At 69.4% G+C, this 46,850-nt stretch carries 34 protein-coding genes (1 of these 34 cut by a window edge); 23 read left to right on the forward strand and 11 right to left on the reverse strand.

Annotated elements, in window-relative coordinates:
- The 4 genes from ACFQ9K_RS23715 to ACFQ9K_RS23730 all read right to left on the reverse strand — a co-directional run.
- Window positions 1-881: the 5' portion of an AMP-binding protein gene (locus ACFQ9K_RS23715; RefSeq protein ID WP_378722721.1), read on the reverse strand. Its footprint begins 673 nt before the window's first position; 881 of the gene's 1,554 nt are visible here — the first part of the coding sequence; its start codon is at window positions 879-881; its stop codon lies beyond the left edge, outside the window.
- 46 nt (window positions 882-927) lie between these two features.
- Window positions 928-2,646, reverse strand: coding sequence for a protein kinase (locus tag ACFQ9K_RS23720; protein WP_378722722.1), 1,719 nt, complete (start codon window positions 2,644-2,646; stop codon window positions 928-930).
- Between the two features lie 81 nt (window positions 2,647-2,727).
- A complete protein-coding gene (locus ACFQ9K_RS23725; protein WP_378722723.1) occupies window positions 2,728-3,621 on the reverse strand; it encodes a bile acid:sodium symporter family protein in 894 nt (297 codons plus the stop codon).
- A gap of 110 nt (window positions 3,622-3,731) precedes the next feature.
- Complete coding sequence (locus tag ACFQ9K_RS23730) at window positions 3,732-4,781, reverse strand: Gfo/Idh/MocA family oxidoreductase (RefSeq protein ID WP_378722724.1); 1,050 nt, start codon at window positions 4,779-4,781, stop codon at window positions 3,732-3,734.
- Between the two features lie 619 nt (window positions 4,782-5,400).
- Between ACFQ9K_RS23730 and ACFQ9K_RS23735 the strand changes: the two genes are divergently transcribed.
- From ACFQ9K_RS23735 to ACFQ9K_RS23745, 3 genes are read left to right on the forward strand one after another with little or no spacing between them, the layout of a single operon-like run.
- Window positions 5,401-6,915 carry a mannitol dehydrogenase family protein gene (locus ACFQ9K_RS23735; RefSeq protein ID WP_378722725.1) on the forward strand — a complete coding sequence of 505 codons (1,515 nt, stop codon included), beginning with the start codon at window positions 5,401-5,403 and terminating at the stop codon, window positions 6,913-6,915.
- Window positions 6,912-7,604: an HAD family hydrolase gene (locus ACFQ9K_RS23740; RefSeq protein ID WP_378722726.1), complete on the forward strand. Its 693-nt coding sequence runs from the start codon at window positions 6,912-6,914 to the stop codon at window positions 7,602-7,604. The genes ACFQ9K_RS23735 and ACFQ9K_RS23740 overlap by 4 nt, the downstream gene beginning before the upstream one ends.
- Window positions 7,605-7,653: 49 nt before the next feature.
- Window positions 7,654-8,196 (forward strand): LppP/LprE family lipoprotein, encoded by a 543-nt coding sequence (locus ACFQ9K_RS23745; protein WP_378722727.1) that lies wholly within the window; start codon window positions 7,654-7,656, stop codon window positions 8,194-8,196.
- Window positions 8,197-8,271: 75 nt separating this feature from the next.
- Here ACFQ9K_RS23745 and ACFQ9K_RS23750 read toward each other — a convergent pair whose 3' ends face one another.
- Entirely contained in the window at window positions 8,272-8,619 is a 348-nt protein-coding gene (locus ACFQ9K_RS23750) for a winged helix-turn-helix transcriptional regulator (RefSeq protein WP_378722728.1), read from the reverse strand.
- A gap of 69 nt (window positions 8,620-8,688) precedes the next feature.
- Between ACFQ9K_RS23750 and ACFQ9K_RS23755 the strand changes: the two genes are divergently transcribed.
- Window positions 8,689-9,282 carry a carboxymuconolactone decarboxylase family protein gene (locus ACFQ9K_RS23755; protein WP_378722729.1) on the forward strand — a complete coding sequence of 198 codons (594 nt, stop codon included), beginning with the start codon at window positions 8,689-8,691 and terminating at the stop codon, window positions 9,280-9,282.
- On the opposite strand, the gene ACFQ9K_RS23760 is transcribed toward ACFQ9K_RS23755, so the two are convergent.
- Window positions 9,254-9,940: a response regulator gene (locus ACFQ9K_RS23760; RefSeq protein ID WP_378722731.1), complete on the reverse strand. Its 687-nt coding sequence runs from the start codon at window positions 9,938-9,940 to the stop codon at window positions 9,254-9,256. The genes ACFQ9K_RS23755 and ACFQ9K_RS23760 overlap by 29 nt on opposite strands.
- Window positions 9,922-11,610, reverse strand: a complete 1,689-nt coding sequence (locus ACFQ9K_RS23765; RefSeq protein WP_378722732.1) for an ATP-binding protein — start codon at window positions 11,608-11,610, stop codon at window positions 9,922-9,924. Before ACFQ9K_RS23765 ends, ACFQ9K_RS23760 begins: the two co-directional genes overlap by 19 nt.
- 146 nt (window positions 11,611-11,756) lie before the next feature.
- Between ACFQ9K_RS23765 and ACFQ9K_RS23770 the strand changes: the two genes are divergently transcribed.
- The 6 genes from ACFQ9K_RS23770 (at window position 11,757) to ACFQ9K_RS23795 (ending at window position 17,180) form a co-directional block, all read left to right on the forward strand.
- Window positions 11,757-12,563, forward strand: a complete 807-nt coding sequence (locus ACFQ9K_RS23770; RefSeq protein ID WP_378722734.1) for an ABC transporter ATP-binding protein — start codon at window positions 11,757-11,759, stop codon at window positions 12,561-12,563.
- On the forward strand, window positions 12,553-13,440 hold the full coding sequence (locus ACFQ9K_RS23775; RefSeq protein WP_378722735.1) for an ABC transporter permease: 888 nt from the start codon (window positions 12,553-12,555) through the stop codon (window positions 13,438-13,440). The genes ACFQ9K_RS23770 and ACFQ9K_RS23775 overlap by 11 nt, the downstream gene beginning before the upstream one ends.
- Before the next feature lie 2 nt (window positions 13,441-13,442).
- On the forward strand, window positions 13,443-14,495 hold the full coding sequence (locus ACFQ9K_RS23780) for an ABC transporter substrate-binding protein (RefSeq protein ID WP_378722736.1): 1,053 nt from the start codon (window positions 13,443-13,445) through the stop codon (window positions 14,493-14,495).
- 131 nt (window positions 14,496-14,626) lie between these two features.
- Window positions 14,627-15,571 (forward strand): GlxA family transcriptional regulator, encoded by a 945-nt coding sequence (locus tag ACFQ9K_RS23785; RefSeq protein WP_378722737.1) that lies wholly within the window; start codon window positions 14,627-14,629, stop codon window positions 15,569-15,571.
- A gap of 43 nt (window positions 15,572-15,614) precedes the next feature.
- Window positions 15,615-16,274 carry an HD domain-containing protein gene (locus ACFQ9K_RS23790; RefSeq protein WP_378722738.1) on the forward strand — a complete coding sequence of 220 codons (660 nt, stop codon included), beginning with the start codon at window positions 15,615-15,617 and terminating at the stop codon, window positions 16,272-16,274.
- 18 nt (window positions 16,275-16,292) lie between these two features.
- A complete protein-coding gene (locus ACFQ9K_RS23795; protein ID WP_378722740.1) occupies window positions 16,293-17,180 on the forward strand; it encodes an alpha/beta fold hydrolase in 888 nt (295 codons plus the stop codon).
- A 427-nt stretch (window positions 17,181-17,607) separates the two neighbouring features.
- Here the strand turns inward: ACFQ9K_RS23795 and ACFQ9K_RS23800 are convergent, their stop codons facing one another.
- A complete protein-coding gene (locus ACFQ9K_RS23800; protein WP_378722741.1) occupies window positions 17,608-18,369 on the reverse strand; it encodes a siderophore-interacting protein in 762 nt (253 codons plus the stop codon).
- 138 nt (window positions 18,370-18,507) lie between these two features.
- Between ACFQ9K_RS23800 and ACFQ9K_RS23805 the strand changes: the two genes are divergently transcribed.
- Window positions 18,508-19,335 (forward strand): NADPH-dependent oxidoreductase, encoded by an 828-nt coding sequence (locus ACFQ9K_RS23805; protein WP_378722742.1) that lies wholly within the window; start codon window positions 18,508-18,510, stop codon window positions 19,333-19,335.
- Between the two features lie 287 nt (window positions 19,336-19,622).
- Window positions 19,623-21,062, forward strand: a complete 1,440-nt coding sequence (locus ACFQ9K_RS23810; protein ID WP_378983603.1) for an amino acid permease — start codon at window positions 19,623-19,625, stop codon at window positions 21,060-21,062.
- Window positions 21,063-21,138: 76 nt separating this feature from the next.
- On the opposite strand, the gene ACFQ9K_RS23815 is transcribed toward ACFQ9K_RS23810, so the two are convergent.
- Window positions 21,139-21,816, reverse strand: coding sequence for a TetR/AcrR family transcriptional regulator (locus tag ACFQ9K_RS23815; protein WP_378726981.1), 678 nt, complete (start codon window positions 21,814-21,816; stop codon window positions 21,139-21,141).
- Window positions 21,817-21,863: 47 nt separating this feature from the next.
- Between ACFQ9K_RS23815 and ACFQ9K_RS23820 the strand changes: the two genes are divergently transcribed.
- The 5 genes from ACFQ9K_RS23820 (at window position 21,864) to ACFQ9K_RS23840 (ending at window position 25,643) form a co-directional block, all read left to right on the forward strand.
- Window positions 21,864-22,883 carry an oxygenase MpaB family protein gene (locus ACFQ9K_RS23820; RefSeq protein ID WP_378726979.1) on the forward strand — a complete coding sequence of 340 codons (1,020 nt, stop codon included), beginning with the start codon at window positions 21,864-21,866 and terminating at the stop codon, window positions 22,881-22,883.
- A 3-nt stretch (window positions 22,884-22,886) separates the two neighbouring features.
- Window positions 22,887-24,224 (forward strand): oxygenase MpaB family protein, encoded by a 1,338-nt coding sequence (locus ACFQ9K_RS23825; RefSeq protein WP_378726977.1) that lies wholly within the window; start codon window positions 22,887-22,889, stop codon window positions 24,222-24,224.
- A complete protein-coding gene (locus ACFQ9K_RS23830; protein ID WP_378726975.1) occupies window positions 24,221-24,514 on the forward strand; it encodes a 2Fe-2S iron-sulfur cluster binding domain-containing protein in 294 nt (97 codons plus the stop codon). Before ACFQ9K_RS23825 ends, ACFQ9K_RS23830 begins: the two co-directional genes overlap by 4 nt.
- Window positions 24,515-24,681: 167 nt before the next feature.
- Entirely contained in the window at window positions 24,682-24,891 is a 210-nt protein-coding gene (locus tag ACFQ9K_RS23835) for a hypothetical protein (protein ID WP_378726973.1), read from the forward strand.
- Window positions 24,888-25,643, forward strand: coding sequence for a hypothetical protein (locus ACFQ9K_RS23840; protein ID WP_378983607.1), 756 nt, complete (start codon window positions 24,888-24,890; stop codon window positions 25,641-25,643). The genes ACFQ9K_RS23835 and ACFQ9K_RS23840 overlap by 4 nt, the downstream gene beginning before the upstream one ends.
- Window positions 25,644-25,646: 3 nt before the next feature.
- Here the strand turns inward: ACFQ9K_RS23840 and ACFQ9K_RS23845 are convergent, their stop codons facing one another.
- Entirely contained in the window at window positions 25,647-27,614 is a 1,968-nt protein-coding gene (locus ACFQ9K_RS23845) for an ABC1 kinase family protein (protein WP_378725524.1), read from the reverse strand.
- Window positions 27,615-27,834: 220 nt separating this feature from the next.
- Here ACFQ9K_RS23845 and ACFQ9K_RS23850 point away from each other — a divergent pair, with 220 nt between their 5' ends.
- Complete coding sequence (locus ACFQ9K_RS23850; RefSeq protein WP_378725522.1) at window positions 27,835-28,821, forward strand: endonuclease/exonuclease/phosphatase family protein; 987 nt, start codon at window positions 27,835-27,837, stop codon at window positions 28,819-28,821.
- Here the strand turns inward: ACFQ9K_RS23850 and ACFQ9K_RS23855 are convergent.
- Window positions 28,818-30,233, reverse strand: a complete 1,416-nt coding sequence (locus ACFQ9K_RS23855; protein ID WP_378725520.1) for an MDR family MFS transporter — start codon at window positions 30,231-30,233, stop codon at window positions 28,818-28,820. The genes ACFQ9K_RS23850 and ACFQ9K_RS23855 overlap by 4 nt on opposite strands.
- 662 nt (window positions 30,234-30,895) lie before the next feature.
- On the opposite strand from ACFQ9K_RS23855, the gene ACFQ9K_RS23860 reads away from it, so the two are divergent.
- The 5 genes from ACFQ9K_RS23860 to ACFQ9K_RS23880 form a co-directional block, all read left to right on the forward strand.
- Complete coding sequence (locus ACFQ9K_RS23860; RefSeq protein WP_378725518.1) at window positions 30,896-31,732, forward strand: type II CAAX prenyl endopeptidase Rce1 family protein; 837 nt, start codon at window positions 30,896-30,898, stop codon at window positions 31,730-31,732.
- A 15-nt stretch (window positions 31,733-31,747) separates the two neighbouring features.
- Window positions 31,748-35,056, forward strand: a complete 3,309-nt coding sequence (locus tag ACFQ9K_RS23865) for a beta-ketoacyl synthase N-terminal-like domain-containing protein (RefSeq protein WP_378725516.1) — start codon at window positions 31,748-31,750, stop codon at window positions 35,054-35,056.
- Complete coding sequence (locus ACFQ9K_RS23870) at window positions 35,040-40,055, forward strand: condensation domain-containing protein (RefSeq protein ID WP_378983610.1); 5,016 nt, start codon at window positions 35,040-35,042, stop codon at window positions 40,053-40,055. Before ACFQ9K_RS23865 ends, ACFQ9K_RS23870 begins: the two co-directional genes overlap by 17 nt.
- Complete coding sequence (locus ACFQ9K_RS23875; RefSeq protein ID WP_378722586.1) at window positions 40,052-43,039, forward strand: type I polyketide synthase; 2,988 nt, start codon at window positions 40,052-40,054, stop codon at window positions 43,037-43,039. Before ACFQ9K_RS23870 ends, ACFQ9K_RS23875 begins: the two co-directional genes overlap by 4 nt.
- Window positions 43,032-46,850, forward strand: a 3,819-nt coding sequence (locus ACFQ9K_RS23880) for an amino acid adenylation domain-containing protein (RefSeq protein ID WP_378983614.1), incomplete at its 3' end; no start/stop codon positions are given. The genes ACFQ9K_RS23875 and ACFQ9K_RS23880, both read left to right, overlap by 8 nt.

Consider the following 46,850-nt stretch of genomic DNA (forward strand, 5'->3'; position numbering starts at 1 on the left):
CACGGGGCCGAGGAATGGATGAGGTGGGTGAGGCTGGAGACGTCGTAGCGGGCGCGCACGTCCGCGGGCAGCGAGAGCAGCCGCGACAGCATGGTCGGCACCACCTTGGCCTGGGTGACGCGGCGCTCGTCGACCAGGCGCAGGAACTCCTCGGCGTCCCAGCGCGGCATGATGGTGATGTTGGTGCCGACCCGGAGTGCCAGGGTGGCAATGCCGTTCGGGCTCGCGTGATAGAGCGGGCCGGGAATCACCGCCTGCCCGCGCGGGGTGAGGCCGAGTCGTTTGGCCGCACTGCCGGCCACGGACAGCCACTGGTGCGGCGTCATGCGTTCGCGCAGTACGCCTTTGGGCTTGCCGGTGGTGCCGGAGGTGTAGATCAGGCCGGTCGAGTCGTCGCGCGAGCCCTCGATGCGGCCGAGCGGTTCGGTGTGCGTCTCGATCCACTGTTCCAGGGTGGCGTGTCGGCCGGTCGGCTCGGCCAGCGCGGCGTCGGCGCCGAGCGCGGCGAGCAGCTCGCTCGGCATGGCGATCTCGAGAATCGGCGTATCGGCTTGCGGCACCGCCTTTTCGACGATGTCGATGAACTCGGTATGCGCGATCACCAGGCGCGCACCGCTGTCGCCCAGCACGTGCGCCACCTCCGGCACCTGCCAGCGGGTATTGATCGGCACCGAATTCGCCCCGCACGCCGCGACCGCCAGGGACACCTCGATGAACTCGATGTCGTTGCGGATCATCATCGCGACCCGATCGCCCGGCCGCACCCCCGCCGCCGCGAGCCCGGCGGCTAGCCGACCCGCCCGCTGATGCGCCTCGGACTGCGCTCGCACGCGCCCCGCGCAGGTGATGGTTGGTGTCGAATTGCCGGAAACATCGCCCATGTTCCGCAGTCTGCCACTTCCTCAGCTAACGGGTAGCGCAAGCCGGTCACGAGGTTTTGCTGAGTATTCCGGACATGTCCCCGATCACGCTTGCGGTGCGGTACGACAGTGTGCCGTCGGGCAGTAGCTGGAGGTGTGTTGTCTTGCCGTCGTCGTTGCAGCCGCCGCTGTCCTCGGTGAGGCGCGCGGTGAGCGTCAGTTCCTCGTCGGCGACGGCCGTCAGCGTTTCGGCTCGGCCGCAGGTCATGCCCACCACCTTGCCGGTATTGGTCGAGGTGCCGAGTTCCTCGCCGACGGTGCCCGCGTTCAGCGTCAGCACGATATCGAAGCCGGCGATCTTGTCCTTGGCGACGCCCTTCCACTCGCCGACGAACGCCTCCGGCAATTCCGCGGCGGGACTGCCCGGCGTCGAGGTGGACTGGTCGGTGGTGCCGTCGGAGTCGGTGAACTGCTTGGTTATCACGAAGGCGGCAATCGCTACCACCAGGCAGACCACCAGTCCGCCGACGATCAAGGCGATGCGGCGGTGTTTGGCTCGCGCGATGTGTGTCCCCGACTGCCGCGCATCGGAAGGGCGGTCTCGCGGCGCGGCGTAGTGCTGCGCGGCAGGTGGCCATGCCGATTGCCGCGGGTGTGGCGGGGCGTTCGAACCATCTTGCGGCCCATAGGAGAACTGCTGATCCGCGGGATCGGGCACACCCCGCCACCACGATCGCGGCGTGACGTCCGGTTGCCCCGCCGCGGGCAGGCTGGTGGCGGTACGCGCGCGCGGATCCGTGACCGGCCGCGGAGTCGGATCGGTGAACGGCCGCACCACCGTCTCCGCCGTCCGGGTGGGTTTCGCCGGCTCGCCGAGCGCGTCGGGCACGTCGAACGGCCCGGAGTCCAGGTCCAGCAACCGCACCGCACGCCGGCTGACCTCTTCCAGCGCGGGGCCGGGGAGCCAGCCGCCGCGGCCGGGGAGACCGAGGGCGGTCAGGTCGGCGATGAGGCGTTCCGGGGTCGGCCGGGCGGCCGGGTCCTTGGCGAGGCAGGCGGCGACGAGGGGACGCAGCCGATCCGGGACCGCGTCGAGGCGCGGCTCCTCGTAGACCACCCGCCACAGCATCTGCACCATCTCGCCGACGCCGAACGGACCCTGCCCGGTGGCCGCGAACACCAGCACCCCGCCGAGCGCGAATACGTCGCTCGCCGGGCCGACCTGGCCGCCGGTCACCTGCTCGGGGCACATGAATCCCGGTGAGCCGACGACCTTTCCGGTGGTGGTGAACTGGCTGTCGTCGATCGCGCGGGCGATGCCGAAGTCGATCACCTTGGGGCCGTCGAGGGCCAGCAGCACGTTGGACGGCTTCAGATCGCGGTGCACCAGGTCGGCGGCGTGCACGGCGACCAGCGCCTCGGCCAGCCCGTGCGCGAGCACCAGCAGCGAGTTCTCGGCGAACGGTCCGTACTCGTCGACCGCCTCGGTCAGCGAGAAACCGGCCACGTAACCGGTGGCCAGCCACGGCGGATCGGCGTCCACGTCGGCGTCCAGCAGCGGCGCGGTGAACTGCCCGCCGACCCGGCGTGCCGCGCTGACCTCGCGGCGGAACCGCTCGCGGAATTCGTTGTCGCCGACCAGATCCGGCCGGATCACCTTGACCGCCACGGTCCGGCCACCGGCATTGCGACCGAGGTAGACCCGGCCCATGCCGCCCGCACCGAGCACGCCGAGTAGCCGGTAGTCGCCGATCCGCGTCGGATCGTCTGCGCCGAGCGGTCGCATCGCGATGCTGGTTCCCTTCGAATATCGAACATCGAAAGGTTACCTACCCGGCGACGCGCTGTCCGGATCAGTTACCGGTTGTCAACCGGCCACCGCGCTCGGCACCGGCGCCGGACGATCATGTCGCACGTACCTCGCCAGCAGATAGGCCGCGATCGCCGCGGGAATGTTCATCAGCACCCCGTAGACCGCGCCCGGCACCGCCATCGCGTCGTTGTGCAGCACGGACCCGGCGATCGCGATGGCGATCGCGCCGTTGTGGATGCCGATCTCCATGGCCGAGGCGATCGCCTGATCGGCGTCGACCTTGCCCAGCCGCGGCACGAAATAGCCCACGGCCAGGCTGATCACGGCGAACAGCAGGCTGAGCGAGGCCAGCTTGCCGATGTTCTCGGTGAGCGTGCCGAAGTTCTTCGCCACGGCCGCGAGCACCACCAGCGCGAGCACCACGATGGAGAGGATCTTGACGTTCCCACGCATCCGCTCGGCCCACCCGGTGAACCGGCGGTGCACCCACATGCCGATCGCCACCGGGACCAGCACGATCGCGAACACCTGCGCGAACTTGTCCGGGCGCAGCCCGAACGAGCCGTCGCCGTCCATGAACCGGCTGTAGGCGAACGCGACGATCAGCGGCATGGTGAACACGGCGAGCACCGAATTGATCGCGGTGAGCGTGATGTTCAGCGCGACATTGCCGCCCGCGATGTGGCTGAACAGGTTGGCCGACGGGCCGCCCGGCGACGCGGCGAGCAGCAGCATGCCCACGGCCAGCGCGCCTTCGAGCTGGAACAGGTAGATCAGGCCGAGACATACCGCGGGCAGCAAGACCATCTGGCAGAGCAGGGCCACCACCGCGGCTTTGGGATACCGCAGCACCCTGGCGAAATCGTCCACGGCCAGGGTCAATCCGAGCCCGAACATCACCAGGGCCAGGGCCAGCGGTAAGAAGACCGCGAAAATCGTTGAACCCATGCGGGTCTCCTCTCAGCCGAACGGCCGGCCCGCGCGCGGCCGACACCGAGCGTCGACGTTATCGATCTCCGGCGCGGGTCGCCAGCCCAATAATCGAGGGGTGCCTGCGGTTACCCGGCGACCACCTCGCCCGCGGCGGCCGATCTGCGGGCGGCCTCCAGGATCCGCAGCGTGGCAACGGCGTCGCGCGGGTCTACCGGAACCTCGCCGCCGTCGAGCAGGGCGGCGGCCAGTTGGGCGTAGAAGGCGGGGTAGTCGCCCGCGATGGTGGGGACCGGTTCGACGGCGGGTTCGGCGCCGAGCACCCCCCAGTTCTCGGATTCGACTGTGCCCCAAGGCTTGCCGTCGCCGGGGCGGCGACCTTCGCGGAGCGCGCTCTCCTGCGGATCGAGTCCGCGGACGACGTAGCCGGACTGGGAACCGAGCACACGGAAGCGCGGACCGAGTTGCGGCGCGACGGCACTCATCCACAGGTGCGAGCGCACACCCGAGGCGTGGGTGAGCGCGACGAAGGCGTCGTCGTCGGTTCGGATGCCGGGGCGACGCCGATCCAGTTCGCAATACACGGATTTCACCGGTCCGAACAGCGTCAGCGCCTGATCGATGAGATGGCTGCCCAGGTCGAAGAGCAGGCCCGCGCCGTCGGCGGCGTCGCCCACCTCACGCCAGCCGCCCTTCGGCACCGGACGCCAGCGTTCGAACCGGGATTCGAACCGGTGCACCTCGCCGAGCCGGCCGGCCTCGACGAGGGCGCGCGCGGTCAGGAAGTCGCCGTCCCACCGTCGATTCTGGAAGACGGTCAGCGCGAGGCCGGCCTGCTCGGCTCGTTTGACCAGGTCTTCACCGTCGGCGACGGTCACGGCGAACGGTTTGTCGACGACTACCGGCAGGCCGGCGTCCAATGCCTGCGCGGCCAGCGGGGCGTGCGTGCGGTTGGGCGTCGCGATCACCACTAGGTCGAGGCCGGACGGATCCGCGAAGAGTTCGTCGGTGGTCCCGACGACCCGCACCCCGGGGTGTTCGCGTTCGGCCTGGGCGGCGCGTTCGGGGTGGGCGGTGACCACCACCGCGACCCGCATCCGTGGTTCGGCGGCGATCAGCGGAGCGTGGAAAACCGATCCGGCCAATCCGTATCCGACAACTGCGACGTCCAGGCTCATGGTTCGACGCTAGCGGATCGTCCCAGGAATTCAGGTCATGGGCGAGTGGCTACGGCGGCAGCTCGATCTGACCATCGCCCGTCCGCAACTGCGAGGCAACCTTAGTCTTGCTTACGATCCGTGCCGGACGTTAGCTGCGCCTCGCTAGCCTCGTCGGTTTGCTTCCATCTGGAACTGTGCACCTGCCAGCCCTTCTCGGTGTGCCGCGACCTCCCGCGCTGGTTTTACATCGTATTCTCCTGCGCTAATCCGGCAATTATTCAGCAAATCTTAGAGTAAACTTAAAGCATTCCCTTTCGGGCAAATCGGAAATGACGGCGCGTGACTGATGTCACGGGAGCGCATTTTCACCGCGACCGTTTCCGCTCGTCGTCGCCGATTCGTAGGGCCTGAGGTGGTGCTTTACGGAATATTTGCAATAGGGGCGGTGACCTGCGGCGAACTGCCTTCAGTTGGTCAATTCGAGGTTTGCTGTCGAAATACCGACGGCCCTGACCTACCGTGTGAAACGGCGCTTAGTCAATGCTGATACGGCGTTCTATATCGCCCCTTCTCGCAGACCCAACGGAGGCCGCACATGCGTGTGCCGCTGATTACGGCGAAGAAAACTCGAACCGAAATGACGTCCCGGATACCGGGCAAGGTGGTGCCGCGCCTGTCCACCGACATGCTCACCCGCCTGCCCGCCACGGTCGCCAGGCCGGGGTTTGCCCCGCGGAGTCTGAGCACCGGAATCCTGCACCTCGGCTGCGGCTCGTTCCATCGGGCGCACCAGGCCCTGGCCACCCAGCACGCGATGAACGAGACCGGCGATCCGCGCTGGGGCATCGCCGCCGTCGCGATCAACCGCCCGACCGTGGTCGACGCGCTGCGCGCGCAGGACCACCTGTACACGACGCTGCTGCACGAGGACGGGCAGGCGCGGGTGGAGGTGGTCGGCTCGATCACCGACGCCATCCACGCCCCGTCGGACCTGATCGGGGTGCCGCAGCGGATCGCCGATCCACGGGTCAAGATCGTCACGCTGACCGTCACGGCCAGCGGCTACTGCGTGTCGCCGGTCACCGGCCGGCTGGAGGTGGACTGCCCCGGCGTCCGCCACGACCTGCGCTCGCCGACCCGGCCGATCACCCCGATCGGCATGCTCGCGCAGGGGCTCGAGCTGGTCCGCCGCCGCGGCGGCACCCCGCCGGTGGTGATCAGCTGCGACAACCTGTGCGCCAACGGCAGCACCCTGCGCCGCGCGGTCATCGATTTCGCGCTGCTGCGCGACGATCACCTCGCCGAGTGGATCGCCAGGCACGTGCAGTTCCCGAACAGCGTGGTGGACCGCATCGTGCAGCCGACCGCGCCGACCGACGCCGCGGTGGCGCGCAACTGGCTCGGCGGCATCGAGGATCTCGCGCCGGTCTCCGCCGAGCCGTTCATGACCTGGACGATCGAGGACTTCGAGGGTGAGCGCCCGCAGTGGGAACTCGGCGGCGCCCAATTCGTCGCCAACGTCAGGGATTACGAGCTCGCGAAGCTGCGCCTGCTCAATGGCACGCACATGCTGCTCGCCTACCTCGGCGGCGTCGCTGGGCACCGCACCATCGCCGAGGCCACCGCCAGCCCGGCGCTCGCGGCACTGGCCCGGCAGTTCATGCTGGACGAACAGGGACCGACGCTGGCCCTCGGGGAACCCGAATTGCGCAGGACCGTTGACGATTTGATGCGTCGGTTCCGCAATCCGGCCATCGCCCAGGATATGACGCGGATCGGCCGCAACGGTTCGGACAAGATGATGCCCAGGGTCGTCGACGCGCTGCGCGACAACATCGCGGCGGGCCGGCCCACGCCCGGCGCGACCCTGCTGATCGCCGCCTGGATCCGCTGGTTCACCGCGAGCCACGCCCCCGGCGCGGTAATGGAGCTGATCGACCCGCGCGAGGACTCGCTCGCCGTGCTGGTGGACAGCGATCCGCACCGCTGCGCGCAGGCGTTCTTGCAGCGCACCGATATTTTCGGCACGCTACCGGAGCTGGATAGAGTGCAGCGACAGGTCGGTGACGCCCTGGCGGAGATCAGCCGCGACGGGGTCGAGGTCGCGGTCCGGCGCAGGCTGGCGCCGCAAGCGGAAGGGAGCAACGGGTGAACGCCGAAAATCCGGTTCGCGCAGTAGTTTTCGATATGGACGGGTTGCTCATCGACTCGGAGAGCCTGGCCATGGAGTCGCTGGTCACCGCCGGCGCCGAACTCGGCTACGAGATGCCGATCGAGTTCTGCCGCAGCATGATCGGCGTGCCCGCCGACCGCTGCCGGACGCTGGCCGCGGCCGCGTACGGGCGGGGTTTCCCGCTCGAGGAGTACTTCGCGCTGCACGACGAGCACCTGCGCGTGCTCGTCGACAGCGGCAGGCTGGAGACCAAGCCCGGCGCGGTGGAGCTGCTGGACGCGCTCGAAGCGCAGGGCGTGCCGAAGGGGATCGCCACGTCCTCCTCGCGCGAGCGCGCCGACCATCATCTGCAGCTGGCCGGCATCGCCGACCGGTTCGACGTGGTGGTGACGCGTCAGGACGTGACCAAGGGCAAACCCGACCCCGAGCCGTACCTGAAGGCGCTGGCGGCGCTCGGCGGCGAGACGGAAACCACGCTCGCGCTGGAGGATTCGACCAACGGCCTGCGCGCCGCGCACGCGGCCGGCCTGCGCTGCATCCTCGTTCCGGACCTGGTGCAGCCGACCGAGGAGTCCCGGCGGCTGGCCCACCGGCTGTATCCGGACCTGTTTCAGGTCATCGAATACCTCGCGGTGGCCAATGCGCCCTCGCCCGCTTCGACCGCCTAGGCTGATTCGCGCTAGATCGAATCTGTCGGCGACCTGAAGAGGACCTCGCGTGGTGCGGATAGCTCGACCTGTCTTCGTGATGTGCGCCGGACTGACGGTGGCGGCGGCCGGATGCGGCGCGGACACCGACACCGGGTCGTCGGAGACCCAGGTGCACAACGCGGCGCCGACGACGTCCGGGCTGCCCGCTCGGTGCGGGGTCGATCTGACGGCGTCGGTGATTCAGTCCGCGATCGCCGCGTTGCCGGTCGAGCCGGTCACGCACGCGGCGTGGTCGAGCGATCCGCGCGGTTTCGAGGGGAACTTCGATCCGTGCGCCACCCTGTCCACCGTGATCGTCACGGTGCAGGGCGCGACCGGGAGTTCGCCGAACCAGGCGCTGCTGTTCCACCGGGGCTCCTACCTCGGCACCGCGACGCCCGAGGCCCACGGTTTCACCTCACTGGACGTCGACCGCACCACCGACGACACCGTCGGCCTGGCCTATAAGACGCCCGGCAGCTGCAACGCCTGCCCCGACGGCACCGTCACCCGTGTCCAATTCCACTGGGAGGGACAGAAAGTGCGCATGGTCGGCACGCCGCCGAAGTAGCCGCACGCACGCTTTCCGACTTTCCGCACCAGGATTCGCATGCGATTCCCGGTGCGGGAAATCAGAAGGCGTGCGTCACTTCTCGGACCACCGCTGCACCCACACCTGTAGGGGGGCGAGCGCGGTGACTAGGTCGAGGCCATCCGCGCTCAGTTGGTAGCCGGCGGGGGCCGTGGCGATGATCCCGGCCTCGCGGAGTTCGCGCAGCCGATCGTTGAGCACGCTGGCCGATACGCCGCCGCACAGCTTCTGCAACTCGCGGAACGTCACCGCGCGTCCGTCGCGCAACTCCCACAGCACGCGCAGCGCCCACCGCCTGCCGAGCAGGTCGAGCAGCACCATGATCGGCCGCCCGGTCCGCGACCCCCGGACCGGTTCGCCGACCGTCGGTGTCTTGTCCGCTTCGGATTCCGAAGCTACCATCGTCACCATCCTTGCTCTTATTTCCGAAGCAAAGATACTCCGTCGTCGCCGCGAACACGAGGATCTGCCATGAGTGACACCGCACGCATCACCCCGCTCAGCCCGCCGTACGCTCCCGAAATCGAGGCACAACTGCGCAAATGGATGCCGCCGGGGGCGGCCATCGAACCCCTGGCGCTGTTCCGCACCCTCGCCCTGCACGACGACCTCTTCGGCCGCATGCGCCCCCTCGGCGCAGGCATCCTCGGCCACGGCCGCATCCCGCCGCGCGACCGCGAGATCGTCATCCTCCGCACCTGCGCCCGCGCGAAGGCCGAATACGAATGGGGCATCCACGCCGTGGTCCAGGCCCCCGAGGTGGGACTGACCGCCGATCAGATCGACGCAACCGCCGCCGGTGGGCCCGACGACCCGGCATGGTCGGCGGACGACGCCGTCCTGCTCCGCCTCGTCGACGAAATCCATGACACCGCAACGGTGTCCGACGGCCTCTGGTCGCGTTTGAGTGCGCGTTACCCGGACGATCAGATCCTCGAGCTGATCACCACCACCGGCTGGTACCGCCTGCTCAGCACCGTGATAAACACTGCCCGGATCGAACACGAAACCTGGGCCCGTCGTTTCCCGGCCCGGATCAGCGCTCCGACTTCACCGCGCGGGTAGCCGCCGAGTACTCCTGTTCCGGCCGGCCGGTGCTGCCGTAGCGCAGGCTCATGCGCAGGGTGCCGGTGCCGACGAGGGTGGCCAGGTAGCGCTGGGCGGTGGCGCGGGAGATGCCGATGGCGGTGGCCACCTCGCCGGCCGAGAGCGGGCTGCCCGCTTCGAGGATCGAGTGCAGGACAAGGTCTTTGGTGGGGGAGGCGGCGGTGGCCGGGGCGTGGGTGGTCGTGCTGGGGCGCAGGGCCTGGAGGGCGGCGTCGACGCGCGCGTTGTCCACCTGCGGGGCGGCGAGGATGCGACGGTAGCGGGCGTAGCCGGCCAGGCGGGCCGCGAGCTCGGTGTGCGGGAAGGGCTTGACCAGGAAGGCGAGCGCGCCGGCGGACAGCGCGGCACGGACCGCGCCGCTGTCCGTGGAAGCGGTCAGAACCATGGCGTCGCAGCGTAATTCGCGGACGAAGTCGATGCCGGAACCATCGGGCAGGTAGACATCGACCAGGGCCAGGTCGACGGAGTCGGCGGCCAGGATTTCGCGCGCGGTGGCCACCGTGTTGGCGGTGCCCGCCACGGTGAAACCCGCGATGGAGTCGACGATTCCGGCATGCAGGTTCGCCACGCGGAAATCATCGTCGACGACGAGAACGGTCAGATCTGATGGAGCCATGACGCCTTACTGTCTACGAGCACATCGGGTATGCGGGCATTGAATTCGGCACCGGTCAACGGGGGAGTACCCCCGCGCGGACTGGCCAGCCGGACATCGCCGCCGTGATTGCGGGCGATCTGCCGGATGAGGGCCAGGCCGACGCCGCGGCCGCCGGGCACATCGCCGCTGTCGCGGGTCGAGGTGCCCTCGGTGAACAGGACGTCGATCAGCTCCGGCGCTACGCCGTCGCCGCTGTCCGCGACCACGATGTGCAGCGTCGAATCCTCTTGCACCAGTTCGACTTCCACCTGTTTGACCGGATTTCCGGAGGCGCGCACGGCCTCGATCGCGTTGTCGAGCAGGTTGCCGAGCACGGTGGTCACGTCGACGGGGTCGGCGAGGCTGCCCTCGACCCAGGTGTTCGGGCCGAGCACCAGCTCGACGCCGCCCTCGCGCGCGTGCGCGGCCTTCGCGGCGAGGAAGGCCTGGAGGTAGGCGTCGTGGATCGCGTCGATGCCGGGCGCGGCCGCCCCGAGCGGCCCGGCGCCGATCATCTCATCGATCGACCGCGAGGCCTCCTCGGTGCGCCCACCGTGCAGCAACCCGCTGATCAGGTGCATTTTGTTGGAGAACTCGTGGCGCTGCGCGCGCAGCACCGTGCTCATCGATTGCACGGCATCGAGCTGGCGGGTCAGCGCCTCGACGTCGGTGCGGTCGCGCACCGTCAGCACCGCGCCCAGGTCGCGCCGATCCCGATGCACCGGCCGCGCCGCGACGACGACGATGTGCGAGCCGACCGTGGCCGACGCGGGCTGCTCGTCCAGGCCGCGGAACACCTCGAGCACCCGTGGGGTCAGCCCGATCTCGTCCACCGGCCGCCCGATCTCCGCGCCGATGCCGAGCAGCCTGCGCGCCTCTTCGTTGACAAACGTTGTGCGCCAAGCAGAATCGACCGCGAGCACACCGCGGCCGATGCCGTGCAGCACCGCAGCCTGACCACGCACCAGCTCGGCCAGCTCGGCGGGCTCCAGCCCGAGCGTCAGCCCGCGCCAACGCCGCGCCAGCAGCATGGATCCCGCGATCCCGACCAGCAGCGCGGCCCCGACCAGCAACCCCGCGGTGCGCAGATCGTCGAGCAGCTGATCCCGCACCGCGTCGGTGGCGATACCCACACTCACCGCGCCCACGATACGGTCCGAACCAGGTTCCAGCACCGGAACTTTCGCCCGCACCGAATCCCCGAGCGTGCCCCGCTCCTCGGCGATCACCTCGCGCCCGGCGAGCGCGCCGGACGGATCGGTGCTCACGTGCTCGGTGATCCGCGCCGCGTCCGGATGCGCCAGCCGGATCCCCGAGTCGTCGGTGATCACCACGAACAGCGCGTCGGTGCGCTGCGTGGTGTCGATCGCGATCCGCTCCAGCGGTCCGGCGGCGAGCTGCGCACGCAATTGCGGGTCGGTGCCGATCGCGCCGGGCGCGTACTTGGTGACTTCTTCGCGAACCACGGGTTCGGCGGCGACCGTGCGTGCGATCGCGAGGGCGCGCTGGCCGTATCCGTCGCGCAGGCGCCCATCGCTGAGGTAGCCGAAGACGGCGAAGGCGACGCCGAGGGTGAGGGTGACCACCACGATCTGCAACAGCAGAACTTGAGTCCTCAATCGCACGGCCGGCGCGCCCTCAGTGGCCATTGGCGCAGCATAGACCACCCGCCCGGGGTGAGCAGAATGCGCAGAACCGGCGAATCGGCACTTTGCACGGCTTGTGCGCACAAGCTCCGCGGTGTGATCGGGGCCACGTACGTTCGCTCTACCTCGATCTCGCAGGAGCTAGAACCATGAACCACCCACTCATCGAGCTGCGGAGCGCGACGAAGCGTTTCCCCGGCACCGGGGGCGGCATCCACACCGCCGTCAGGAACCTCGACCTGGAGGTCCGCCCCGGCGAATTCGTCGCCGTGGTCGGCCCGACCGGCTGCGGCAAGTCGACCACCCTGTCCCTGGTCTCCGGCCTCGAGCCGGCCTCGGCCGGTCGGACGCTGGTGCGCGGCAAGGACGTCGACGGTATCCCCGACGGCATCGGCTACATGTTCCAGCAGGACGCCGTGCTGCCGTGGAAGTCCGTGCTGGACAACGTCGCCCTCGGCCCGCGCCTGCGCGGCGCCTCGAAAGCCGAGGCCAGGGCGAAGGCGTCGGTCTGGGTGGACAAGGTCGGCCTGGCCGGGTTCGAGACCTACTACCCGCATCAGCTCTCCGGCGGCATGCGCAAGCGGGTCGCGCTGGCACAGACGCTGGTCAACGACCCGGAGATCCTGCTGATGGACGAGCCGTTCAGCGCGCTCGACGTGCAGACCCGCCAGCTCATGCAGGACGAACTGCTGCGCGTGTGGGCGGGCACCGGCGCGGCGGTCATCTTCGTCACCCACGACCTGGAGGAGGCGATCGTGCTCGCCGACCGGGTGGTCGTCATGACCGCTAGCCCGGCGACGGTGTGCGGCAACTTCGCCGTCCCGCTCGACCGGCCGCGGGATGTCGAGGAGATCCGGCTCACCACCGAATTCCGGGACATCTACAAGGAAATCTGGGAAACGCTGCGCGACGAGGTCGAGGCGGCTCGAGCCAAGGGAGCTTCCCGTGTCGCATAACGTCCTCGAAAAGGGTTCCGCCGCAACGCCGGTGCCGGAGAACGAGACCGAGGAGCAGATCCTCACCCGGGTCCGCACCAATGTCCGGCGCGCCCGCGTCCGCACCTGGGGCCTGCGCTTGGCACTGGTCGCGCTGTGGCTCGGCTCCTGGGAACTGACCGCGACGCTGTGGATCGACCCGTTCTTCTACTCCAAGCCGTCGCTGATCTGGGACCGCCTGATCGAATGGTTCACCGAGGGAACCCAATTCGGCTCGATCTGGTTGCAGATCTTCACCACCGTGCAGGAGGCCGTGCTCGGCTTCCTGATCGGCGCGGTGGCCGGTGTCGTGCTCGGCACGCTGCTCGGCCGCAGCCGGTACTGGGCCGATGTGCTCGCGCCGTTCATCAAGGCGCTCAACGCGGTGCCGCGCATCGTGCTCGCGGCGCTGTTCATCATCTGGTTCGGCCTCGGGCTCAGCTCGAAGGTCGCGACGGTGGTCGTGCTGGTGTTCTTCGCGGTGTTCTTCAACGCCTTCACCGGTGCCAGGGAGGTCGACGGCAACGTCATCAACAACGCCCGCATCCTCGGGGCGGGCCGGCGGCAGGTGCTCACCGCGATCGTGCTGCCCAGCGCGACCACCTGGATCCTGTCCAGCCTGCACACCGCCTTCGGTTTCGCCCTGATCGGCGCGGTCGTCGGTGAATACGCCGGAGCCAGCAAGGGTTTGGGCCTGCTGATCAGCAACGCCCAGGGCACCTTCGACTCGGCCGGCATCTACGCGGGCATGATCATCATCACGGTCATCGCGCTGCTCGCCGAGTGGGCGATCGGCTTCGCCGAGGGCAAGTTGCTGAAATGGCGTCCGTCGCAGGCGACTTCGGGGCACGGGATCTGAGCATGAGGTATCGCAAACATGTGACGATCGTCGTCGTTGCCGTAGCGGCGCTGCTGCTGGCCACCGGATGCCGGGATTCCCGGCACATTCCGATGGCGAACGGGCGCCCGCAGATCACCATCATGGTCGGCGGGCTGGAGAAGGTGATCTACCTGCCCGCGATGCTCACCAAGCAGCTCGGCTTCTTCGACAGCAACGACATCGACGTGAAATTGCTCGGCGAGCAATCCGGCGCCAATGCCGAAACCGCGCTGCTCACCGGCGATGTGCAGGGTGTGGTCGGGTTCTACGACCACACCATCGACCTGCAGGCCAAGGAGCAGTGCATCCGCTCGGTGGTGCAGTTCTCCGACGTGCCCGGCGAGGTGGAGCTGGTCTCCAAGCAGGACGCGGCGACCATCAAGTCGACCGCGGACCTGCGCGGCAAGAACCTGGGTGTCACGTCGCTCGGCTCCTCCACCGACTTCCTCACCCAGGCGCTCACCGGCCAGCAGGGCATGACCACCAAGGATTACACCCGGGTGAAAGTCGGTGCGGGACAGACGTTCATCGCCGGCATGAACCACAACGGCATCGACGCCGGCATGACCACCGACCCGACCGTCGCACAGATGATCAATTCCGGTGAGGCCGAAATCCTGGTCGACATGCGCACCGAGGCCGGCACCCGCGCCGCGCTCGGCGGCCTGTACCCGGCCACCTCGCTGTACATGAACTGCGCGACCATCGACGCCCACCCGGAGATCGTGCGCAAGCTCGCGGCGGCCTTCGTTCAGACGCTGAAGTGGATCAAAACCCATACCCCGGAGGAGATCGCGGCCAAGATGCCCACGCAGTACGCCAGCGCGGGCAAGGACCTCTACGTCCAATCCATCCGCGACTCCATCGGCATGTTCAACGGCGACGGGCTGATGAAACCCGAAGGCGCACAAAATGTCCTGAACATCCTCAGCAAGTACTCCCGCAACGTGGCACCGATGAAAGACCGCATCGACCTGTCCAAGACCTACACCACCCAATTCGTCGAGGAGGCCCTGCGCGCGCCCAAGCAGTAGCGCACCCCCGATGCGCCGTCCGGGAATCCTCGGGCGGCGCATCGCCGTGTCCGGGTGCTGATCCCACGCATGTCCGGATCTGTGGGTTGCGTGTCCTTGTGGACATATCCGCGGTGTTCGAGACTTGGGACATGGAGTCGAGCGGTGACGTGGTGGTCGCGGTATCCGAGGGTGTGTTGCTGCTCGACGTCGCCGGGCCGGTACAGGTGTTGCACTGGGCCGGGCACCGGATTCGGTTCGCGTCACCGGACGGCCGGGATGTGTGTACCGATGTGGGGGTGCCGCTGGGGGTTTCGGAGTCGCTCGGCGACCTGGCTGGGTCGATCGACACGTTGCTCGTGCCGGGATACGCACCGGAGGGCCCGGCTCCGGCCGACCTGATCCGGTCGGTGCGGGCGGCGGGCGCGGGAGCACGGCGCGTGGCTTCGGTGTGCACCGGAGCGCTGGTGCTGGCCGAGGCGGGCCTGCTGGACGAGCGGCGGGCGACGACGCACTGGCTGGCCTGCGCGCAACTGGCGCGCCGGTTTCCGCGGGTGCGGGTCGAGCCGGACGCCATCTGTGTGCGGGACGGGCCGGTGTTCACCTCGGCCGGGGTCACGGCCGGCATCGATCTGGCGCTCGCACTGGTGGAGGAGGATCACGGGGTCGAGCTGGCGCGCTCGCTCGCCAAATACCTCGTGGTGTATCTGCGGCGTCCCGGTGGTCAAGCGCAGTTCAGCATGCGCGCGGGCCTCGGTCGACCGCGCAGCGGCGGATTGCGCAAGGCCGTCGACTCGGTCGCCGCGGATCTGGCCGCCGATCACAGCCTGGCCGCGCTGGCCGCCCGTGCCTCGCTCAGCGAGCGCCACCTGAGCAGGTTGTTTCGTCAGGAAACGGGACTGACCCCGGCGCAATACGTGAAGCAGGCGCGGGTGGAGGCCGCGCGGATCCTGCTCGAAACCAGCGACGACCTGGTCGCCGCCATCGCCAGGCGCAGCGGTTTCGGATCCGAGGAGACCATGCGCCGCACCTTCGCAGAGGTGCTCGGCACGTCGCCGAGCGACTACCGCGAGCGATTCCGCGCCTCCGCGCTCTGATGTCAGTCGATCCACATCACCCGAGTCACCGAGGAGTTCGGTCATGTCTTCATCCCCTACGCTCACTCTGCCGTCAACGTCGTTGGCGGACAAGGCAAGTGCGTTGATCGACGGCGCATTGCCGCCCGCGGTGCGCAACCACAGCGTGCGCGGATTCCTGTTCGGCCGGGTCGCCGCCGACCGGCAGGGCCTGCGGCCCGGTGCCGATTACGACGAAGAGCTCATGTATCTCATCAGCGCCCTGCACGACCTCGGTCTCGCCGAAAAGGCCGGCGGTGCACAGCGATTCGAGATCGACGGCGCGGACGACGCGGCCCGGTTCCTCGAAGCCAACGGAGTCACCGACGCCAGGGTGGACATCATCTGGGATGCCATCGCCGCGCACACCACCGGCTTCACCGATTCGCCCGTCTACCGCCGTCGCCGCCCGGCCGAGATGTGGATCGCCGTCGAGGGCATCCGCATCGATGTCGCGGGCGGCCCCGCCGACCTACCGCCCGGGTACCCCGACCAGGTGCACGCCGCCTATCCCCGGCACGGCGGCAGCCGCGCGCTCACCGACGCCATCGAGGCGCAGGGCCTGGCGAATCCGCGGAAGGCGCCGCTGGCCAGCCTGGCCGGGGAGATCATCCGGCAGCGTCACCCCGAGGTGCCCCGGCCGCGCTGGGACGACATCCTCGCCACGAGCGGCTGGCGGGACTGATCGGCTACCGTCGAGCAGATGACGGGTCGGCCACGAAGCAGGGAGCGCCGCGGCGGTGACGTGATCGCCGCCCCGGTCGCGTTGCCGCCGCGGCGGACGGTCGAACTGGCCGACGGTTCGATGGTCGAGGTCCGATCCGCGCCCGGGGCGAATCCGGTTCTGCTGCTGCATGGTTGGGCGTTGACCGCGGATGTGAACTTCCTGCATCTGATGCGGCCGGTTGCCGACGAGCACGGTCTGGTCGCGATGGACATGCGGGGGCACGGGCGGGGACTGCGGTTGGGGGCGGGGGAACGGTTCGATATCGGGCAGTGCGCGGACGACGCGGCCGCGGTGCTGGACGCGCTCGGGATCGATCAGGTGGTGGTGTGCGGGTACTCGCTCGGTGGACCGGTGGGGCTGGAATTCGCTCGGCGGCACCGGGATCGGGTGCGCGGGTTGGTGTTCGAGGCGACCGCGATGGCGTTCGACAGTGCGGAGGACAAGGCCGGGCGGGTGTTCTTCCGGGCGTTGCGGCCGTTCGCGGAGCGCGGCGGTGGGGTCGGGCGGTCGGTGCCGTTGTCCTATTTCTGGAAGGCGCGGTTCAAGTCCGCGGCGGTCGAGCGGCTGTGGCCGTGGCTGCGGGCGGAGCTGGGACGGTGTCATCCGCGGGTGATCGTCGACGTGATCCTGGCCGAGTACGCGTTCGATTTCCGTCCGCATGCCCCCGAGATCGCCGGGTTGCCGACTGCGGTTGTGGTCACGACGCGCGACGGGGCGGTCCCGCCCAAAGACCAGCGTGCGCTGGCCGCGCTGCTGGATGCGCCGGTCATCGAGGTAGACGCCGCCCACGACGTTTTCCTCACCGACCCGGACAAGTACGTAGCGGCAACCCGTTCGGCAATCGAAACCGTCCTCGACAATTGAACCCATAGCAGCCAACGCCGCGGATCGCACCTACCGCACACGATTCATCTGCCGCGCGCATTTGGCGAGCGGTCGGGACGGGTCGTTGCTGCGTTCGGTCGCCGTTCCACCTGCCGCACGCGAATTGCCGGCCCGCACCCGTGATGGTCGGGGGTCGAGCCCGGTCGTTGCTGCGCTCCGTCGTCGTGCCTGCTGCGCGGTCGTCGTGCCTGCTGCGCGTGAATTGTCGGCCACTGGTCCGTACCGGTCATCGGTCGAGACCTGTCGTTGCTGCGTGCGGTCGCCGTTCCACCTGCCGCACGCGAATTACCGCCCCCGCACCCAGGTTGGTCGGTGATTCGTGTGTGCGGGTGGCGATTTCGTGCGCGGCAGGTGCTGCGGGCTGAGCGCTGCGCGGCGGCGCTCAGGCCCGCGGGTGGGGCATGGCTCAGCTGGTTGCCGGTGCGGTTTCCTGCTGCTTGAGCTCGGCTTTCCATTCGCGGAAGCCCTCTTCGGTGCGTCCGCGCCGCCAGTATCCGGAGATCGAGTTCGCCCATTCGGCGGACACGCCGCGCTCCCGGCGGACGTAGCGGCGCATGTCGTGCATGACGGCCTGCGCCTCGCCATGGATGAAGACCTGGACCTGGCCGTCCTTCCACGGTGCGTCGCGCACGCTTTCGGCGAGCAGCTCGCCCGGGGCCCGGGTGCCGCGGTGCAGCCAGGTCAGCTCGATCCCCTCGGGCTTGCGCAGCGGCAGCTCGTCGTCGGGCCCGGAGACCTCGACGAACGCGTAGCCGACGGCCGTCGGTGCCATGGCCTCCAGCGCGGCGGCGATGGCGGGCAGCGCCGCCTCGTCACCGGCCAGCAGGTGCCAGTCGGCGTCCGCGCGGGGCGAGTACGCGCCGCCGGGGCCGAACAGATCGATGGTCTCGCCGGGTTGGGCCGCGGCCGCCCACGGTCCCGCGATGCCCTCGGCGCCGTGGTACACGAAGTCGGCCGCGAGCTGTCCGGCGTCCTTGTCCACCGAGCGGACGGTGTAGGTGCGCAGCACCTCGATGCCGTCGCGCTCGAAGATGAACTTGACGTAGGAATCGGTGAACTCGCTGGCCTGGAACGCGGCGAAGCCGGGGCCGCCGAGGTGGACCCGGATCAGGTGCGGGCTCAGCCACTCGGTGTGCTGCACGGTCAGGGTGGTGCGGGGTCGGGCCATCGGTGTTCCTCCCACTGCAAATTAGGGTTACCTTACCTACCCTACTCCGAGTTGATCTCCAAGGGAATCCAGGCGGTGTTCGGCTCACCGTGCGAGCAACCGCTGACGAACGCCGCGCCGCCGTTCAGGATGACGGACATGACCCAGACCGTGCCGACGCCGACTCACCTGGTGCAGCAGCGTTACCGCGACCCCCAGCCTACCGAGCCCGCCGACTGGAACCCGGTATTGCAGGTCTTGCACGAGCATCGTTCGGTCCGGCGTTATCTGGCCGACCCGGTCTCGGATGACACGCTGCGCCTGCTGATCTCGGCCGCCCAGTCCGCGCCGACCTCGTCGAACCTACAGGTGTGGAGCGTCATCGCGGTCCGCGATACCGAGCGCAAGGCGCGACTCGCGGCCTTGGCCGGTAATCAGGCACACATCCGGCAAGCACCCGTATTGCTGGTCTGGACAGCCGATTTCGCGCGCCTGCGCCAGCTCGCGGACGATCAGGCGGCCCCGCTCGACGGCGCCGACTACCTCGAATCCAGTTACGTCGGCTTCATCGACGCCGCCCTCGCCGCGCAGAACGCCGTCGTCGCCGCCGAGTCTCTCGGCCTCGGCACGGTCTACCTCGGCGCGCTGCGCAATCACCCCGAAGACGTTGCGGCGGAACTGAATCTGCCGCCGCGGGTATTCGCCGTGTTCGGCCTGCTGGTCGGGCACCCGGACCCCACCGAGGACGCCAGGGTCAAACCGCGCCTGCCCCAGGCCGCCGTTCTGCACCACGAAACCTACGAACTGACCGCCCAGCGCGAACACGTCACCGCCTACGAGTCCCGCATCGCGGAATTCTATGCCGAACAACAACTCTCGCACTCGTGGACCGAGCGGGTGCTGGCCCGCCTGGCCTCCGCCGCCAGCCTCAACGGCCGCCACCGCCTGCGCGCCTCGCTGGAGAATCACGGTTTCCCGCTGAAGTGACAGCTTTGCTTCGATGTCCTCGAACTCGATGCGGCAAGGGGGCCCGAGGTTCGCGGATCGACACCGGGAGGACTGGGTCCCCGTTAGGTCCGACGGCCGCGCTCGGTGTGCCAACAGGGCGTTGACCTGCGGAATTATCGGCGAGTGACATTCGGGGCAGCACCCGACCGGTAGCGTGACGTGCTGTTCGACTCCGGAACATGCGATGATCCCATGTCATGTGTCCGGGGTCACCGACCGACGATCCTGGGCGTCGCGTCGTTGCCGTACGAGAGAAGGACCGCACTATGACAGCCGCCGACAGTCACCTATCGGACGCTGGAACGCAGGATTCGACCGGCGACTCGGAGGGTTACTCCCGCGGGCTCAGCCCGCGCACGATTCAGATGATCGCCATCGGCGGCGCGATCGGCACCGGCCTGTTCTACGGTGCGGGCGGCGCGATCGAGCAGGCCGGACCCGCGCTGATCCTGGCCTACCTCGCGGCGGGCGTGGCGATCTTCGTGATCATGCGCGCGCTGGGGGAGCTGCTCACCTACCGTCCGGTCTCGGGCAGCTTCGCCGAGTACGCGCACGAATTCCTGGGGCGCTACGCGGGTTTCGTCACCGGGTGGTCGTACTGGGCGGTGTGGGTCGCGACCTGCATGGCCGAGATCACCGTGGCGGGCAAGTACGTGCAGTACTGGTTCGACATCCAACCGTGGATCACGGCGCTGGTGGTGCTCGCGGTGATGTTCGCGGCGAACCTGATCTCGGTGCGCCTGTTCGGTGAGGGCGAGTTCTGGTTCTCCACCATCAAGGTCACCGCGATCATCGGCATGATCCTGCTCGGCATCGGCGTGCTGACCATCGGCTTCGGGCATGCCGCCAACCCGACCGTGACCAACCTGTGGGCCGACGGCGGCGTGTTCCCGAACGGATTCGGGCAGTCGCTGCTGGTGTTGCAGATCGTGCTGTTCGCCTACGTCGGTGTCGAGCTGGTCGGCGTCACCGCCGGCGAGGCCCGCGACCCGCGCAAGACCCTGCGCAAGGCGATCAACACGCTGCCGTTCCGGATCGGCCTGTTCTACGTCGGCGCGCTCGTCGTGATCATGTCGGTGTCGAGCTGGCGCACGTTCCATGCGGGTAAGAGCCCGTTCGTCGAGGTGTTCCAGCAGATCGGCATTCCCGGCGCCGCGGGCATCATCAACTTCGTGCTGCTGACCGCCGCGCTGTCGTCCTGCAACTCCGGCATCTACTCGACCGGCCGCATGCTGCGCACGCTGTCGCTGCACGGGGAAGCGCCGGCGGCGCTGAACAAGCTGAGCTCGCGCCATGTGCCCTACGTCGGCATCTCGGCGTCGGCGGCCGCGATGGTCATCGGCGTGATCGTCAACGTCATCTCGCCGGACAAGGCCTTCGCCTACATCACCTCGGTGAGCACCATCGGCATCATCTTCGTCTGGGGCATGATCCTGGTCTGCCACCTGATCTACCGGGCACGGGTCGCGCGCGGCGACCTCCCCGCCGCCGACTACCGCCTCCCCGGCGCCCCGTACACCACGGTGCTGGCATTGGCCTTCCTCGCCCTGGTGGTCGTCCTCCTGTTCTTCACCGAAAGCGGCCGCACCGCCGTAGCAGTCGGCGTCGTCTGGACCCTCCTGGTCTCCGCCGGCTACCTCGCCCTCACCCGCCTCGGAAACTCCACCCACACCCCAAACCCCACCCGCAACACCGCCGGCCGCTAACCCCCAGCCCACACCCCTCGATTTCCCGCACATCGAATCGCAGCGATTCGATGTGCGGGAAATCAGTAGGTATGCGTCAGTGGGGGTGTGGATGGTGCTCGCGTTTTGTTCGTGAATAGGGGTGGGGGGTGGTTTTGGCTGGTGGAGGGGAGGGGTGGAAGTAGTTGAGGACTAGGCGGGTGAGGTTGGTGAGGAAGTGGTCGCGGGAGAGTGGGGGTTGGTCGAGGATGTAGCGGATGGCGAGGTGCTCTACGGCGCGGACCAGCATCCATGAGGTTGCCTCGAAGTCGACGTCGGGGGGCAGTGAGTCGCGATGCATGGTCAGTGCTACGCGGGCCATCTCGCCGATCTGCTGCTCGAAGGCGAACACGGTGTTGTCGCCGCTGAGCCGCGGTGTCTGCTCGATCACGGCCCGGAGCAACGCCGGATGACTGCCGAGCGCGTCGAGTAGCGCGGAAATCGTTGCCGGAACCGCGATTTCGGGCGGCTCGTGCAGATGTGCCAGCACGCTGCTGTGCACCAGGGACGCGACCTCGCTGTTGTAGCGCTCGATCACCGCGGTGACGATGGCGTCCTTGCCCGGAAAGTATTGGTACAGCGAGCCGGGACTGATCCCGGCGGCGCCGGCGATCCGATTGGTGGACGCGCCGTCGTATCCGTGCTCGATGAGCACCCGCTGGCCGGCGTCGACGATGCGCCGCACCATGTCCCGGGAACGCTGCTGCTGCGGCGTTTTCCGCGTCTTCGGCGGCATCAGAAGACGAATTGAACGCGAGTATTTATTCGTGTCAGCATCGTTTCATGGTTGCACACAACGACGTGGCGCACGAGAGCCACAGTGCCCCCGTGCCGCTCGGCCCGGACTCGTTGACCTGGAAGATCTTCGGCTCCCTCTACTTCGCGCCGACCGGGTTGTTCCTCGGCATGGTGCAGAACATGCATCCCGGCCTCGGCGCGGGCGTCGAGTACCACTCGCGGATCAAGGACGAGTTCTATCAGCGGGTGCTGCGCTCGGCGTACCCGATCGTCGGCGTGGTCTTCGACGGGCCGCGAGCCGAGCAGACCGCCCGCGAGATCGTGAACTACCACCGCACGATCAAGGGCACCGATGAGCAAGGCCGGCGATATCACGCGCTGGACCCCGGCACGTTCTATTGGGCGCACGCGGTGTTCTTCGTGCAGACGCTGCGCGCAGGCGAGCTGCTGATGGGCGGTCTCTCGGCCGCGCAGCGCGAACAGCTCTGGCGCGAGCAGTACCAGTGGTACGAGATGTACGGCATGAGCATGCGGGTCGTCCCCAAGAGCTGGGCGGAGTTCCAGGACTACTGGAATGACATGTGCGAGAACGTGTTGGAGCCGACGCGGGCCGCCCGAGAGGTCTTTCAGCTGGCCGAGAATGCCCCGGTGCCGCCGTTCCCGGTGCTGGACCTGTTGCCGAAACCCTTGTGGGAGAAAATAGTTCGTCCCTTCGGCGCGCGGTTCTATCAGTTCGTCACCATCGGCCTGTGCGACCCGTCGATCCGCCGCACGATGAACTTCACCTGGACCCGCCGCGACCAGTTCTGGTTCGACCGCTGGTGCGCCCTGTTCACCGCGATGAACCGGGTGACCCCGGACGAGATCCGCTACTTCTTCCCCCGAATCCGCGCGGGCCGCCGCCGTGCACGCGGCCTGCGCCCCGTGACGCTACCACCCCCTGAAGCGCCTCAATTGCTGTGGCCCGCAACAGAACACCGCGCAGACCCTAAACACTACTGCCCGGTCCACGCCGACCGTGGCAGCACTCCCGCCACGAAATTCCGGCAACTGACAGGATTTTGACCGATGCTGGACGCCGACCCGCATCCCTACGATTACTACTACCGCCCCGGCATGCCGCTGCGCCCACCGCCGCCGCGCGCCGTCGCCTCCGAATTATGGTACGAGCCAAGGAAAGCTATCCTCGCACCCTGGATCGACGTACGGCCGGTGCCCAGCGAAACGCCCCGCACGCGCCTGATGGCCGATCATCTCTGGCAGGGCGACGAGCCGATGGACCGGCTGGTCGCCGCATTCCAGCGCATCGGCACCGCCGACGGCAGACGCCTGCTCGACCAAGCCCTCGACCACGGCATCGACTCCCTCGACGATCCGCCGCCGGAACTCGTGACCTTGTTCGCCGCCCTCGACCACCCGCCGGACTGGTACGACCCCGACCTCTGGGAACGCGGCCGCCAATTGTGGATCAATGTCTCCACCTCGGGCAAGCTCGCCATGGGTGTGCAGGACTTCATGGGCACCTTCGTCGGTGCCGAAGTCGCTTCCGCGACGGGCGCCACCGGCCGCTTCGTCAACGACCCGTACCGGCGAAACCTGGAGACCTCCACCTGGTTCCGCAACGTGACCGTCCGTGGCGGTATGGACCGCTGGTCCCCGGTCTTCAAAGACACCGTCCGCGTGCGGCTCATGCACGCCCAGGTGCGGGTCGGCCTCCGCCGTGCCTGGGGCCCCGGTCATTTCGCCGTCCACGGCAACCCGATCTCGAATAGCACGATGATGGGCGCGGCGGTCACCTTCGGCATCTCGCCGATCTGCTTCGACCACACCCATGGCCGCAAATCCACTGAGCGGCAACGGGATGCGGTGATGCACTACTGGTCCTACATCGCCTACGTCTTCGGCGTCGCCGACGAGCTGATCCCGCGCACCGCCGTCGAGGGCATGGAGATGTCGGACTACATGGTCGCCACCGCCGGCGTCGCGCCGGAGTGGACCGCGAACATGGCCGGCGCCGCAACCCACCGCCTGGCGAACCCCGCCGGCATCACCGATCGACTGAAGATCGGCGCGACCGCACCGCTACTCGGCCTGCTCGCCTACTTCAGTAGCGAGTCCCTCGTCCGAGAGTTGTTCCGCAGCACACCATTACGCGATGTACCGGTGCAACCGTGGTCGACCCTGACCGGGGTGGCCGCCGCACTCGAGGTCCGCCTCCGAGCTCTCGACGACGCCCTGCCCGGCGCACACGGCCGCATGGTCCGCCGCGCCGCCGCCGACGACCCGGTCTGGCGCCGCAACACGAAGCTCGCGAAACTCCTCGCCGCCCGCGTAGGCATCCACGACACCCCTTACGACCACCACGACGACTCCGCCACCGCCCTTGCCCGCTGCCCGATCCGATGAACCCACCCCCACAGCTGACGGTCGAGCTACGCGACTCGGGCCGCACCATCCTGGTACCTGCCGCCCTGACCGTGCTCGAAGCATTGGAGAACGAGGGCATCCCCATCCCCTCGATGTGCCGCGCCGGCATCTGCGGAACCTGCGAGACAACGGCCCTTTCCGCCACCGACCGCCGCTCGACAAGCGCGCCGCGGCCCGCGACCGGGCCTGCCGCCGATCGCTACCCCCGACCTGTCCGCCTCTGCATAACCGCACCCGGCGTGCTCACTCACCTCGTCTTGGAGCTGTAGGCGGCTCGGCCCTCGCACGCTGGGGATTCGTCCCAATCCGGCGGGCAGTTCGTTGTGATCATGTGGCCGCGCACGGCAGTCGAACCGATCGCACAGTAGCGTTGGCCTCGACAAGACCGGCGGACCGTGCGGGTCGATTCGGTGGTGCGGCGAGTGGAGGCAGGGATATGGCAGCGAAGACGTTGAGCGATCTGGTGCCGGGGGAACTGCCCGCCGGGATCGCCGCGCTGGGGCCGGACGTTCAGGCCCAACTCGCCACGGTGGTCGCGGAGGCCCGGCGCAAACAGGCGAAGGACCTCGAAACCGCCGCCTACTCGCTGCTGGATTTCGTGCCCCGGTTCCTGCGCGGCGCGGTCAAGAAGGCGGCCGGCCTGTGACCGATGCGACCAGCGCCCAGCTCATCAAACTCGCCCGCACCTTGGGCGTACCGGTCGGCCAGCTCGCTTACCTCGCCGACGTCCCGGCCGCCGACGTCAGAGACTTCCGTTTCCAGGTCGCCGACCTGCTGTTCGACAGCCAATCCGGCGGCCTGCGCAAGGTCGCCGCGGCCGCCAAGGTGATCCCGGCCCCGGTGATCGCCAAGCTGGTCGCCCGCAGCCGCAACGCGCTGCTCGCCGCGCGCATGGCCGGCGTCCTCGAACCGGCGCACGCGGTCGACGTCGCCAAACGCCTCCCGGTCGACTTCCTCGCCGAGGTCGCCCCGCTGCTCGACCCGCGCCGCGCGGCCTACCTCATCGCCGGCGTGCCGACGGAAACCATCGTCGCGGTCGGCAAAATACTTGCCCGGCAAGAAGATTGGATCACCCTGGGCGACCTGATGGCCGTCGTCTCCGACGAGTCCGTCCGCGCCGCACAGGCCGCCCTCGACGGCACCGCGCTGCTCCACTCGGCCTTCCTCATCGATGACGCCGAGCACCTCGAACGCCTGGTCGGCTTGGTCTCCGAGCAGAAGCTCGCCGAAATGCTCGAAGCCGCAGCCGAACACGACCTGTGGGACGAATACCGCAGCACCCTCGGCGGCCTCTCGGACTCGGCCCTGACGGTCGTCCGCGCGGCGGTCGACCGACTGCCGCCCGAACACCGCGACCGTGCCCACGCCGAGATCGCCGACCGTCGCCCCGCCTCGTAGCCCTCAGGTTCGCAGCAACGTCCGAATCCCGAGCACCGCCCCGATCAACCCCAGCGCGGCGGCGAGCACCGCGGAAACCGCGACCCCGTGGATCAATTCGGCGTCGCCCCCGGCCACCAGCAGCACCGCGGCGGCCACCACGCACGCCGCCGCGAACAACGCCGTGATCAACCGCTGCACCAGCCCCGAGACGAACGCGCGATCACCGGGATGCTCGAACACCCGCACCCCGACGCTGAACCGCCCCGCCGCCAGATCGGCGCTGATCGTGTCGATCCGCCCCGGAAGTCGTTGCAGCACCGGAAGAATCGCCAGCGCCTGCCCCTTGGCCCGAATCGCGAGCCGCTCCGGCGCCAGCATCGGCGTGAGCACCTCGTCACCCACTCGCCGTGCGGCGAACAGCAATTCGAACCCGGGATCCAGCAACAGCAAGGTGCCCTCCACCGACGCCAGCGTCCGGAACACACCGGCGATCTGGCCGGGAATCGCGAACCCGGCCGAGGTGATCAGCCCGATCATCTCGGTGAACAACGCCTTGCTGCCCCCGGCCCCGAACCCACCCCGGAACCGCACGATGACCTGCCCGATCCGCCGTTCGAACGCCCGCCGCTCGAACTGCGCCGGCGTACCGAGCAGTCGCAGCATCGCCTCGGTCGCGCCGACCGAGTCGTCACCCTCGAGCGCGACCAGGAACGCCGCCAGCGCCAGCCGCTCGGTCTCGTCGAGCCGGCCGACCGCTCCGAAATCGAGCAGCCCCAGCCGGCCCGCCTCGTCGACCAGCACATTGCCCGGATGCAGATCGGCGTGGAAGACCCCGGCCACCAGGATCTGCCGCAGCGTCTCGGCCAGCAACGTCGACGCGGCGAAAGCCCGTGTCTCGGAGTCGAGTCCATCGAGCACCCGCCTAGCCGACCCGACCGGCGTGCCGTCGAGCCGCTGCATCACCAGCATGGTGGACGACGAATACTCCGGATACGCCACCGGAATCGCGATCGCGCATTCACCGGCGGTGCAATCCCGCAGCGCCGCAGCGAGATTGCGCATATTGTCCAGCTCGATCGTGTAGTCGAGCTCCTCGGTCAGCGACGCGGCGAAGCCCTCGACCAGGTCGACGACGCCCATCTCCCGCGCCCACTGCGCTTCTCGCTCCAGCCGCCCGGCGAACCGCCGCATGATCTGCAGATCCCGCCGGACCTGAATTCGCGCGCCCGGCCGTTGCACCTTCACCACCACCCGGCGGCCATCCGGCAGCACCGCCGCGTGCGCCTGCCCGACCGACGCGGCGGCCAGCGGCTCCCGCTCGATCGACTCGAACACCTCGCCGGCCGGCCGGCCGAGCTGCGCCGCGATGATCAACTCGACCTGCGTCCAGGGCAACGGCGTCGCATCGGTCTGCAACGTCGCCAGTTGATCGGCGAGCGTCGACGGAATGACATCCCTTCGCGTGGAAAGCATTTGGCCGAGTTTGACGAACGTGACGCCCGCGTCGTTCAACGCGTCCCGCACCTTCGCCGCCGCCGCGCTGGTCCGGTCCGGATGCGCCCGCGACCCGCGCAACAGGAACCCGCCGAGCCCGTGCCGGATCAGCACCCCGAGCAACTGCCAGTAGCGAATCGCCTCCTGGCGCGACCGCCGCCCGGCCCGCACCAGCGCGATCGGCCCGGGGATCGACCCGCTCGGCAGCACGATCTCCGCCACGTACAGCACCGCGAGCAGCAGCACGAAGATCCACGCCCACAGCAGCACCACCACGGTGAACGCGCCCCACGGATCCTGAATCCGATCCGCCGCGTCGACCAGCCCGAGCTTGCGCGCCAATCCGGTCGCCGCCGCCGACCCGGTCACCGGGAACACCGCCGAGAGCGCGATCGTCCGCGGCCACCCGACCGGCGATCCGATCACCCGCCGGGCGACGGTCGCGATGAGCCAGACCATCAGTCCCCAGCCCGCGATCACGACAACCGCCGCCACCCCCGTCATCATGCCCACCCGCGATTCGTCACACGGCCGAGCATGCCGCAGCGCGCGGGTCCGGAACATCGGGGATCACCCTGATGCCCGTCGGCGTACTCGACCGTTAGCCGGGGGATGAACAGACATTTTCGGGTAGTCGAGTACGCGCCTGCGAACGCCCTCGCGGGTCGACAATTGACGGGTATGAACGGGTCGGGGCCTGATGAGGATGTGTGCAATGGTCACCCTGCGTATAGCGACGTTCAATCTCGAAAACTTCGATGAGACGCCGAACCCCACCCCGTTCGAGCCGACCCTGGCGGACCGCATCGCGGTGATGCGACCACAGATCAACCGCCTCCGCGCCGACATCCTGTGCCTGCAGGAGGTGAACGGCCAGGAGCGGCCCGGTCAGCCGCGGTCGCTGATCGCGCTGGCCGACCTGTTGCAGGGCACCGCCCTGGCCGGCTGGAACATCGTCTCCACCGAGAAGGCCAACGGCGAGGTGTTCGACGAACGCAACCTAGCGGTGGTCACCTCGCTGCCGGTCACCGCGCACGCGCAACTGCTCAACGATCTGGTCGCGGCCCCGGTCTATCAGGTGCTCACCGCGAATCCGCCTGCGGCGCAACCACAGTCGATCGCCATCGAACGCCCGATCCTGCACGTCGAGCTGGACCTGCTCGGCGCGCCGCTGCACGTGATCGTCGTGCACCTGAAGTCGAAGCTACCCACCGACATCCCGGGACAGAAGCTCGATCGCTTCACCTGGCGCGACGCGGGTGCGGCCGCCGAGGGCTCGTTCCTGTCCGCGATGAAACGGATGAGCCAGGCCGTCGAGGTCCGGCGGCTGGTCGATCAGATCTTCGACCGGGACCCGGCCGCGCGCATCGTGGTGGCCGGGGATTTCAACTCCACCGCCGACGAGGTGCCGCTGGTCGCGATCCGCGGCGACGTCGAGGACACCGGCAACGGCGCGCTGGCCGGCCGGGTGCTGGTACCGGTCGAGAACACCGTCCCCGAGTCGTCGCGCTACTCGCTGTTCCATCACGGCAGGGGACAGATGCTCGACCACCTGCTGGTCACCCGGAACCTGCTGGCCAACTATCGGGGCACGGAGATCCACAACGAGCTGCTGCACGACGAGTCCGCCGACTTCGCCACCGACCGGAAGTTCCCCGAGTCCGATCACGCCCCGGTGGTCGCGACCTTCGAGTTCGCCTAGCCGATCACGGTCTTGCGGCTCGGCATGCAGGCCGAGGCCAGCACCATCACGGCGGCCATCACCGCGACCGTGACGAAGACCAGGTGCACCGCCGAGGACAACGTCGAGGGCAGTGGATGATCGGTGTCGCCGATGCGCGAGTTCACGATCGCGCCGAAGACCGCGACCCCGACCGCGCTGCCGATCGAGCGGGCGAACATATTGGCCGAGGTCACCACGCCGCGCTCGGACCAGTCCGCGCTCGTCTGCGCGGCGATCAGGGTGGGCGTCGCGACCAGGCCCATGCCGATGCCGATCACGAAACACGAGCCCGCGATCTGCCACAGCGTGGAATCCTCGGCGATCAGCAGGGTGGTCACGGCGCCAACGGTGGCCAGCCCGCTGCCGATCAGCGCGGTCGGGCGGAAGCCGATGCGCAGGTACACCTTTCCGGCCTGGGACGCGGCGATCGGCCAGCCGAGGGTGAGCGCGCCGACGGTGAGTCCGGCGACGAGCGCGCCGGTGCCGAGCACGCCCTGCGTGAACGTCGGAACGTAGGAGGTCAGGCCGACCAGGATCGCGCCGACGAGCACCGAGACCAGGCTGCTCGCGATGACCACGCGCCGGGTGAATACCCACAGCGGCAGAATCGGATTCGTCGCCCGCCGCTCGACCAGGCCGAACAGCACAAGCAGCAGCGCGCCGCCGCCGAAGATGCCCAGGCTGGCGGGGGAGTTCCAGGCCCAGGCCTGACCGCCCTCGAGCAGGCCGAGGATCAGCGCACCGGCGCCAACGGTCAAGAGGGCGGCACCGAGATAGTCGACCTTCTGCTTGCGCCGCGGCGCGCTCTCGGAGAACTTGCGCAGCAGCATCCAGGCCGCGACGGCGGAGAGCGGCAGGTTGATCAGGAAGATCCACCGCCAGCTGACGTAGTCGGCGAAGACTCCGCCGAGCAGCGGGCCCGCGACCGAGGACATCGCCCACACGCTGGCCAGATAGCCCTGCACCTTGGCTCGCTCGGTGAGGGTATAGAGGTCACTGGCGATGGTCATGGTCATCGGCTGGATCGCGCCGGCGCCGATGCCCTGCACCGCGCGGAAGATGATCAGCCCGAGCATGCTGGTCGCCAGCCCGCACAGCAGCGAGCCGAGCGCGAACACCGCGATGCCGAACATCAGCACCGGCTTGCGCCCGACCGTGTCGGCGAGCTTGCCGTAGATCGGCACGGTCACCGCTTGGGCCAACAGATATATGGAGAACAACCAGGGGAACTGGGCGAACCCGCCGAGCGTGTCGGTGATCGTCAGCACCGCGGTGGCGATGATGGTGGAATCCAGTGCCACCAAACCGGTCGCCAGCATCAGCGCGCCGAGGATGGCCCCGCGCTCCGATCGAAAGCCGACGCCCGACGATGCCACTGTCTCGGTTGCCACGCGCGCGGCCCCTTTCGTTTGTCCGTCTAATCACCTTCAACGAACGTAGTCCGGGCCCAGCTATTCCCGCTCGGAATATTTTCGGGGCCCGGCGGTCGAGGGGGTATGGGGTGGGTCTTCGGGCGGCCGCGAGTCGGCACCGATCGGGCCCCGGCCCGTGCGAGCCGCCAGGGTTCGGCGTTGGACGGGCGTACATGAGGTGTTGTACGACCGCACATCTCCGGCAAACAATTAGCAATCAAATTGGCGTGACGCGATGTTCCATCGAACGCCGCCGAATGTTTCGGGCAGTTGAATGCGATGTGGTGAATGGTTGGCCGAGGTTTGTCCGACCAGGTGAAATCGGACGAAAAAATGGCGCGAATCGGACGTATAACCCGGGACGCATGCGGAGGCCCTTACTCCGTATAAATCCGGTGGCCCAGCTCACAGGAGCTTCCAGGTGGAAGCTGTAGACAGTTATCTCAGTACGGTTGTACTGTCTGCCGATGTGTTCAGGACGACGCCGTAGGTAGGTGATGTAAGAGCTCGGGCAGTAGGGCAAAGTCACCAATGTTTCCTCGACCTGCGTGTTATTGAGTTGTCCTTGCGTGAGGGCGCGGACGACCCCACTCCACCGATATGTAAAGACCGACCCGACCGGAAGTGAACGGGGCCTCCCGATGGAAATCTTCTGCATAATTCTGCTTGTCTATCTCGTGCTCGCCGAGCCATTCTTCGAGATATTCTCGGTCCGCGTCTTCACGAAGGAATTCGGCGAGCGGTCCGACGCGCGCGTCCGCCTGTATCAGGGCGGCGTCTTCCGGACCTGGGCCACCCTGGCCGTCATCCTGGTCGCCTTCGCGATCAGCGGCACCTCGGTGCACGAACTCGGCCTGACCCACTTCGACTTCTCGATCTTCCGCGGCTTCTCCCTCGCCGAGAAGATCATCAGCCTGGCCATCGTCACCGTCTACGTCTCGTATCTGCTTGGGCCCGTGCTGATTCCGCTCGTCGGCGGCCGCCGGGGCAGGGACTGGATCGCGCAGCAGATCGAGTACGTCGTCTTCATCACCCCGGAGACCTCGATCGAGCGGTTCTGGTGGCTGGCCAACTCGTTCAGCACGCCTGCCGAGGAGATCGTCTACCGCGGCTTCACCATCTACGCGGTCGCGCTGCTCTGGCCGGACCTGCCGTTCTGGATCCTGATCATCGTCGCCGGTGGCGTCATCGATGGCCTGCGGCACGGATTCCGGCCCGCCGTCTCCGCCCAGGTGATATTCGGCGGCGTCGCCCTCGCGCTGACCTACAAATTGACCGGCGCGATCTGGCCGACCATCGCGGTGAAGCTCTTCCATGATCTGCGTGTGCTGGCATTCCCGCTGGCCCAGGCGCGGCGGAACCTGGCCGCGCGTGGATTGTCCGAAATTCCCGGGAAAACCCTGATCGACCACAATGTCCCCGCCGTCGCGGACAACACTGAAAATTCAGTAGAGCCACGTACTTCTGTTTCTACGTAGTAGGGATAGTGCTAGATGTCTGCAGAAATGGCCCGTCGGACGGCCGACGAGATCAGTTTGTTTCTCACCGAAACGCTCGGAGACTTATTGGACATTGCCACGGATGACGTCGCCCTGAGCGAGCCGTTCTCGAGTTTCGGGCTCACCTCGGCGGTGGCGCTGGTATTCGTCGGCAAGATTTCCACCTGGATGGGAAAACCACTTCCGCCGGATCTCCCCTGGGAATATCCGACCGTGCACGCGCTGGCCGAGGGGCTGGCCGCGGCGCAGGACGACCCCGGACCGGCACTGCCGGACGCCGCGGATCGGGAGCCCGAAGCCGGGCCCGGCCCGGCCCGGTCCGGCGCCGCCCAGGAACCGGTCGCCGTCATCGGCATCGGCTGCGCGTTCCCCGGCGTGCGCGGACCCGATCAGCTGTGGGAAACCCTCTGGCACGGTAGGGAATTGGTCGGCCAGGCGCCGGCCGCCCGGCACGACTGGCCGCCGACCGGCCACGCGCGCGGCGACGAGCGGCCCCGATCCTGGTTCGGCTCGTTCCTCGACGACCCGTATGCCTTCGACGCCGGCTACTTCGGCATCGGTGACGCCGAGGCCGCGGCCATGGATCCGCAGCACCGGCTGCTCGCGGAGACCGTCGCGGACGCCTTCGAGGACGCGGGCGTGCCGGTCCAGCGGCTGGCCGGCACCTCGACCGGTGTCTTCGTCGGCATCACCGCGGGTGACTATTCGCGCGGTATGGGCGAATCCGCGGCGGCGGGCATGCCGATCGCGGCCGTCACCGGCAATGCCGGCAGCATTGCGGCAAACCGGCTTTCGTACCTCTACGACCTGCGCGGCCCGAGTGTCAGCGTGGATACCGCCTGCTCGTCGTCGCTGGTCGCGCTGCACCTGGCGCTGCGCGGCCTGCACGACGGCGACTGCGATGTCGCGGTGGTCGGTGGCGTGAATCTGACCCTGGATCCACGGGTCACCGACGCCCTGTCCGGCGCGGGCATGATGGCCGCCGACGGCCGGTGCAAGACCTTCGACGATCGTGCCGACGGCTACGTGCGGGGCGAGGGCAGCGCCGCGGTCGTGCTGAAGCCGTTGGTCCAGGCTGAACGGGACGGCGATCGCGTCTACGCGGTGCTGCTCGGTTCGGCGATAAACCAGGACGGTCGTACCAACGGACTGACCGCGCCCAGTTATCAATCGCAGGTCGACGTGCTCCGGCGCGCCTACCGGCGGGCCGGCGTGAACCCGGGCGACGTGCACTACATCGAGGCGCACGGCACCGGGACCATCCTCGGCGACGCCATCGAGGCGCGCGCGCTCGGCACCGTGTTCGCCGAGGGGCGCGAGGACAAGTTCCTGGTCGGTTCGGCCAAGACCGTGGTCGGTCACCTCGAGGCCGCCGCGGGCATCACCGGGCTGGTGAAGACCGCGCTCGCGCTGCACCACGGCCAGGTGCCCGCCAATCTGAACTTCGAATCGCCCAGCAAGCACATCGCTTTCGACGAACTGCCGTTCACGGTGCCCGCCGAGAACCAGGTGTGGCCGCAGCGCCGGGGCCGCGCGCTGGCGGGCGTCAGCTCCTTCGGGTTCGGCGGCACCAACGCGCACGCCGTGCTCGCCGGCCCGCCGACCGTGGCGGCGCACACCCCGGCCGCGCCTGCGGTCGAAAAGCCTTATCTGGTCAGCATTTCCGGCCGCAGCGAGCAGGCGACGCTCGACCTGGTCGACCGCTGGATCGACCTGCTGCGCGACGGCACGGCCGCGCCGATCGCCGAACTCGCGCAGACCGCGACCGCGCGCCGGGCGCAGCACCCGTTCCGGGTCGCCGTCGCCGCCCGCGATCACGCGGACCTGGCCGCGCAGCTCACCGCGATCTCGGGTGGTTCGCTGCCGCTGGGCGCCGCCGCCGGTCGGGTGCCGCGCGGCGGTCCCGGCAAGGTGGCATTCGTCTTCACCGGGCAGGGCAATCAGTGGGTCGGCATGGGGCGCAAGCTGATTCGGCATCAGCCGGTGTTCCGTGATGCCTTGCTCGCGGTCGATCGCGAGCTGCGCATCGAACTCGGCTGGTCCACCTTCGCCATCCTCGACCGCGGCCGCGACGAGGAAGCCCTCGCCGACACCGGCACCGCGCAGCCGGTGCTGTTCGCCTTGCAGGTCGCGCTGGCGGCGCTGTGGCGGTCGTGGGGGATCACCCCGTCCGCCGTGGTCGGGCACAGCGTCGGCGAGGTCGCCGCCGCGCACGTCTGCGGCGCGATCGACCTGCGCACCGCCGCGCAGATCATCGCGGCCAGGGCCAAGGCGACCGCGCGCCTGCGCGACAACGGCTGCATGGCCGTGGTCAACCGGCCCGCGGCCGAACTCGAACTGCCGCCCCGGGTACACCTCGCCGGGACCAACGGCCCGACGTGGACGCTGATCTCGGGCAGCACCGGCGCGGTCGACGGCTACCTGGCCCGGCTCGACGGCGAGCAGATCATGACCCGCCGCCTGCCCGGCCGCTATGCCTTCCACTCACCGCTGATGCTCGACTGCCTGCCGGAATTCGCGGCGGACATGCCCTGCATCCAGCCGCGTGCGGGCAGCGTCCCGTTCTACTCCACCGTCACCGGCGCCCGGATCGACGGCGCGCACCTGAACGGCCTGTACTGGACCGATCAGGTGGTGCGCCCGGTGCAGTTCGCCGAGGCGGTCGGCGCGATGATCGACGCCAACATCGGCGTGTTCATCGAGCTCGGCCCGCACCCGGCGCTGAACGGAATGCTGAAAAGCCTGCTCCGCCACCACGATCGGACCGGCGTCGCGGTGCCGTCGCTGGTTCGCGACGTGGACGACCTTTCGGTGATGCTGGCGGCGCTGGGCGAGTTGCATGTGCGCGGGCACGACGTGCGCTGGTCCGGTGTGGACGCGACGACCCGGCCGATGGCGCGGTTGCCGCTGTACCCGTTCGACCGCAAGTCGTATCGGATCGTCGGCGGCGTGCCGAGCGTCGAGGCGGCCCCGGTGTCGCGGGCTTCGACCGATCTGTTCACCGCCGATGCCGACTATGTCGCGCCGCGCACCGAATACGAGCAGGTCGTGGCCGAGATGTGGGCCGAGTTGCTCGGGCTGGAGCAGGTCGGCGTCTTCGAGAACTTCTTCCGCATCGGCGGGCATTCCCTGGCCGCCACCCAGTTCGTCCGCAGGCTCCGCGAGCTCTTCGAGATCGAGTTCGCCCTCCGGCGCATGTTGCAGGAGCCGACCGTCGCGCAGGTGGCGGCCGCGCTGGAGGAGCTCATGGTCGAGCAAGCCGATGCCGCCCTTTTGGAGAACGATCATGAACTCACCGGCTAGCAGCCTGGCCCTGGCGCGCCTGCGGGAGCGCCGCGCCGCGGGCATCTCCACCACTACCGTCCCGCTGCGTGAAGGCGCGGGTCCGTTCCCGGCGACACCGGCCCAGCGGGGCATCTGGCTGCACGAGCAGCTCGCCGGGCACGCCGCGATCTACCATGTGCCGCTGGGCATCCGGATCAGCGGTCCGCTCGACGTGGCGGCGCTGCGCTCGGCCGCCGACGCGGTGACCCGGCAGCAGCACGCCTTCCGCACGGTCTTCGAGGAGACGCCGGAGGGCTTGCGCGCCGAGGTCGTCGAGGTCGCCGACGCCGACTGGCAGACGCCTGATCTCCGGCTGGTGCCGGCAAAGGCGCGGGAGTCGGCGGCCGATCAGCTCCTGCGCACCCTCGCGTCCGAGCCGTTCGATCTCGCGGAGCGGCCGCCGGTGCGGTGGGCGCTGATCCGGCTCGCGGAGCAGGAGTGGATTCTCGCGGTCGTCGCGCATCACCTGGTGCTGGACGGACTCTCGATCGCGCTGCTGATCGACCAGCTCTGGGCGGCCTACGGCGCGGTGGTGCGCGGCGCGGCGATCATCCTGCACGTGCCGCCGCGGCAGTACGCCGACTACGCGGTGTGGAGCGCCGAACACGGCACGTCCGCGATTCAGACGGCCGCGGTCGAGCAGCGGGCCGCGCTGCTGCGTGGCGCCCCTGCGCTGGATCTGTCCCTCGGGCGCCGTCCGCGGCGCGTAGGCAACAACGGTGCGCGCGTGGAGAATTCGTTCAAGGCCGAGGCGGCCGAGGCCGTGCGTGCCGCGGCGGCGGCCAACGGCGTTCCGCCGTTCGTCTTCCTGTTGGCCTGCTATGAACTGACTTTGGCGCACCGCACCGGCCAGCGCGACTTCTGCGTCGGCATCCCGATGGCCGCCCGGCCCTACGCCGAGCTCGCGAAAACCATCGGGCACTTCGTCAACACGGTTCCGGTCCGATCCGATCTCGCCGACGGTCAGACCTTCCTCGACCTGCTACACCGCACCCGCGACACCGCGATGGCCGCCTACGACGACGAGACCGTCCCGTTCGAGCGGGTCGTCGAAGCCATCGGCGGGCCGTGGGATCCGGCCTTCAGCCCGGTCTTCCAGACCTTGTTCGTGCAGCAGATGCTCGAGCGCCCCGATCTGAGCGAGTGGGGACTGACCGTCGAGTGGCAGACCATCGACACCGGCGCCACGCTCTACGACCTGGTCATGCACGTCGCCGAGACCGGCTCCGAGCTGGTCTGTCACCTGACCTACAACTCGAAGCTGCTCGACGCGACCGCCGCCGCGGACCTGGCGCAGGACTTCTGCACCCTCGCGGCCGCCGCCGCGGCCGCGCCGGCCGCGCCGGTGGATTCGTTGCTCGCCGCGTTGCCGGTGCGCGAGTACGCGGTGAACGATGAAGCGGCCGAAGCGGATTCGGCGGACGCGGCCGACCCGGTCTTCGAAGCCCCGATCGGCGAGCGGGAGATCCGCCTGGCGGCCCTGTGGTCGCAGGCGTTGGAGCGCAACGACATCGGCCGCCACGACGACTTCTTCCTGCTCGGCGGCACCTCGCTGGCCGCGACCCGGGTGATCTCGCAGATCCTCGACGAGTTCGGCGTCAGCGTCTCACTGCGCGAGCTGTTCGAGAGCCCGACCATCGTGACGGCCGCGCGCCTGATCGAAGCCGCCGCCGCCGAACAGGATTCGCTGCCGCCGCTGCAGGCCGTACCGCGCGCGGACGGCGAACTGCTGCCGGTCTCCTATGCCCAGGAACGCCTCTGGTTCCTGGAGACCCTCGATCCGGGCAACGCGACCTACATCATGCCCGGCGGCCTGCGGCTGCGCGGCGACCTCGACGTTGCCGCGGTGGAGAACGCGCTGGCCCAGGTCGAACGGCGGCACGAGGTGCTGCGCAGCGTCTACCGGACCACCGAGGACGGGCAGCTGCGTCAGGTGATCCGCCCGTATTCGCCACGGCCGCTGGAGTTCACCGACTTCAGCGCCCTCGCACCGGAACAGCGCGGCGCCGCCGAGGCCGAGCTCGCCGCGAGCGTCTACCGCGCGCCGTTCGATCTGGCCGAGGGCCCGGTCTGGCGATACCACCTGATCAAGTCGGGTCCGGGGGAGTATCTGCTCGCCATCGCGCTGCATCACATCGTCTGCGACGGCTGGTCCATTGCCGTGCTGAGCCAGGAGGTTTCGGCGCACTACCAGGCGCAGCTGGCCGGCGTCGATTCGCCGCTGCCGCCGTTGGCCGTGCAGTACGCGGACTACGCGCGCTGGCAGCGCGGCAACGCGGACCGGCTCGACGGGCAGCTGGACTTCTGGCGCACCGAGCTGGCCGACCCGACGGTCACCGAAATCCCCGGCGACCGGCCCCGTCCCGCGCGGCGCACCTCCCGTGGCGCGGTCGAGCGGCTCGGGCTCGACCCCCAGGTGATGGCCGAGGTGCGGGCGCTCGCCGCCCGCAGCGGCGTCACCACCTTCGCGGTGCTGCTCGCCGCGTTCTATACCGTGCTGAATCGCTATACCCGCCAATCGGATCTGATCGTCGCCTCGCCGATCGCCGGGCGCACTCGGTCGGCGGTCGAGCCGCTGGTCGGCTGCTTCCTGAACACCCTGGCGCTGCGCACCGAGGTCGATCCGGAGGAGACCTTCACCGGGCTGGTCGCCCGGGTCGGCAAGACGGTGCTGTCCGCGCACGCCAACCAGGACCTGCCGTTCGAGAAGGTCATCGAGGCGATGGTGCCGACCAGGGACATGAGCCGCACCCCGCTGGCCCAGGTGATGTTCAACTACTTGAACACGCCCCCACCGGCACTCGGCATGCCCGGCCTCGACGTTGAACTGGTGGACGCGCCGCGGACGACGGCCAAGCTCGACCTCGATCTCACCGTCGACGAGACCGACGGCCCCACCAAGCTGGTCCTGGAATACAGTGCCGACCTCTACGACGCCCCGACCGCCGCCCGGACCCTGCGGCACTACGCGACCGCGCTCGCGAGCATCGTCGCGAACCCGGAACAGCTCGTCGGAGCGGTCGGCCTGGACGCCGCGGAACAGACTGTCGCCGAGGCGGTGTGGGCCCTGCCGGGCTCGCCGATGGTGCCCGAGCCGGAGCCGGACGAGCGCCTGATCGATCGGCTCGACGCCGTGATCGACCTGCGCGGCAGCGCACCGGCGCTGCGCGTGGACGAGCGCACGACCAGCTTCGCCGAACTCGACGCGATCACCGCCGTCATCGCCAAGGAACTCATCGGCGCCGGTCTCGACGGCAGCCGGGTCGCGCTGCTCTACGACCACACACCGGAAAGCTTCGTCGCGGTCTGGGCGGCGCTGCGCGCGGGCGTGGCCTATGTGCCGCTCGACCCGCGGGCGCCGCAGGCGAGGCTGATCGAAATCCTCGAAGAGGCAGACGTTTCCGCGTTGCTGTGCGACCCGGCGCTGGCCGAGCTGGCCCGCTCGGTGGCCGGCGGGGCGCACGTGTTCACCGTGTCCGGCCGCGCCGATCGGCCGGATCCGGCGCTGAGCACGGTGCCGACCAACGACCTGTCGACCTGGGGGAGATCCCACATCAGCGCCGACGATTTCGCCTACATCCTGCACACCTCCGGCTCGACCGGCCGGCCGAAAGGCGTGGCGCAGAGCCGCGGTAACGCCCTGGCGCACGCCGTCACCTACGCCCGGCGACTGCGGATCGGTCCCGACGACGTGGTGGCCGCACCCGCCCGCTACACCTTCGACGCCGGCGTGCTGAACTCGTTCGGCGCGGCGGTGGCCGGGGCCGAGCTGTACGTGATCGACCCGCATCTGTTCGATCCCGCGGGGCTGCGTGCGGAGATCGAACGCGCGGGGATCACCGTGCTGCACTGCACCCCAACGCTGTTCCGCTATCTGCTCAGCGACACCGACGGCCCCTGGGTGCCGCACGCGCTGCGCCTGGTGGCGCTCGGCGGCGAGGAAGTGGTCCGCGGCGACGTGGTGGACTTCGGCAAGCACTTCGCCCCGTCCTGCCGGCTGGTGAGCCTGTACGGTCCGTCCGAATGCTCGGTTGCCTTGCAGCACATCGTCACTCCGGAGGACGCGGACCGGGCCGGGGTGCCGATCGGGCATCCGGTGGAGGGCGTCGAGGTCGACCTGGTCGACGGAAGCGGCCGTCCCACCGAGGTTTACGGCGAGATCGCGCTGCGCAGCCGGTACGTCGCGCTCGGCTACTGGCACCGGCCGGAACTCACCGGCGCGGTGTTCGGCACCGGCCGCGACGGCGTGCCCTACTACCGCACCGGCGACCTCGCCCGGCGGCTGCCCGACGGCCGCCTGGTCTTCGTCGGCCGTAAGGACCGCCAGGTGAAGATCCGCGGTCACCGCGTGGAACCCGGTGAGGCCGAGACGTTCCTGCGGTCGCACCCGACGGTCGCCGAGGCCGCCGTCGTGCTCGACGCCGACGCCGACGTGCCCCGGCTGGTCGCCTACCTGACCCAGGACGGCCCGCTGGAACCCGACTATCTGGAGCTGTCGGCATACCTGCGAACTCGGCTGCCGGACTACATGATTCCGTCGGCCTACCTGGTGCTCGACGCGCTGCCGCGCGGCCTCACCGGCAAGCTCGACCGCGCCAAGCTGCCGAAGATCGCCCCGGCCGCCCCGCCGGTCTACACCCCGCCGGGCACCGAGCTCGAGCGGATCGTCGCCGAGGTGTGGGCGGAGGTGCTCGATCGTGAGGTCGGCCTCGGGCAGAACTTCTTCGACCTCGGCGGCCACTCGCTCGCGCTGGCCCGGGTGCGCGGGCTGCTCGAACGCCGCCTCGGCGTGACCTTGGCGATGACCGACCTGTTCGCCGCACCGACCGTGGACGGGCTGGCCAAGTCGCTGGCCGGCCGCACGGCCCCGCAGGCGGACGCGGACCGCGGCCAGGACCGCCGCGCGGCCGCCGCCCGCCGCCGGGCGCACCGCCAAGCGGCCGAGACCCTGCCCGACGGCGTTGGGAGCCAGCGATGACCCAGGACGACACCGAGTTCCGCGTGGCCGTGGTCGGCATGGCCTGCCGCTTCCCCGACGCGGACACGGTCACCGACTACTGGCGCAACCTGTGCGCGGGGCGCGAATCCGTGCGCCCGCTCGCGCCGGAGACCATGCCCGCCGACCCGCCCGCCGGGTACGTGCACGCGGGCGCGCTGCTGCCGGATGCGGACAAGTTCGACGCGGAGTTCTTCGAAATGCCGCCGCGCGAGGCGCAACTCACCGACCCGCAGCACCGCCTGTTCACGCTGTGCGCGTGGGAGGCATTGGAGGACGCCGGTCACATCGCGGCCGAGAACCCGACGCCGGTCGGCGTTTTCGCGGGCGCGGGCATCAGCACCTACCTACTGCGGAACCTGGCCGGGCACGCGAGCGTGTTCCAGACGCCCAGCTCGCAGCTGCATGCCCTGCACGGCAACGCCTCCGACTACCTGGCCACCCGGGTCTCCTACAAGCTGAACCTGACCGGGCCGAGCGTCGCGGTGCAGACCGCGTGCTCGACCTCGCTGGTCGCCGTGCACCAGGCCGCGCAGGCCCTGCTCGACTTCCAGTGCGATGTCGCGCTGGCCGGTGGCGCGAGCGTGCAGGTGCCGCAGGAGGCCGGGTACATCTACGAGGAGGGCTCGATCCTCTCCCCGGACGGGCACTGCCGGGCATTCGACGCCGAGGCAGGCGGCACCGTATTCGGTTCGGGCGTCGGCGTCGTCGTGCTCAAGCGGCTCGCCGACGCGATCGCCGACCGGGACCACATCCACGCGGTGATCCTCGGTTCCGCGGTGAACAACGACGGCGGCAACAAGATCGGCTTCACCGCGCCAGGCATCGCCGGGCAGCGCGCGGTCATCCGGGAAGCGTTGTCGGCGGCCGGGATCGGCGCCGAGACGATCGGCTATGTCGAAGCGCACGGCACCGGAACCAAACTCGGCGACCCGATCGAGGTCGCGGCGTTGAGCGCGGCCTACCGCGAGCACACCGAGGCGACGCAGTACTGTGCGCTCGGCTCGGTGAAATCCAACGTCGGCCATCTCAATTCCGCCGGCGGCGTGGCCGGGTTCATCAAGGCGGTGCTGGCCGTGCGCGAGGGGCGCATCCCGGCGAGCATCAACTACACCCGGCCGAACCCCGAGATCGACTTCGCCGCAACGCCGTTCTTCGTCAACACCGAACTGCGGACCTGGTCCGGCGAGGTACGCCGGGCGGCGGTGAGCGCCTTCGGCATCGGCGGGACCAACGCCCACGTGATCGTCGAACAGCCGCCGACCCTGGCCGCCACGGCGGCCCGGCCGGGCCCCCGCGCGCTGCTGATTTCAGGTCGCACCGCCAAGGACGCGGATCGAGCGGCCGCCCGGCTCGCCGCGCACCTGGGCAGCACCGACGCGGAACTCGCCGCTGTGGCACACACGTTGGCGCACGGTCGCCGACGCTTCCCGCACCGCCGCATGGTCGTGGCGAGCACCACGCAGGAGGCCGTGGCCGCGCTGCGCAAGCCGGCGGCGGGGGAGGCCACGCCCGCGCCCGCCCTCGCCTGGTTGTTCCCCGGTCAGGGTGTCGCGCTCGGCGCCGGGGTGCTCGAACTCGCCGAAACGGTCCGACCGTTCGGCGACCGCTACCGCGCCTGCGCCCATCTCCTGCGCGAACGCGGCGGCTTCGACCTGGACGCCGCGGTCCGCGAGGCCGAGGGCACCGAACAGACTCAGGCCGCGCTGTTCGCCGTCGAATACGCCCTGGCCGGCATGTGGCGCGACGCCGGCGCCGAACCGGCGGAACTGCTCGGCCACAGCCTCGGCGAACTGGTCTGTGCCACTCTCGCCGGCGTCTTCGACCTCGGCGACGCCCTGGAGCTGATGGTCGAACGCGGACGGATCATGGCCGCGGCCCCGCCCGGCGGCATGCTCGCCGTCTCCAAGGGGGCCGACCTCGTCGCCGAGCGCCTGCCGGAGGACGTCTGGCTCGCCGCGGACAACTCGGCCAGCCGCTGCGTCGTCGCCGGCGCACCGGCGGCCCTGTTCCGCCTGGCCGGTGAGCTGTCCGAGGAGGGCGTGCCCAGCTCGCTGCTGCCGGTCGGGCACGCGTTCCACACCCCGCTGATGGACGAGGCCGCGGCCCGCTTCGCCGAACTGGTCCGCGGCGTGCCCCGGCAGGCCCCGCGGATTCCGTTCTGGTCGAACGTCACCGGCGCGCCGATCACCGCCGAGCAGGCGGTCGATCCCGCCTACTGGTCGCGCCAGATGACCGGCACCGTGCGGTTCCGGGAGGCCGCGCTCGGCCTGGTCGGCCGGAACCAGCGGATCGTCGCGCTGGAGGTCGGCCCGGGCAAGTCGCTGGTCTCGTTCCTGCGCACCGCCGATCGCGCCGCGGCGACCGTCGGCACCCTGGGCGGCGGGCTCGGCGCGGGTGCGCCGGAGCACGCGCTCGTGGAGGCGGCCGGACGGCTCTGGTTGTCCGGTGTCGCGGTCGACGTCGATGCCATCCACGGCGGCGAGCCGCCGGCGACGGTCAGCCTGCCGACGTATCCCTTTGCCCTGAAACGCTATTGGGTCGACGCGCCGGAGGCCGCACCGCCTCGGCCGCGCCGCGGCGACGCCGTGCCGCCCGAAGCCCCGGCCCCGGCGCCGGAGCCGGTCGAAACCGCCGCCGACGAGGACGATTTCGTCGTCTCGGTGCGCAACCAGGTCGTCGCGGTGTGGTGCGCGGCGCTCGGCATCGAGGAGATCGGCACCGACGCCAACTTCTTCGAGCTGGGCGGCGATTCACTGCTCGCCGTGCACGTCGCCACGCAGCTGCGGTCCATCTTCCCGTTGGACCTCGCCCTCGGCGAGTTGTTCGCCGGTCCGACGGCCGCGGGGATGGCCGACACCATCGCCGCGCATCTGCTGCGGCGGTTGGACGAACTGTCCGACAGCGAGGTCGAGCTGCTGCTCAACCAGCCGGGGGCGGCCGAAGAACGGAGCAACAATGCCTGAACTCGTCGATACCGGTGCCTCCCGGCGCGCGTTGCTGCGCCGCTGGGCCGCCGGTGGCACCCCGCGCGCCGGTATCCCGCGCCGCACCGATCCCACTGCCGCCGCGCCGCTTTCGGCCGCCCAGCAGCGAATCTGGTTCTTGGAGCAGCTGTTCCCGGACCGAGCGACCTACACCATGCCGCTGGCCTTGCGCCTGCGCGGGCACCTCGACCTCGCGGCGCTGCAGGGCGCGCTGTCGTTCGTCGTCGCCCGGCACGAGTCGCTGCGCACCAGCATCGAAGTGCGCGACGGTGTTCCGGTGCAGGTGGTCGGGCCGGTGGCGCCGCTGCCCATGACCGTGGTGGCGCCGTCGCAGCTGGACCCGCAGCACCCGCTGGCCGACGCCACCGCGCAGGTCGAACGGTTCAGCCGGACCGTGTTCGACCTGTCCGGACGGCTGGTCGAGGTGCTGCTGGTGCGGTTGAGCGAGGACGATTCGATCTTCGCCGTCGCCATGCACCACATCATCTCCGACGGCTGGTCGCTCGGGGTGTTCGCCACCGAATTGATGTCCGCCTACGCCGATCTCACGGCCGGTAAGCACCTGCCCGAACTGCCGGCGCTGCCCTTGCAATACCCCGACTACGCGACCTGGTTGCAGGATCTCGCGCAGCAGGACAGGTTCGGCGCCGACCTGGACTACTGGCGTGGCGTGCTCGGCGACGAGCCGCCGCTGGTCACCTTCCACCCGGACCGCCCGCGCGCGCTCGAACCGGAAAACCGCGGCGCGCGAGTGCTGTTCACCCTACCGGCCCCGGTACTCTCCGGCCTGCGGCACCTGGCCGGCGAGGTCAGGGTGAACGACCGCCCCGCGACGCTGTTCATCGCGCTGATGGCGGGATTCAAGGCGCTGCTGCGCTATTACACCGGCGCGGAGGACATCACCGTCGGCACCCCGATCGCCGGCCGGACCAGGCCCGAGATCGAGCCGCTCATCGGGTTCTTCGTGAACGCGCTCGCGCTGCGCACGGACCTGTCCGGCGCGCCGACGTTCCGCGAACTGCTCGCCAGGGAGCAGCGGGTCGTCTTCGACGCGTTCGACCACCAGGAAGTGCCGTTCGACCTGGTCGTCGAGCACGTGCGCCCGGATCGCGAACTGAGCCACTCGCCGCTGTTCCGTACCGCGGTGGTGCTGCAGAACACCGCACTGCCCGAACTCGCCATCCCCGGCCTCAGCGCCGAGTACGTCGAGGTGCACTCGGGCACAACCAAATTCGACGTGCTGGTCACGCTGCGCCAGGTCGGCGCGGAACTCGTCGGCGCGTTCGAGTACGACGTCGACCTGTACGACGAGCCGACCGTCGCCGCCATCGCGCGGCACTTCGTCGCCCTGCTCACCGCCGTCGTCGCCGACCCGGACACCGCCCTGCCGGAACTCGACTTCCTCGAGCCCGGCGAGCGCGCACGCGCGGTCGCCGTGGCACTGCCCAGCGAGACCTCCGCCGAACCGGCCCTGACGCTGCACGAACTCTTCGCCGCCCAAGCCATCCAGACCCCGGACGCGGTGGCGCTCACCTTCGGTGAGAGCGCCCTGACCTACGCCGAACTCGCGACGGCCGCCGACGACCTGGCCCAGCGGCTGCGCGCCCGCGGCGTCGGCCGGGGGTCGTTCGTCGGCATCCACCTGGAGCGGTCCGCCGACGTGGTGGTCGCGATCCTCGCGGTGCTGCGGGCGGGCGCGGCCTACGTTCCGCTCGACCCGATGTACCCGGCGGACCGGATCGAATTCATGATCGCCGACTCCGGCGCGCGCCTGGTGATCAGCCACAGCTCGCTGGTCTCGGCCGCGGAATCGGGTCCGGAGCTGCTGTTGATCGACGAGCAGGCGGACGAGCCGGTACCCGACCTCCCACTGGCGAAGGCCGCACCGCACGACCCGTGCTACGTGATCTACACCTCGGGTTCCACCGGCGTCCCGAAGGGCGTGGTCATCGAGCACGCCAACGTGGTTCGCCTGTTCACCACGACCCGCCGCTGGTACGACTTCGGCGCGCAGGACGTGTGGACGATGTTCCACTCCTACTCCTTCGACTTCGCCGTCTGGGAGATGTGGGGCGCGCTGCTCTACGGCGGACGGCTCGTCGTGGTTCCCGGCTCGGTCAGTCGCTCCACCGCCGAGTTCGCGGACCTGCTCGCGCGCGAACAGGTCACGGTGCTGAACCAGACCCCGTCGGCGTTCACCCAGTTGCTGCGCGCGCTGGACAGCGGCGCCGAACTCGCGGTGCGCTGGATCGTCTTCGGCGGCGAGGCGCTCGACTTATCCACGCTCGCACCGTGGTTCGACCGCTTCGGGGACGCCGCGCGCCTGGTGAACATGTACGGCATCACCGAGACGACCGTGCACGTCACCTATCGCGAACTCACCCGCGCCGACGTGGTGTCGGCGGCGGGCAGCCTGATCGGTGTGCCGCTGCCCGATCTCGGCGTGCTGATCGTCGATCCGGCGGGCCGTCCGGTGCCCGACGGCGTGGCGGGGGAGATGCTCGTCTCCGGCCCCGGTGTCGGGCGCGGGTACCTGAACCGCGACGACCTCACCGCCGAACGTTTCGTGCACAGCCCGGTGCTCGACGGTCGCCGGGTCTACCGGACCGGCGACCTCGCCCGCCGTCGGGCCGACGGCGATCTGGAATACCTCGGCCGGATCGATCAGCAGGTCAAGGTGCGCGGCTTCCGCATCGAACTCGGCGAGATCGAGGCCGCGATCACCGCGCACTCCGGCGTCGACCAGGCGGTCGTGCTGGCCCGCAAGGACACCGGCGGAAGCCTGTCCCTGGTCGCCTATTTCACGCCGGGTGACGCGGCCGCGAACGCCGCCGACGCGGAGCGGGACCAGGTCGCCAACTGGCAGATCGTGTTCAACAGCACCTACCGCCAAGCCCGCGACGGCGACGCCGATTTCGACATCTCCGGCTGGAACGACTCCTACACCAACGCCGCCATCCCCGAGGAACACATGCGGGAATGGGTCGAGGCGACCGTCGCCGCGGTGCGCACTCTGTCCCCGCGGCGGGTCCTCGAAATCGGTTGTGGCACCGGCCTGTTGCTGTCGAGACTGGCCGCGCAGTGCGCGGTGTACGACGCCACGGATGTCTCCGCCTCGGCCATCGAGAACGTGCGCACGAAGATCGTCGAGGGCAACCCGGACCTTCAGCACGTCCGGCTCGACCGGTGCGCCGCCGACCAGCTGCCCGACGACGTCGCCGGACCGTACGACGTCATCCTGATCAATTCGGTGGTGCAGTACTTCCCGAGCGCCGATTACCTGACCCGGGTGCTGGATTCGGTGGTCGGCCTGCTCGCCCCCGAGGGCGTGCTGTTCGTCGGCGACGTCCGCGACCTCACGCTCAACGAGTCGTTCCACGCGACCGTCGAGGCGACCAACGCGCCATCCGCCGGCGCGGCCGAACTGGCGCCCGCCGTGCGGGCCGCGCTCGACCGGGACGCCGAATTGGTGATCTCGCCCAGGTATTTCGAAGACTTCGTCGCCACGCACCCGGCGCTGACCGGGTCCAGGATCCGGCTCAAGCGCGGGGCGTACCTCAACGAGATGTCCCGATTCCGCTACGACGCCGTGCTGTTCGCGGGTCGGCGCGGACTGCCGGTGCGGCCGAAGCTGCTCGACGCGACGACCACCCCGCCGCAGCTGGCCGAGTTGCTCGAGCGGGATCGCCCGGCAGCGGTGCTGATCCCCGACGTGCTCGATGCCCGGGTGGCCGGCCCGCTGGCGGTGGTCGCCGAGTTGCCGCGTGGCCGGGCGAGCGCTGCCCAGATC

This window comes from Nocardia sp. NPDC056564, assembly GCF_042793755.1.
Classification (GTDB): domain Bacteria; phylum Actinomycetota; class Actinomycetes; order Mycobacteriales; family Mycobacteriaceae; genus Nocardia.

Coding starts and splice junctions, on each gene's coding strand:
- ACFQ9K_RS23825 (WP_378726977.1), top strand. CDS start 22,887: ATGCTGGACGCCGACCCGCATCCCTACGATTACTACTACCGCCCCGGC.
- ACFQ9K_RS23830 (WP_378726975.1), top strand. CDS start 24,221: ATGAACCCACCCCCACAGCTGACGGTCGAGCTACGCGACTCGGGCCGC.
- ACFQ9K_RS23725 (WP_378722723.1), bottom strand. CDS start 3,621: ATGGGTTCAACGATTTTCGCGGTCTTCTTACCGCTGGCCCTGGCCCTG.
- ACFQ9K_RS23720 (WP_378722722.1), bottom strand. CDS start 2,646: ATGCGACCGCTCGGCGCAGACGATCCGACGCGGATCGGCGACTACCGG.
- ACFQ9K_RS23735 (WP_378722725.1), top strand. CDS start 5,401: ATGACGTCCCGGATACCGGGCAAGGTGGTGCCGCGCCTGTCCACCGAC.
- ACFQ9K_RS23860 (WP_378725518.1), top strand. CDS start 30,896: ATGGAAATCTTCTGCATAATTCTGCTTGTCTATCTCGTGCTCGCCGAG.
- ACFQ9K_RS23835 (WP_378726973.1), top strand. CDS start 24,682: ATGGCAGCGAAGACGTTGAGCGATCTGGTGCCGGGGGAACTGCCCGCC.
- ACFQ9K_RS23730 (WP_378722724.1), bottom strand. CDS start 4,781: ATGAGCCTGGACGTCGCAGTTGTCGGATACGGATTGGCCGGATCGGTT.
- ACFQ9K_RS23790 (WP_378722738.1), top strand. CDS start 15,615: ATGTCTTCATCCCCTACGCTCACTCTGCCGTCAACGTCGTTGGCGGAC.
- ACFQ9K_RS23850 (WP_378725522.1), top strand. CDS start 27,835: ATGGTCACCCTGCGTATAGCGACGTTCAATCTCGAAAACTTCGATGAG.
- ACFQ9K_RS23800 (WP_378722741.1), bottom strand. CDS start 18,369: ATGGCCCGACCCCGCACCACCCTGACCGTGCAGCACACCGAGTGGCTG.
- ACFQ9K_RS23765 (WP_378722732.1), bottom strand. CDS start 11,610: ATGGCCACTGAGGGCGCGCCGGCCGTGCGATTGAGGACTCAAGTTCTG.
- ACFQ9K_RS23870 (WP_378983610.1), top strand. CDS start 35,040: ATGAACTCACCGGCTAGCAGCCTGGCCCTGGCGCGCCTGCGGGAGCGC.
- ACFQ9K_RS23750 (WP_378722728.1), bottom strand. CDS start 8,619: ATGGTAGCTTCGGAATCCGAAGCGGACAAGACACCGACGGTCGGCGAA.
- ACFQ9K_RS23760 (WP_378722731.1), bottom strand. CDS start 9,940: ATGGCTCCATCAGATCTGACCGTTCTCGTCGTCGACGATGATTTCCGC.
- ACFQ9K_RS23805 (WP_378722742.1), top strand. CDS start 18,508: ATGACCCAGACCGTGCCGACGCCGACTCACCTGGTGCAGCAGCGTTAC.
- ACFQ9K_RS23865 (WP_378725516.1), top strand. CDS start 31,748: ATGTCTGCAGAAATGGCCCGTCGGACGGCCGACGAGATCAGTTTGTTT.
- ACFQ9K_RS23820 (WP_378726979.1), top strand. CDS start 21,864: ATGGTTGCACACAACGACGTGGCGCACGAGAGCCACAGTGCCCCCGTG.
- ACFQ9K_RS23815 (WP_378726981.1), bottom strand. CDS start 21,816: ATGCCGCCGAAGACGCGGAAAACGCCGCAGCAGCAGCGTTCCCGGGAC.
- ACFQ9K_RS23755 (WP_378722729.1), top strand. CDS start 8,689: ATGAGTGACACCGCACGCATCACCCCGCTCAGCCCGCCGTACGCTCCC.
- ACFQ9K_RS23875 (WP_378722586.1), top strand. CDS start 40,052: ATGACCCAGGACGACACCGAGTTCCGCGTGGCCGTGGTCGGCATGGCC.
- ACFQ9K_RS23785 (WP_378722737.1), top strand. CDS start 14,627: ATGGAGTCGAGCGGTGACGTGGTGGTCGCGGTATCCGAGGGTGTGTTG.
- ACFQ9K_RS23780 (WP_378722736.1), top strand. CDS start 13,443: ATGAGGTATCGCAAACATGTGACGATCGTCGTCGTTGCCGTAGCGGCG.
- ACFQ9K_RS23770 (WP_378722734.1), top strand. CDS start 11,757: ATGAACCACCCACTCATCGAGCTGCGGAGCGCGACGAAGCGTTTCCCC.
- ACFQ9K_RS23795 (WP_378722740.1), top strand. CDS start 16,293: ATGACGGGTCGGCCACGAAGCAGGGAGCGCCGCGGCGGTGACGTGATC.
- ACFQ9K_RS23810 (WP_378983603.1), top strand. CDS start 19,623: ATGACAGCCGCCGACAGTCACCTATCGGACGCTGGAACGCAGGATTCG.